Genomic DNA, 57,671 nt, shown 5'->3' on the forward strand with positions numbered 1-57,671 from the left:
TATGAGGGATGGAAACACAAAGTATTGACCGGCCCCAGCATCATATATCTGGTTTTTAAACTTCCTATGAGGGATGGAAACTTGCTTCTTCAGCGATCAAGCGGGCCGTTTCTTTCCAGGTTTTTAAACTTCCTATGAGGGATGGAAACACATGAGGCATCCATTCACCTGGGGCCCAAATTCCAGTTTTTAAACTTCCTATGAGGGATGGAAACTTGATATTCAGTCGGGGGTTCGCCACCCAATTCAAGAGTTTTTAAACTTCCTATGAGGGATGGAAACTATAAGCCTGGCACATAATAACAACGTGGATATCCGGTTTTTAAACTTCCTATGAGGGATGGAAACTGGTCATGCGCTCCTGCCTGCCCGTCAGCTGTGCCGCGTTTTTAAACTTCCTATGAGGGATGGAAACAAGTCTCATTGGGATAAGTAGCCAGCTTGAATTTTTGTTTTTAAACTTCCTATGAGGGATGGAAACAATATGTGCCACAAGTTCGTAGTAACCTGGATATATAGTTTTTAAACTTCCTATGAGGGATGGGAATGTGCTAATTCGCAACTTTTGTATGTCGTAGAAACTTCGTTTGTAGCCTACCTATGAGGGATTGAAGTGAGTCTATTTCCATTAATATTAATAGAGCAGTAGATGGATTAGCAGTCTTCCTATAAGATGCAGAAAAATTTCGCTGTGCATTCGGCTCATTGCGAGCTTCACTTTTATAGTTTAATGCGCATAAAATAAGCTTAATGGTTGTAGCGATGTTTAGTGAACGACAGAAGAAAAGATGACCAGGAAAAAATGCTTAATGACTTATGCTGGTGAAATCCAGAAGGATAAAGTTGAAAAGGCGCGCTTTTTAAAAGCGCGCCTTTTGTGTGCCTAAAAATGTCGTGAAAATGATAGGGAATAACTTTTGCAGTAATGTCTTTTGACTTTAGATGTTGCGTAAAGCTGAGCATTTATGTAAAATGATTTCAATATTAATTATCGATATTGGAGGCCGATATTTATGCTTCGTAGCCTTTTTTTGGGGTTTGTAAAAATTCACATTCTTCATCACGCCAGCAAGGGACCGATTTATGGGTTATGGGTAATCGAGGAGCTCCAACGGCACGGGTATCGTTTTAGTCCTGGCACGATTTATCCAACGTTGCATTTGATGACAAGGGATGGATATTTAAGATGTGAATCTAAAGTGGTGAACGGCAAAGTGAGAAAATACTATACGATAACCGAGAAAGGATTAGATGTGTTGAATCAAGCAATAGGTAAACTTCGTGAATTGGTCGGAGAAGTGCTTTAATTTTAAAAACGAAAGGAAGAATTTAAATGGCTTTTCAATTGGAACAAGTCAAATATAAAGACATTTTAAAAATCGACAAATTTCAAATACCCGAGGCTAAAATAACTTGCATAATAGGTGAAAGCGGAAGCGGAAAGACAACGCTGTTGCGTCTTCTTAATAATCTGATTTCTCCTGATGAAGGTTCGATATTTTATAAAGGTCGTAACATTGAAGACATAGATCCAATCCAGCTTCGCAGGGAGGTGGTAATGCTTCCTCAAAATCCTACCGTTTTTTCCGGAAGCGTTAAAGATAATCTTTTAATAGGGCTTGAATTTGCAGAAAAAGACGAAGTAAGAAACGATGTTTTATCCGAAATCCTGAGGTTGGCACAGCTGGATAAACCTCTTTCGACTATTGCTTCAACTCTTTCTGGCGGAGAAAAACAGCGCTTGGCATTGGCTAGAATAATGCTTTTAGAACCAGAGGTCATATTGTTGGACGAACCCACATCCGCTCTTGATGAGGGGACGGAGGAAAGGGTCATCGAAAGCGTTGTGGAGTTCGCAAAGGGGAAGACAAGAACTTTGATAATGGTTGTGCATTCTAAAAGTATTGCCCAACGTTTTGCCGATGTTGCAGTTACAATACAAGGCGGCGGAGTTGTGGCAGAGGAGGGCTTATAAAATGATGATGGGAGTAGTCGATATAGGGTTTTTTAATTTATTGGCAGGATATGCTTTGATTCTTGTTGTCCTTGTTATGCTCAGACAACGCAACATAAAAAAAGAAACTGAGCTTTTAATTGCCGTTGTGAGGATGACCATCCAATTAGTGCTTGTGGGCTACATTTTGGATTATATATTGGGTTCTCAGAGGATGTGGATGACTCTGGCAGCAGTGGCTATCATGGAAGTTTTTGCTGTACAAAACATCTACCAAAGGGTCAAAATTGATATGACGCCGCGTTTTCGTAGTATAGTGGCTTGTAGTATGGCTTTTGGCACTATAATTACTATGATATTTTTCTTTTTTGTTCTTCTATCCGTAAAGCCCTGGTATTCGCCCCGATATGTAATACCGCTGTCTGGAATGTTGATTGGCAATTCTATGACGGGCATCACCTTGGGAGCAGAGCGCCTGCTTAGGGGGTTTCATGATAAAAAGGAACTAATAGAGGGAGCGCTCATGCTTGGAGCAACTCCCGAAAGAGCTTCTAGAGAAATTATTAACGAATCCTTCACGGCGGCCATACTGCCCACGATCAATTCTATGGTTGGAATGGGCATCGTCTTTTTGCCGGGAATGATGTCGGGACAAATCCTATCAGGTGTTCCCGCCGTTACCGCGATTAAATATCAAATGGCAATCATGTTTGCCATACTGGCAAGCGTTGCTTTTACCGTGTTTATATTAGTCGTTTGGGGCAGTAAGACCTTTTTCAACGACAGAGCTCAACTGGTGTTATATGGTTAATATAATTAAAATGCAAGATAATGTCCTGTAGCTATTACATAATAGCTCTTATCACGTCGTATCTTTTATCGTCGCTTGCTATAAATCCATTGACGTTGGTTTTCAGGCCCTGGAAATCTTTAAATTCGATGAAGGCTTTTTGTAATAAGGATATCATTTCCTCCGGCATGTTTGGATTACAAGCTAAAGCATCCTTTGACGCTTTCTAACCATATCTTTCCAACTGCCATGAGCCATTTCACCTCAACAAATGATAAAAAATTTTATTGCCTGCTGATTATCAACAAGCACTTGAGGCTGCTCTCTATTCTCTATAATTAGTATAAAGTTTTTCTTGCCTATAATCCAACCCCTTGTTATCCTTTGAAAGGCATTTTGTGACATTAATTGCAAAATTCTTAGAAAAGAGGTCATTAATCGATGAACCGCAAGATTTTACTGGAACGTTGCAATGTTTTGAGGAGAAAGCTGCTTAGCAAAGGTATCGATGCCTCAGTCTTGTTTAATATTGAAGGGTTGGGATGGGAAGATCTTTACTATTTTTCCGGGTTTCGCGGAACCAGCGGAGCTCTGGTGGTAAGCCGCAGTGAGTGTGCGTTGATCACCGATGGGAGATATATTCTGCAGGCTAAGGAGCAAACCCCCTTTAAAGTTGTGGACAGAAAAGATCAGGATTTAGTCTCAGTTGTGAAATCCCTACTTGCAGATTTAGGGGCAAGAGTAGTCGGTTTTAACGCAAAAACTCTTCCGACTTGTTTGTATCTAAAATTTGAAAAACCAGCCTTCGAGATGGTCGATATATGCGATGTTTTTGCTTCCTGCAGGCGCAAGAAATGCAAGGAGGAAGTTGAGCATGTTAAAGTTGCAGCCCAACTTGCCGGCAAGGCTTTTTTAAAGCTCTTGGACAATTTAAAGCCGGGCGTTAAAGAGACCGAAGTTGCTGCTAGGCTAGAGTATGAAATGAAAATGCTCGGAGCGGAGGGCGGATGGGGTAATGTCGATTTTATTGTGGCTTCCGGAATTAGGTCGGCATTACCGCATGGCAGGCCTACTTCAAGAATCTGGCAATCTGGAGAATGGGCGACATTGGATTTTGGTGCCAGGTATGCCGGTTATGTCTCGGATATCACGAGAAATATTATTTTTGGAACACCCCCCAGCAAAGCGGTTGAGATGCATGATTTGCTATGTAAAGCCCATGTCGAAGCTGCATCAAGATTAAAAGCAGGTGTTATGGGCAGGGAAGTGGACATGGTTGCGAGAAAGGTCCTGGCCGATGGTGATATGGCTAAATTTTTCATTCATAGTCTGGGGCACGGAATCGGTCTTGAAGTTCACGAAATGCCGAGATTGGCATCCAATTCAACGGATGTGCTTGAAGAGGGAGACGTTGTGACCATCGAGCCGGGGGTATATGTGGAAGGTTATGGGGGCATGAGGGTAGAGGACGATTATTTGATCACTAAAAATGGAGCAGAAAGATTAACTGCCGAAATCCCCATGGAGTTATTTGTAGTGTAGTATTATAATAAACGCGCAAATAAATAATGGGGAGGGATATTTATGAAATTGGCAGTGCGTTTTATGGTAATGCTAGCTGTTGTTGTTTTTTTGATGAGTAGTGGTTTCGCTTTTGCAGAAGCGCCCTTTCACATTGGAATTATGACTGGGACAGTTTCTCAACAAGAAGATGAGCTTCGCGGTGCTGAAAAGATGATGGAGATATATGGCAATGAAGCCCAGGGAGGCATGATTAAGCATGTCACATACCCGGACAACTTCATGCAGGAGATGGAAACTACTATAAGCCAAATCGTTGGAATGTCGGACGATCCAATGATGAAAGCAATCATCGCCAGTACTGCTGTTCCCGGAACCACAGAGGCCTTTAGGAGAGTTAAAGAAAGAAGGCCGGATATCATATGTTTAGCTGGCAATTCCCAGGAAGACCCGGGCGTTATATCGTCGGTAGCCGATTTGACCGTAAACCCAAATGATATATACAGGGGCTATCTACTTCCCGTGGCAGCACAAAAAATGGGTGCCAAAAATTTTGTCCATATTTCCTTCCCCAGGCACATGAGCTATGAACTTCTCTCTAGAAGACGAAACATAATGGAGGTCGTGTGCAAGGATATTGGAGTTAATTTTCATTTCGAAACAGCTCCAGATCCCGTTAGCGATGTAGGGGTAGCCGGTGCGCAACAGTTTATACTTGAGAAAGTTCCTGCATGGCTGGAAAAATACGGGAAGGAAACAGCTTTCTTCTGTACTAACGATGCCCAGACCGAGCCGTTAATAAGGCAGATTGTAAATTATGGCGGTTATTTCGTTGAGCCTGATTACGCGTCTCCGCTTATGGGGTATCCTGGTGCACTAGGCCTGGATTTGACGGAGGAGAAAGGAGATTTCCCGGCAATAGTTAAAAAGATTGAAGCAGTGATAATAGAAAAAGGAGCCAGTGGACGGCTAGGCACATGGGTTTACTCCCACCCCTATGTGGTTACAGCTGGTTTAGGTGAACTTGCTAAAAGGGTAGTAGAAGGAAAGGCGGAATTAACCATCGATGATTTCATTGATGCCTGTAAAGGCATTACACCAGGCATCAAGGTGAATGGGAGCCCTTATGTCGATATGAGCACGGGAGTTGAGAAATCCAATTACATCATGGTTTATCAGGATACATACGTGTTTGGAAAGGGTTATCTTGGGATGACAGAAATAGAAGTTCCTCAAAAATATCTCTCTATAAAATAATAAACTTTTTTTATCTTTGACGTATAATAAAGTAAAAGAGAGGGAAAACCTCTCTTTTACTTTATTGAAACATAATCTTTTCCATCATTCATTATTACGTGATACATTTATAGTCCCTTAGACATTGCATCCCTTGGATAATTGCGAAGAGATGTCCTAAATATGTTTACAACTAGTATTAATTTGTCAATCTTAATTTGTTTTGACAACATCCGGAAATGCCGTATCGAAAATGGTATTTGCCATAATGGCTTACATTGCTTCTCCCGGCCGTCTAAAACAGGGCGAGTTGTCTTGTCCTGGAAGAAAATTTGTTTTTCAGTTTTTCATTGCTTGGTTGCTCTTGAGGCAGAGGTTTTCCGCCTATTGTAATAAATTCTCTTGCCCGTGTGAGGGATATGCCAATGCGTTTTAATCCCTGTTCGTCTAAATAACCTTCGCGCCTGGCTTTTATAATCTTTTTTGCCGTTTTAGGGCCTATACCGGGAACCAGTATGAGCCTGTCATAGGGAGCTCTTTTTACGTCTATTGGGAATATATGCATGTTCCTCAAAGCCCATAGCATTTTTGGATCCATTTCGTTCGAGAGGTTTTCCGTTCCCTGAAAAATATCTTCTACTTTGAAGCCGTAAAATCTGATTAGCCAGTCGGCCTGATATAGCCTGTGTTCTCTCAATAGAGGAGGATTGGTTACGTCGGGTAAAACCCCAGGATTTACCGGAATGTATGCCGAATAATATACTCTCTTTGCTAAATTGTCAGAATATAATGTATTGGCCAATTTTAGGATGGTTGCATCGGATTCAGGGGTTGCCCCGATGATCAGCTGGGTTGTGGTGGATATATTAATATTATGTTCTAAAGCGTTATACCTGACCGATTTAAGTGCGCTGATAATATCCCTCGCAGTTTTATCAGGGGCTAAGAGATTCAAACTTTCTTCTGTGGGGAGTTCAATATTGCAACTAACTCGTGTAGCCAATGACATTGCCACTTTAATGAGGTCTGGTGAAGTTCCTGGTATGATCTTTAAGTGTATATAGCCGTCAAAGTCAAATATACCCCTCAAGATTTTTGTCGTACTGATCATGAGTTCCATGGTGTAATCGGGATTTTTGTAGATTCCTGAGCTCAAAAAAAGGCCTTTTATTTGGCCCTTCCTATATAGTTCATAGGTTAATTTGGCCAATTCCGCGGGCTTGAAGATCGCTCTTTCAATATCATTTGAGCGTCTGTTGAAGCAGTACTTGCAGTCATTAATGCAAATATTAGTGAAAAGGACCTTTAAAAGCGGAACATAGCCTCCACCGTTGCAGGGGCTATAAAAGATGAAATTATTGATGTCGTTGCTCGTCCCTGCTTTTATTGCCCCTTTATTATCTTTGCCACAGACCCTGTCGTATTTGGCTGCTTGGGCAAGGATTGATAATTTCTTCATAATACCCATGTTTAACTTGGCTCCTTAAGGGTTTTGCACCTAACAATTATAACTCCATAACCATGACAATGTTGTATTTGCTTGAATTTTCTTTAACTATTATCGACAATTACCTGTCATTTGATGTATTATTATAATCCTAGAATGTTCATATTAACAGAACCGAAAAACTAATTAGATATCAAAATATTGACATTTATTGCATGCGTTATTAGATCCTTTTGTAGATATTCTTTCCTCGTCTCTTTCGTGGAAGTACAAAATAAGGTTTCGCTAAATCAAACTTCCAAATATGCTTGCCACAACTTTTTTCGTCAATTACTTCAGCAATTCCAGACAAGAGAGGTGAATTCTAATGAACCATAAGAGGCTGATAATCGCCTCCAATCGACTTCCTTTTACTGTAGAAGAAGACGATAAAGGGGATTTGAAGTTAAAAGCGAGCGCAGGCGGGTTGGTAACAGGTCTAAGCGCCTATTTGGATTCGTTGCAACACTCTTCATTTACCGAAGGCAGCGAATACGTGTGGCTTGGATGGCCAGGGGCTTCCATTAGCGATGAACATAAAGAACACATAAAACAAATAGCGGAATCGCATTTTAATGCCTATCCGGTGTTCATGGAAGAGGAAACAATGGACACCTTTTATCACGGTTTCTGCAATAAGACGATTTGGCCGCTATTTCATTATTTTCCGACATATGTTGTTTATGAAAAGGAAAGTTGGGAGTCTTACAAAGAAGTCAACGAACATTTTTGCGAAACCATCATGGAAATTTTGAGGCCCGACGATATCTTATGGATACATGATTATCATCTGATGCTGTTGCCCCGCCTTATTAGACAGCGTATGCCGGAGGTTTCGATAGGGTTTTTCTTGCACATCCCCTTTCCCTCCTATGAGTTGTTTCGCCTTTTGCCCAAAAAATGGGCAAAAGAAATTTTACAGGGGTTACTTGGTGCAGATGTGATAGGTTTTCATACCCATGATTACACACAGTATTTCTTGAGGTCTACTCTTCGCCTCTTAGGATACGAGAACAACATGGGCAAAATGTTTATCGATCACCGACTGGTCAAAGCCGATACATTCCCTATGGGCATCGATTTCGACAGGTTCAACAATGCCGTTAGCTCAACGGAGACGCAAATGGAGAGGGAAAAACTTCAAAAAATTCTTTCCGGTTTCAAGACCATAGTTTCCGTCGATAGGCTGGATTACTCAAAGGGGCTTTTGAATAGGCTTGAGGGTTATAAGCTCTTTCTTGAAAATAACCCTCAATGGCATGGGAAGGTTACGCTGCTTTTAGTAGTCGTGCCGTCGAGGATCGGCGTTGATAGGTATCAAGCGATTAAGACAAAGATAGATCAAATGGTTGGCAATATCAACGGCGCTTACAGTACGCTTAACTGGGTGCCAATTAACTATAAATATGGCCATGTTCCTTTTCATCAGCTGGTTGCCCTTTATTCGGTTAGCGATGTAGCTTTAATTACACCTCTCAGAGACGGTATGAATTTAGTGTCAAAGGAGTACGTTGCATCCAGAAAGGACATGACCGGAGTGTTGATTTTAAGCGAGCTTGCAGGGGCTTCCAAAGAGTTGGGAGAGGCCATCTTGATAAACCCGAATGACAGAGAAGAGATCGCTGCTTCGATTAAAGAGGCCTTGGAAATGCCCGTTGAAGAGCAGCAAAGCAGGCTAGAAAGAATGCAACAGAGGTTGAAAAACTATGATGTGGTGAAATGGGCCTCGGAGTTCATCCAAGAATTGGATTATATTAAGGATGAGCAGAGAAAATTTCAGACCAAAATTCTCGACAAAAGAGCTACAGCCAAGATGTTAGACGAGTTTAAAAAGGCCAAACATTGCATCTTCTTCCTCGATTACGACGGCACCTTGGTTCCCTTTTCCGGGGATCCCAAAAAAGCTACCCCGCCGAGGGAGCTTTTGGATCTTTTGCACGACCTTTCAAAAATAAATAGAGTAGATATCGTGATAATCAGCGGTAGGGAAAGAAGTATCCTCCAGCAATGGCTTGGGGATCTCGATATAAACTTCGTGGCCGAACACGGCGTTTGGATTAAAGAGAAGGGCAAGGATTGGGAGTTATTGAGACACGCGAGCAGCGAGTGGAAGAAAGATGTTCTTTCACTTTTGAAGCATTATGTCGATAAGGTGCCGGGATCTTTTCTGGAAGAAAAAGAGTATTCTGTAAGTTGGCATTTCCGCAAGGCCGATCCGGAACAAGCAGCCGATGTAGCAAGGGAATTAACGGACCTGCTTTTACAATATACGGCCAATACGGATGCGCAGATTATACAGGGTCGCAAGGTTATAGAAGTAAGAAATGCGGGTATTGACAAGGGTAAGGCAGCACTTTATTTCCTATCCAAGAAAAATTACGACTTTGTTCTTGCCATAGGGGACGATAGAACAGATGAAGATTTCTTCAGGAGCCTGTCCACTCAGGCATGGACGGTCAAAGTCGGGATGACCCTTTCAAATGCACGTTCCAATGTGATGAGCTACAAAGATGTGAGGAATTTGCTCAATATGCTGAAAAATAGAGCGAGAGGTGAAGTTTGATGAGCAATGAGTTTCGTTTTTTTTCGGAGACCCACCAGACTAGACTGCTGGGAATGAAAGCGAAAGATCCAATTCAACTTCTTGAGGGCCTAAGGAAAATACCGGAATCTTCAATGTACTATCATACACACCGCTTCTTGCAGCAGCATTATCGCATTTCTCCCGAGCCGCCCAACGATTTTGCCTACTGGATAACAAATATTTTGGGACTGAGAGAGTTAGGGGAAAGCATTACGAGTGTGGATATAGTTAATATAAAATCCATCGAAGAGCTGAGAACAAGATATATAAAGAAATTAGAAGATCATATATTGAGCGGAAAGCACATCAGCGGCTGCATAGAGGGGCATGAATTTCACTTCATGGATTGTAAAACTTTTGTTTTTCAGACGGATTTCGCAGCAAATACCTTGGCGGAGTTTACGGAAGCAATGGAAAAAATTCCCATCACATCCATATGTTTTCATATTTTTGAGCCGAGATTGCGTTATCAAAAGCGTGAAAATGATTTTTCTATATGGTTGAGAGATATTGGGGAGCCCGAATTGGCAGACAGGATATCGCGGATGGATCCCTACGCCTTTACATTGGAAGGTTTAAGAAAAAAGATCATTAAAATATTGAGGAGAGATGATTGCTTTGACAACGAAAATTAAAGAATACTCTTCGATAGTGGGACAGGATGTCATAGATGAGCTGTATTTATTGGCTGGCAAGCTCGAGGGAAAGGTTATAAGAAATATAAATTCGACAAAAGTTGGCGGCGGAGTAGCCGAAATATTAAATCGAATGATCAGCTTATTAGAGCAGTTGGGCGTAGATGCCCGTTGGGATACGATAAAAGGTGACGAAATATTTTTTGACATCACCAAAAAAATGCATAATGCTCTTCATGGCGTCGACGTTGAAATATCCCTGGAAGAATTTATGTATTTTCTCGAAATCAATCGCAAAAACGCGAAAGAGATGGATTTTACTGGCGATATCTTTTTTATACATGACCCACAGCCCATCGTTTTGGTTGAACAAAGGGAATCGCTGGGAAATAAGTGGGTTTGGAGATGTCATGTAGATTTTACGACGCCCAAGGAAGAAGTAATGGCTTTCCTGAAATTATATATAGAAAAATACGACAGCGCAGTCTTTTCTGCACCCGCCTTCGCCAGGAAATTGCGCATACCGCAGGTTTTGATCTCTCCTTCCATTGATCCATTAAGCGACAAAAATAAAGATTTGTCTCAGGAGGAAATTGACTCGGTTCTCGAACAGTTCGGGATAGACAAATCTCGACCCATAGTAACCCAGATTTCTCGTTTTGATTACTTAAAGGACCCGATAGGAGTCATCGAGGTTTACAAAAGAGTCAAAAGACACTTGGATTGTCAATTGGTGCTTGCCGGAGGAGGCGCCACCGACGACCCTGAGGGAGTTAAAGTGTTAGAAGAGGTCAAAAACGCAGCAGCCGATGATCCTGACATTTTCATATTGTTACTTCCCCCAAAAAGTGACGTAGAGATAAACGCGCTACAGAGAGCGTCAAGTGTAGTCTTGCAAAAATCACTTAAAGAGGGATTTGGGTTAACGGTTGCAGAAGCTTTATGGAAGGAAAAACCGGTAATAGCCTCGGCAGTCGGAGGCATTCCTCTGCAGATAGCGCACAAACATTCCGGAATACTGACTTACTCCATCGATGGCACAGTTCATTATCTCAAACAGCTTTTGTATGAACCAGAATATGCTAAAGGTTTGGCCCAGAACGGTAAAGAGCACATAAAAAACAATTTTCTTATAACCAGGCATATCAAGGATTATCTGCTCCTATTTTTATCACTATATCACGGTGGTGATATAATAGAACTGAATTCATGTATTCATTAAATCCAATATTACTACTATAGCGTCGTTTCTATAAATATTTAGTAAATGATTTCTAACATATTTGTTATATCATCTCGTCAAAAGGGGTATAGTATATTCCCTGCATGTTTTTGCATCGCTATGATTCCAGCCTACTATAATAAGCGGTCGCCGCACACGGTTTTGTTAGTATAGATTGTCCTATGTAGAAGTGCTAATTTAGGTTATAATTAATGAGTAAATGAACTATAAAAGAGGCTAGTCATTTTTGGCCAGGAGGTGAGTTGAAAAAGAGAGAAGAAGGTTACCTGAAAAACATATAAAGGGTTTAGATTGCGTGAGATGAAGGGGTTGGCGATGGTCTGAGATGGTGCATGATGTACCGTGTTTTCCGAGTTGTCAGCCTTCCTCGCAAGTCAAAGAGATGGCTGCCAGCCGATAGGGCATAGCGGGAAACGGTTATGCCTCCCACCTTAGGAAAGGAAAACAACTTGTTGTGCCTATCCGAGGAGGGGAAGTAAAGTGTATAACTGCTACAACGGGAAAATCCTAAATGTAGATCTTACCGAAAAGAAACATTGGGTCGAGCAAATTCCGGATGAATGGGTTTTAAACTATGTAGGCGGAGAGGGATTTGGAGCTAAATACCTTTCTTTAAACCTTCCAGAGAAAATAAATCCCTTAAGCGAGGATAACAAGCTTTTGTTTATTTGTGGTCCTCTTACAGATACCAAGGCGCCCTCTTGCGGGAGGACGGTAGTGATGTTCAAGTCGCCTTTGACCGGGACGATCGGGGCTTCCAATGCAGGCGGGTCATGGTCTCCGCAGCTTAAAAGAGCAGGTTACGACATGCTCGTAATCCATGGCCGCGCTGAAACGCCAATATATATCTCCATCAATGATGGAGAAGTTGCCTTTCACAGCGCGGAAAAGCTATGGGGCAAAAGCACAGGTCATACAGAGGAAGTCATAAGAAGAGAGATCGGAAATCCCAAAGCGGAGGTCGCCTGTATCGGTGCAAGCGGCGAAAGGCTTGTCCGCTATGCTGCGGTTATGATGGGTAATGATCATGCTGCGGGTCGTGGTGGTGGCGGTGCCGTGATGGGGTCTAAAAATTTGAAAGCTATAGCAGTCTATGGTTCGGCTGATCGCCTTCCCGTTCATGATCCAGAAAGGTTTGATGCAGCAGTCAAAAAGGCCATCAAAGAACTTTTTGCTGAAGTCTTTGTGAAAGATGAGTTGATGAAATACGGGACCCCCTCCTTCTTCGATGCCATGAACGGCCTTGGGCTCGTGCCTGCATATAATTGGCAACGCACTACGACGGATTTTGACAAAGAATTGGGTTATGAAGCTTATCATAAAAAGTTAGAGGTAAAAGCTGATCGTTGCTATAATTGCCCCATTGGCTGCGTACGCAAAACGAGGATTCCTGAAGGAAAGTATAAGGGACTTTCAGGTGCTGGTCCGGAATACGAGACCGTCGCGGCTTTTGGCCAAAAGTTGGGGAATACTGATATTTACTCTATTGCTGTTGCTAATTACATTTGTAACGACGCCGGTCTTGATGTTATCTCCGCTGGCCAAGTGATTGCCACAGCTATGGAGTGGTATGAAAAAGGGATAATAGATTCGACGACTACCGAAGGCTTAGAACTTACTTGGGGAAACGGAGACGCCATAGTGGAGCTCGTGGAACGCATTGCATTGCGAAAAGGTGCATTTGCGACGCTTTTAGGGGAAGGTTCACTCAGGGCGGCGAAGCAAATCGGGGGGAATGCAGATCAATACGTAATGCATGTGAAGGGCTTAGAGATGGCTGCCGATGGAGTTAGGGCCAGCAAGGGCGAAGCCTTATCTCACATGATTTCGCCCCGCGGTGCGGACCATTTAAGACCTTACGGGGCAATAATAGATGCCTTTGGGTATTTAGAGGAAGAGGTTGGAGTATTGGAGCATGTTGATCCAATGAGCGAGGAGAACAAATCATGGGTCAAACCTTTGGAAGAATATTTCATGGCGACAAATTTGTTGGGAGTATGTTTGTTTACGAGCATAACTCTCGCTATAAAAGCCAAGACTTGGGCAGAGCTTTTTAGTAGCGCTACGGGAATAGAATGCTCATATAAAGAGCTTTTTAAGACCAGCGAACGAGTCCTTAATCTGGAAAGATTATTTAATATAAAAGAAGGTTTTGCTCGAAAAGATGATTACCTTCCCGAAAGGTTTAGTAAAGAACCTGCTCCTGACGGACCGTCAAAAGGACATGTTGTCAAGCAAGATCTTTTGCTCGATCTTATTTATGAGGCCAAGGGATGGGATTCGAAAGGTATACCAACGAGACAAAAGCTTGACGAATTAGGACTTTGAAATATGAAGTTTATTGTTAAGTTATGTAATGTAACCCTGGTATAGTTTAAAAAGAGAAACCCTCGGGCATAGATAAAGGCATGCTAAGCCCAAGGGTTTCTCTTTTAGGTTATGCTTTTTTGAAAACTATTACAGACAAAGGAGGAAGGGTCATTACCAACGAATGAAACCTGCCGTGAATTGGAACAGGAGTTGCTTCAAGACCGCCGAAGTTGCCGTGACCGCTTCCGCCGTATTCTTTTGCGTCGCTGTTTAAGATTTCCTTCCAAAATCCACCGCTTGGAACACCTATTCTGTAATTATAGTGAGGTATGGGCGTGAAGTTGCAGACTACCAATACTGTTTCGTTCTCTGACTTTCGCAAAAAGGATACAACGCTGCTCTCCCAATCGGAAAAGTCCACCCATTCAAATCCGGTATTCTCGAAATCTCTTTCATAAAGAGCTGGCTCACTGCTCAAAAGGCGATTTAAATCACGAACCCAACGCCTTATGCCTTCGTGATTAGGGTATTCCAACAAATGCCAATCAATACTTGATTCGTGATTCCATTCCCTCCACTGGCCTAATTCGCCACCCATAAAAAGAAGCTTTTTCCCGGGATGAAGCCACTGATAACCCAGAAGAGCCCGCAAATTAGCGAACTTTTGCCAATCATCTCCCGGCATTTTGGCAATTAGCGAACCTTTGCCGTAGACGACCTCATCATGAGATAGTGGCAGGACGAAATTTTCGAAAAAGGCATACCATATACTAAAGATTAACTGATTATGATGATATTGTCTAAATATGGGATCTTTCGAGAAATATTCGAGCGTATCGTGCATCCATCCCATGTTCCACTTCATGCCAAACCCCAATCCGCCCAGATAGGTAGGTCTGGTTACTTGAGGCCATGCAGTAGATTCCTCTGCGATGGTTTGAACGTCGGGATAGTTTCTGTAGACCTCTTCATTGAAACGCTTTAGAAAATGTATCGCTTCAAGATTTTCCCTTCCGCCGTATTCGTTAGGTATCCATTCGCCATCCTTTCTCGAGTAGTCGAGATAAAGCATAGAAGCCACGGCGTCGACTCTTATTCCGTCTACGTGGTATTTATCCAACCAGAAAAGAGTGCTTGAAATTAGGAAGTTGCGTACTTCATTTCTGCCGTAATTAAAAATACAGCTTTTCCAGTCAGGATGAAAGCCCTTTCTAGGGTCAGCGTGTTCATAAAGATGTGTTCCATCGAAAAAGACCAAGCCATGACCATCGTTCGGGAAGTGGGAGGGCACCCAATCGAGGATCACGCCAATGTTATTTTGGTGCAATACGTCGATGAGATACATAAAATCCTGTGGAGTACCATATCTGGCGGTTGGAGCAAAGTAGCCAAGCGTTTGATATCCCCACGAACCATAAAAGGGATGTTCCATTATTGGCAAGAACTCGACATGGGTAAACCCCATTTCTTTCGCGTAATTTGGCAAAAAAGACGCCAATTCGCGATAAGTTAAAAACCTGTTGCCTTCCTCAGGAAAGCGCCTCCAAGAACCAAGATGCACCTCATAGATGGACATAGGGCTTTTGAAAGAGTTATGTTTAACCCTTTCCTTCATCCACTTTTCGTCCTTCCATTCGTAGCTTAAGTCCCAAACAATCGAGGCTGTCTTGGGTGGCCTTTCCCAATAAAAAGCATAGGGATCTCCTTTGTCTACTTCATAGTTGTTGTAGTTTGACACGATATGATATTTATAAAGCGTTCCCGCATCTATTTCCTCTATGAAACCTTCCCAGATTCCTGTCTCGTCTTGTCTTGGGCTTAAAGGATGCGCTTTTTTGTCCCAGTTATTGAATTCGCCTATGACGGAAACGGATTTGGCGTTTGGAGCCCATACGGCAAAGCGAACTCCGCCGTTGCAAAGATGCGCACCCAAATTTTCATAGAGGCGAAAGTGGTTGCCCTCTTTGAAAAGATATATATCCATATCGGTGAACGAAGAAGTCCATGTTGATTCTTTACGATTATTCATGTATACCCTCCTCGCCTGACTTGTCTAATTTATAATAGATTCGATTCCCTTAAGGGGAATGTGAACCCAGTCAGGGCGATTGTTGAATTCGTAACATATTTCATAAGCAGCCTTTTCCATTAGAAAAGCTTTTAAAGTAGCGTTAAATTCTTCGTCATCAGCGGGCAAAAAGGAAGCGTCCATTGCCTCTTGACGATAGGAAGATAAAAATGATGAACATACATTATCATACCATATCTTTGCCCAGGAAGAAGATGTCTCGTCGTCACAAGTAAGGCTTTTGAGGGCGTAATTGGCAGCGTAATGAAGGGAGCGTATCATTCCCGAGACGTCTTTCAAAGGGCTTTGTTTTTTTCTGCGTTCTCTTAAGCTTCTTGCCGGTTCTCCTTCAAAGTCTATTATGAAGAAATCATTCCCTGTAAAGAGCAGCTGCCCCAGATGGTAGTCGCCATGTATCCTTAAAATTTCTCCACCGGAGGCAGTGAAATAATATTTTAATCTATCTAGAAGTGATTTTTCGTTGTCGATAATATTTCTTGCCAGCTTGTCCGTTGGAGAGGGAAGCATTTGCATGTTATCTTTTAAAATCTTCATCGCTTGTTCCATCCATAAACGTGCTATAGCGTAAGCCTCATTTTTGGCTTCTCCTTTGAATGGCAAGGGAGCAAAGCTATCGTTTTTTCTGTCCGAAGATAAGGCCAAATGCATTTCAGCCGTCCGCTTTCCAAGCAAAGAGGCCATTTCATATGTCCTATTTATTTCTTCCTTTAAAGGCAACAAAAAATATTTGTCAGCATCATTGGCCGATTTAAGTGCTTTGATTGTATTTTTAAGGATTGCAGTGAAGTATGTCCATCCATCGCCAATGTTTTTAACGTACTCTTGAAGTAAAGCGACTTCCAGCCAGGTTTTTTCTTCGTTCTGCTTATATTTCATGGAGCCAATAAAGGGTGGCACATGAGTAAATCCGGTTTCAGACAAGAAGTGTGCCATTTCCGCCTCAGGATGGGGTCCGATGTCGAGTTTTCTGTAAAGTTTTAAGAAAAAACTGTTATTATAAATGATGGATGAGTTGCTCTGTTCCGCCGCTAAAATTTTAGATGAAATTTTTTTGCCATGATCTATGAAATGGGAAATATATTTGGGATTGACAGAGCATGAAAGCACGCCATTTATCCCATCGATAGTCTTGCCCCCGATTATCGTTTCGAACAAGGCATCTCTGAAGCCAGCGTCAAAAATGCCTTCAATTATATGTGTGCCGTCATCTAAAGTTAAAATTAGACCTATTTTTTGTTCCTTCGAGGGCGCTTTGTCGATAACAGAAATGGGCATTGAGTAATGCTCAATGGAGCCGTCGTCTAAAGCGACCTTCAAAATCAGCATATACGTTTTTAAATTTCTTTTCATGGGCAAGCAATCTAAAATATCCACCTCTGCGATGTCTTTGGTCTTGGAGGCAAACCAGCGACAGCTTGGCAGGTAGGCAGGCAAATGTTTTTTTAAGCCCTCCGAAATATCGTTAAAATTGGTTTCGAACATTGCGATGAAATCACTCCTAACCGTCTTTGTTGCACGATTACATGAAGTAGTCGAAATCCGACTCTCGGCGTAACCTTCGGTGCACCTTGAACACATAGGCTGGGATGACGAAGGGATCGATCTTCAACCGCATGTGTTCTCCCTGGAGGATGAATTTCTCTCCCCCCAACAGGTCTTCCAGCAAATAGGATTGTCCTTCCTCGATGCCGAGTGTTTTCAAAGGGATGTGTAGTGTTGCTTCGTGAACGTGAAAAGGATCCAAGTTGGCCGCCACCAGGATGGCATTGGTTAGATCATCAGTGACCTTTGAATAAAATATTACGTTTTCGTCCTCAGCTTCGCAAAATATTATATTATTAGTCTCCTGCAGGGCAGGGTTTTCTTTTCTTGCCCTGTTAATTCTTCCTATTATTTCTTTCAAATTACCCGGTGCATCCCAATCCCAATGTTTGATCTCGTACTTTTCGGAGTTAAGATATTCTTCCCTGCCAGGCACTGCTTCGGATATACAAAGCTGGAATGGAGGTCCGTATATTCCATAGTTGGAAGAAAGGGTTGCAGCTAACACCAACCTTACGATAAATGCAGGTCTCCCCCCGTATTGAAGGTATTCGGGGAGTATATCGGGTGTATTGGGCCAAAAATTGGGCCGGAAAAATTCTTTGGCCTGAGTTTGTGTCAGTTCTTTCATATATTCCGTAATTTCCCACTTGGTATTGCGCCATGTGAAATATGTGTAGGACTGAGTGAAACCAAGCTTCGCCAACCTGTACATAACCTTAGGTCGCGTGAATGCTTCGGATAGAAAGATAGTCTCGGGGTAAATTTTCTTTATTTCTCCGATGAGCCACTCCCAAAAAGCAAAGGGTTTAGTGTGGGGGTTGTCAACTCTAAAGATCTTTACTCCTTGTTCTATCCAAAACATGACTATGCTCTTGAGCTCTTCCCATAATGATCTCCAATCATCGCACTCAAAGTCGAAGGGGACGACATCTTGGTATTTTTTTGGAGGGTTTTCTGCATACTGGATAGTTCCATCGGGTCGCCACCTAAACCACTCGGGGTGTTTCTTTACGTATGGATGATCGGGAGAACACTGAAAAGCCAGATCTAGGGCGACTTCTAGGCCCAGATCGACCGCTTGTTTAACGAAGGAGACAAAATCGTCCATTGTGCCCAGTTGAGGATCTATGTCCTTATGACCCCCCTCCGAAGAGCCAATGGCCCAAGGACTTCCCGGGTCTTGGGGAGAAACTTCTAGGGAATTGTTTTTTCCCTTACGATTTGTTTTGCCGATTGGGTGAATGGGTGGAAGGTACACAACATCAAAGCCCATTTTAGCGATTTCTGGCAGAAGCTGCATCGCATCGTTAAAGCATCCCTGTACCTTACCTTTTCCCGGATTAGATCGGGGAAAGAACTCATACCAAGAGCTGAAATTTGCCTTCCTTCGATCCGCTGTAACCCGAAGGTTTTTTTCATAAAAGGAAGTAAAATCTTCATTAAAACACGACATGTTAAGGCGTTGAAATTCTTTTGCGTTTAATAGTGAGACTATGGCATGTGTATTTATATCAGATGAAAGGCGGTCAAGTCTTTTAGCGGATTCCAGCAGGATATTTCTTTTATTTCTTTTACTGCCCCGATGTCTTTTGAAGGCTTGGTGCAGCATGTTTGCTCCAATTATTAATTCGACAGAAACATCTTGTCCTGAATCTATCTTTTTTATAACGTCCTTTCGCCATGTTGAAAAATAGTCGATTCCTCCTTTTATAGTGTACAAATACTCTCCCATGCCTTCGACAGGAAAGTAAGCGTACCATCTGTCATTGAAAAGAGGAGTCATAAGGACCTCTTTCCAATCCTCTTCGTCAGATTTGCGATAAAGCAAAAAGGCCAGCACTTCATCGTGACCATCGGCGAATACGTCGGCTTCTACGTAAACGCCAGAACCCACAGTTGTTTTTATTGGAAATCTCCCACAGTCTATTTCAGGATATACATTTTCAATGACAACCCTGTTTCTTCCGTCCTTTTCATCCATGAGTTATTCTCCGTCTTTTTATACTTTTACTATATTGTTTCGTTTAAATCTTTATTGTTTCGTTTAAATCTTTTGGAATATATAGGCGACGTCATCCCACCCTAACGCCTAAGCGTTCTCCGACCCTCCTGAACAGTTCTGTCCATCTTTCGGCATCTTTTTCATCCAGGTGTTCTTTGACTTTAGGATAGGCGTCCTTTGTCAGATGAAAATATACATTTTGCGCTCTCCATAGATATAGTGGCAATTTAAGTTCGTTGAGCAAATCAAGCGTGTCGTTAATTTTGCTTAAAATTTCTATTTCGAAAGGTTTATCTTTGAGCATGGCAAAGAAAGTGTCCATCAAAGAGGAAGAAGAGAGGCCAATCGCATCCCTGTCTAAAGGTATATCAAGACGTTTGGCATCTTCTGCAACTCCTTTTAAAGTTTTAAGATCGAAGGTATCGTAACTCAAGAGTTTCAGGAAATCGGCATTAAGCGTAACTTCCGCGACCCTTTCCAACGGTTTCGGGATCGGGGTGCCGATTTCTTTCAGAAAGTTCATAGTCGTATAGTTAGATTCCAAGATGCCGCGAAATGCTACGTCTATGATGTTGTGTAGGGGTTCTTCGAAGATGTAATTTATAACCCTTCTTTGTTGATCTTTGAATAAATGTCTAAGCGTATAATTATGAGTTCCAAAGAAATCGTCCATAAGCTGGACCAAAGTGGAAATATCTTCTATTTTTAACGCCTCTTTCATTTTTGAAATAAGGTCTTCGAATTCGCCGTTGCCGCTATGTCCTTTTAAGCCACTTAGTACGTTATGTTTGCCCATATGAAGGGCAGCGAAGGAAATTTCCTTTTCTTCAAAGGTGATGTTGGAGAAAAAGGAAGCCTCCCCTGCACATAAAGTTAGCTTGCCGGCGCGCTCTTTTTCAAATCGGTTGCATTGCACATTGTAGCAGTAGATATCTATATCCTCTTGTTTTTCTTCGAAGATCGAGGATATTGCATAATGAGCACCAACCCTTAGCATATCTACCTGAGATGGGCGGACATATATCTCATAAGCTTTTCTCCCGTTTCCTATGTGTTCGATGTTGCTCGGTGCTTTTTCCAAAATGGAGAGGTATTTTGATTCAAGCTGCGAATCGGTGAAATAAGAAGCGAGCTGGATTGCTCTAGAAGCGTATTTCATCACCTGAGTTGATTCGATACCCGAAATCTCATCGAAAAACCACCCGCAACTCGTGTACATGAGCATAGCATGACGTTGCATCTCCAAAAGCCTGAGTGCATTGATAACCTCTTTATCTGAGAGTTTTTTGCACGATTGTTCTTCGAGAAAGGCGTAAACGTTATCATCAGACCTGTCTAAAATGACGCGAATATATTCATCTCTTGCCTTCCAAGGATCTGAAAAGATATCCTTTGCCTTTTCCTCGTATAGAAGGGAAAGTGTGTCTCTTAGCCAGTCGTTTGCCTCTCTGAGGGGTTTTCTCCATTCCTGTTGCCAACCGGGGTGTAGTCCACTGTTGCAACCGCAATTGCTTCTCCAGCGCTCGATTCCGTGAACGCAGCTCCAGGAAGAGCCCTCTATTATTTCGACTTCATGATTTGGAGGATATTTTTCGAGATATTCGCCGTAAATCGTTATCTTGGCCAAATTATTGGATTCGATGAAAGATAAGCAATAGGCTAAGGCCATGTCCCCATAACGATGGTGATGTCCGTAAGTTTCTCCATCCGTCGCAATGTTGACCAATTGAGCTTCCTTATTGTCGGAAAAACAACCAATGAGGCGATTGGCCAATGTTTCGCCGTTGTCGAGCAGACCTCCAAAGGAGATATCGTTAGATATCGGGCCATCGTAAAAGAATATGTTTATTTTCTTTCCCGATGGCAGGTTGCAGAGATAGGGAAGTCTTGGGTCGATTTTAGCGTTGCTCACGCTTTGCCATTCTTGTTCCCCTATTACCCTACATCTTGCAGCCTGATGGGGAGCTAATATCGTAAACTTAATGCCAAACTCTGCCAATGCCTCTAATGTTCTTATGTCTACAGCTGTTTCGGGTAGCCACATTCCCTCAGGTTTTCGGTTGAAATTGCTCTCGAAGGTCTTTAATCCCCAATATACTTGAGTGCGTATATCTCGATCGTTTGCCAAGGGCATGATCATATGGTTGAATGCTTGAGCAATGGCACTTCCGTGGCCCGAGAAACGTTTCTTGGATTCCTCGTCAGCATTTATTATTGCTTCGTATGTATCTTTCGCATGTTTTTTCATCCAAAGAAGCAGGGTAGGGCCAATGTTAAAACTTATCTTGGAATAATTGTTCGTAATTGCGATAATTTGTCTATCGTTTCCAAGGATCCTTGAAGCAACGTTAGGAGCGTAGCATTCAGCCGTAATGCGCTCGTTCCAATCGTGAAAGGGTAATGCCGATTCTTCTAACTCCACTTCTTCAAGCCATGGATTTTCTCTAGGCGGTTGATAGAAATGTCCGTGAATACACACATATTTTTCCATTCGATCACGCTCCACAAAATCAGTTCTTATATTTTCATTATCGATATTATCTCTCCAATGGGAATATCGGGCTGTCCTTTTTCGTGGGAAAGCTCCAGATCCAGCTCGAGAAGTGCTCTTTCCAGCAAAAAAGCGTTAAGCCATATTTTGATGGAATTATCGTCTTCCGGCAGGAAGGGCTCACCGCGGGAGTTATCAATGTAGCTTTTTAGGAAAGCCTCTCCAACGAGTTCACGCCATAACTTCATAGGCGGTGTTAGCGATCCTGTTTCTTCTGTGAAGGACGAGGCTTTTCGCAACGAAATCCTGGCAGCTCTGTTAAGAGAATAAAGCATAGAGGCAACATCTCTCAAAGATGAGCGCTTTATCTTTCTTTCCCCTAAAGACTTTGTCATATCACCCTCAAATCCCGTAATGAGGAAGTCTTTGCCGGTAAAAAGTACGTGCCCGAGATGATAATTGCCGTGAATTCGTATCTTTTGAGCTTTGACTTTGTTCTGGTAAATAAGCCGAATTTTATCGAGAATGTCGTTTTTTATCTTCATGACCTCTTGGGCTTGCGTCGCAAGGTCTTCGGAAAGTGAGCCAATTTTATATGACAGTGTTCTAATGGAATGTCCCAACTCATTTCTCATCGACTGATACACGGACCTTTGATATAGTTTTGTGAAAGGTTCGGGGGAAAACTCCGGATTTTTTCCGGAAGAACTGAGAGCTTTATGAAGCTCGGCAGTGCGCTTCCCGAGCAGAGATATCATTTCTAAGAATAGTCCGTCTATGCAATCAGAAGCAGCCTCTTTCGGCAACTCCGCTTTGCCCAAAGAAAGCAGGCGCTCGAAAAACAGCTCGCCCATATTACGGACATATTCCCATCCGTTCCCTTGATTTGGAATGTTTCTTTGCAAAATGCCTATAGTGGTTTCTTCGGTTTTAGATAAATACCTGAAGGAACCGATGTAGGGCAATATATTTTTAAAACGCACTTCCGTTAGATAGCGCAAAATGTCCTCGCTTACGTTTATTCCCTCTTCCAGTTTGTGATAAAGCCTGACGGCGACGGAAGAACCGTAAGTTATCAGGTTAGACCAGGGGTAGTATATTTCTATTTTTAATTGTGATGTTTTTCTATCTTCTGTAATGTCGAGATCGCCGGATAAATTACTTTTTTTGCATATCATCTGCCCTATGTTGCCCTGAACCCTTTTCCCCTTCGACATAAGGTCGATGAGGTTTTCGATTAGGTCGGGAGAATAAGTACCATCGCACAAAATACCGTTGCGGCCCCCGATTGAGACATTTGCAATAATGCATTCCGGATGGTTTTGTCTTGTATATAACGCTTCGTTATCCATTTTTAAAGTAAAGGGCAAAAGGCATCGATCTTTCTCTCCTTGAGGATAGGAGATATTAAGAAACAAGAAACCGGTATCAAAATATTGATTTCCCGATATGGAGACGATATCAAAAATATCGATATTCCTAATATTTTTATTTTTACCGCCGAAATATGGACATTTGTTAAGGTATTTTTTTATCGCATCTTGAAAAGAATTACTTAAAAGGATATTAACAGATAAATCTGCAATTTTATTAATTTCTATGGTAGAAAGTGGTGCATCCTCCACCTTGATGGAGATAGATTCTCTTTTATTCAACAGGTTAAACCAAAAATAATCATGAATTCCCAATGTCAAAGTGTATGGTTTATTTGGTTCAATTCTTGGGAAACGGTTTCCGCTAAAAATTTCTTCTGGCACGTATCCTTCATATTGGGATAGATCGAGCTCTGTGACCTGGCAAAAACGAGAGAGATTTACGATTACCAATATCGTTTCGTCCTCGAAATTCCTGGTAAAGGCTAATACCTTTGGATTGCCCGAATCTATGAAATTTATATCTCCCCTGCCAAAGGATTTAAAGCGTTTTCGTACCGAGATAACCCTACGCATCCACCAGAGCATTGAGGAAAGATTGCGTTCCTGCGTCTCTACGTTGATCATTTCATAGTGATATTCTGGATCTATTATTACCGGAAGGTAAAGTTTATGGGGGTTTGTTTTAGAAAAGCCTGCGTTTCTATCGGGGCTCCATTGCATGGGAGTGCGAACTCCGTTTCTGTCGCCTAAGAAATAGTTATCTCCCATTCCAAGCTCATCGCCATAATATATGATCGGTGTGCCGGGCAAAGAAAAAAGCAAAACATTCATAAGCTCTATTTTGCGCCTATTATTTCCCATTAGCGGGGCCAGTCTCCTGCGGATTCCAAGATTAATCCTTGCCCGCGCATCTTTTGCATATACGCGATACATGTAATCGCGTTCTTCATCGCTTACCATCTCAAGAGTGAGCTCGTCATGGTTGCGTAGAAACATAGCCCATTGACAGTTTTCTGGAATTTGCGGCGTTTGCTCGAGTATATCCACTATCGGAAAGCGATCTTCCATCCAAAGCGACATGAAAATCCTTGGCATGATGGGAAAGTGAAAGGCCATGTGACATTCGTTACCCTCCCCGAAGTAAGCTACGGCGTCCTCAGGCCACTGATTCGCCTCTCCTAAAAGCATTCTGTTGGGGTAGCGGGCATCCATATGAGCGCGCAGTTCTTTTAAAAACTGGTGGGTCTCGGGAAGGTTTTCGCAATTTGTCCCTTCGCGCTCGTAAAGATAGGGCACGGCATCCAATCTCATTCCGTCAATGCCCATATCGAACCAAAAATCGAGAACCCTAATAATTTCTTTTTTTACCCTCGGATTATCGTAGTTAAGATCCGGTTGATGAGAGTAAAAACGGTGCCAAAAATAGGCATTACCCACAGGGTCCCAGGTCCAATTTGAATTTTCGAAGTCCTTGAATATTATTCTAGCCTCGGGAAATTTATTGGGATCGGAACTCCATACATAAAAATCTCTCCAGCGAGAGCCCGGCTTGGATTCGCGAGCCCGCCTAAACCACGGATGTTGATCCGAAGTGTGATTTAACACCAGCTCCGTAATTACTTTTAAGCCAATATCGTGTGCCTTTTTTAGAAAAGAACGAAAGTCTCTTAAAGTACCATAATCTGGATGAATGTTGAAATAGTCCGCTATGTCGTAACCATCGTCTTTTAAAGGGGAAGGATAGAAGGGCAAAAGCCAAGTTGCCGTCACGCCTAGGTTTTTAAGGTACTCTAATTTTTCCGTAAGTCCGCGGAAGTCCCCTATGCCGTTCTCGTCGCTGTCGTAAAAGGATTTAACATGGGTTTCGTAGATTATGGCGTCTTTATACCATAAAGGGTTATTATCCGAGGCGGGAATGCTTCTCACTAAACGTAAAACCTCCTTATAAAGATGAGGAAGAAAGAATAAATTTTTTTTATTTTACAACAATATTTCTACCCGAGTCAATGCAAATTAGTCATAGTATTAATACAGTAACATGTTACTATGCAATATAACTCGTTTTTCGGTTTAAACCTTCTTGCTGGTTTACGTAACTATTTTTTTGTATAATAATTCCCGTTTATCTAGGTTTTAACAATTCATATTATATTGCTAAGGTGTCACTAAAATTATATTTATGGGGGGTTGTTGCATGCAAGTGCGAAAACAAGCTTTTAGTTCTGTCGAAATTATGCGTTTTTTAATTCCCTCTGCTTTAGGTGTTCTCTTCTTCCTTGTTCCCTTTCCTCAAGACGGAACATTCAATACCGTCCTTGGAATAGTTATCGATTGGGGGAAAGAGGCTTTAAAGCCAATTCTGGTAGTCACAGCCATGACATTGGTTGTGGCGAGCGCAATTATCACTATTTATGCTTCATTGTTTAAGCCCTCTTTTATTATGAAAAACCAATTTTTCCAAGATCTATTTGTAGTTAGTCCGTTGTGGAGCATCTCTCGTATATTGGGAGCAATATTTTCTGTGATGGTATATTATAAAATCGGCCCCGAGGCGATCTGGAGCATGGATACGGGAGGTACTCCGGTGCTGGTGCTTGCGCCGTCACTTTTGGTAATTTTTACTGTCTTGGCTGCTGCAGTTTCACTGCTTACGGATTTTGGATTGATGGAGTATGTTGGGACGTTGGCTCGTCCGCTGATGAATCCTCTTTTTACGTTACCAGGCAGATCTGCTATCGATACTTTGGCTTCGTGGCTCGGAAGCAGTTCCGTCGGTGTTGTGATCACCACTAGATTGCACGACGAAGGATATTACAGCGATAGAGAAGCGGCCATAATTTCCACCTCCTTTTCAATTTTAAGTGTTGCCTATATTTATGTTATGGCTGACTTCGTGGGTTTGCCGAATATGTATTTCCAAATTTTGATCACAATTTACGCCGTGTCTTTCATTTTGGCCATTTTGGCCCCACGTTTTTGGCCCCTTAAGGGCATTCCAGACAGCTATTCAGGAAGATCCGGTAAACAGAGGCCCGAGGCAGAGATTCCCCCTGATCATACCCTTTACTCATGGGCCTTGAAGACAGCAGTAGAGAGGGCCAGAAGGGAGGGCATACATACAGTAATAAAGACTTGTTATCAAACCTTTTGTTTTTTAATAGTCTCCACCATGCCTCTTGTCGTCTCTTGGGGAACGATAGTTCTGATAATTGCAACCTATACGCCTATTTTTCAATGGATTTCCCTGCCCTTTGCATACATGCTGGAATTAGTGAAAATTCCTGAAGCTTCCAAAGTTGCACCCGCATTTGTATTGGCTTTTGCCGATCAGTTTTTGGCTGCAGTTATAGGGGCTACGTGCACTACAGTTGCTGCTAAGTTTATGTGTGCCTGTATATCAGCTACGGGGTTAATATACATGACTGAAATTGGTGTGTTGATTTTAAATTCCTCTATCCCTCTGGATTTTCCGAAATTGACAGCAATCTACTTTATGAGGGCTGTGCTTTCGGTGTTTTTACTTGCCCCCTTCGTTTGGCTGTTTTGTTGATATAAGGCGACGTAACGCCTTCGTTACCTCTATGTGATATAGGCGTTACGCATCTTTGTTATTATTTATATGAAGTCAATAAAAATGCGGGGGAGGGTAAGGAATGAAGAAATTAGTTTCGCTTTTGATATTGGTTGTGTTGTTTGGAATGGGTTTTGGGGGTGCTGCGTGGGCAGCCGGTCTGACTATGAAGGGTTCTACTACCGTTTTGCCAATAGCGCAAGCGGCGATTGAATCTTATGCTCAGCTTTATCCTAATACTGAATTTTCCCTTACCGGAGAGGGAAGCGGCAATGGTATTAAGGCGTTAATAGATGGCACATGTGATATAGCTAATTCCTCGAGATTCATAAAACTTGAGGAAGCAAAGTTGGCTTTCGAAAAAGGTGCGTATCCCGTCCCCTTTGGAGTTGCCATAGATGCTATAGTGCCAATTATCCATCCAAAAAATCCCGTCAACAACTTAACTTTACAACAATTAAAGGATATATATAGCGGCAAGATCACCAATTGGGAGGATGTAGGCGGTCCGGATAAGAGAATTGCCGTTATAACCAGAGATACCAGTTCCGGTACCTATGAGGTTTGGGAAGAAAAGGTTATGAAAGGCGAAAGAATCACACCAAGAGCGCAGGTCATGGCATCTAACGGCGCAATAGTTCAAGCGGTGTCGACAAACGAGCTAGCCATCGGATACATTGGAATAGGCTATCTAAATAGCAGCATAAAGGGAATCACAGTCGAAAACGTCGAGGCTAAGCCCGAAACCGCTCGAACCGGTGAATTTCCGATATCGAGATACCTTTTTATGTTCACGCGAGGTTGGCCCACAGGGGAAACGATGAGGTTTATAAACTTTATGCTAAGCGATGAGGGTCAAAGAATTGTATCGGAAACAGGATTTGTTTCAATAAGATAGATTGTTAAGTTGAATAGTTAGTAAATAATAGATAAATGCGGCGAGTTATATCCGCCGCATTTATCTATACAAGGATCTTATTCGATTGAAACTAAACCAGCTGGCCCGCCTGAGGGGGTAGTTGAATCTAATTTGTAAAGTCTGATTTCTTTTTTGAAGGTCATTCGCCAGTTTTTCCAAGTCTTCTGATGCCTGCTTTAAAGCTTCTACACGTTTTTCCAGTTCTTTCACGGATTTTGACATGCTTTCAGCTTTTTCCCTCGTAGTATCAACTCCTTGGGCAACTCTGTCGATCGACGCTGCCATCTCTTGCGTGCTTGCAGATTGTTCTTCTGCTGTGGCGGCGACGTTTTGAATTTGATCGACGATCAGTTCAATAGCCCTCAAAACATCATCAATGTGTTTTTCCATCATCTGTGCTTCTCTTTCTCCGGCAGCTGCCAGTTCAACGCCTGTGTTTGTAACGTTTACGGCCTGTGCTGTTTCCTCGATTATGGATTTAGCTAACGAGCCAATTTGCATGGCTGCTTTGTTGCTTTCTTCGGCAAGCTTTCTTACTTCATCGGCAACGACAGCAAATCCTTTACCGTGTTCGCCGGCTCTTGCCGCTTCGATAGCTGCGTTTAATGCGAGCAAGTTCGTTTGGTCAGCGACTCCTGAAATGGTCGAGACTATATTTCCTATTTGCCCGGCCCTTTCGTTAAGTTGAGATATGACATCGGCAATGTGTCTGAAGGAGTCGGCCATATCTTTTACCCTCTTAGCTGCGCTGGAAATCAGGTCTCCCGTTTGTTGTGCATTTCCTCTCAGCAACTCTGCCTGATTTGAGGCTTCGGCTGCTGCCTTTGCAGCACCTTGTGCTGCAGAGGCAACCTCTTCGATTCCGGCATTTGCTGAAGAAATGGCATCGGCTTTATCTTCTGCGATGTTTTTAAGTTCCTCTGCTTCATTTGTTACGATGTCGACGAAAGATCTCGTTGCTTCAGATATATCATCTAGTGCTGATGCTTCTTGTGATAATTGGTCACTGCGATGTCTCAAGTTTAACAATGTCTGTTGTTGGTGTTCTATTAGTTGATCCAAAGCTTTGCCTACTTGAGATAGTTCATCGTTTCCTGATATAGATGTCCTCGCTGTAAGCTCGCCTTTTATAACGCTTTGCGATACTCTCAGCAGCTTGCCTATGGGATTGGTTATGGCCTTTGCAATGAGCAGGATAAACAGCCCTAAAGCGATCATACATATGAGTCCAATTAACAGAAGTTTTATTCCCACCGCCTTTAGCGGCGAAAATATGTCGTCAGTATTTGCTGTTATCCCTATGCTCCATCCGTTATCCAGGGGAGCAAAATACATTTGTTTTCTTTCTCCCTCCATAATATAGACATCGTTTGACTTTTCGCCTTCTATCATCTTTAGTGCAATGTCAGCCAAGTCCTGAGAGACAATGTTGGATGGTTTTGTCAAATTTAGCTTCATGATATAGTCTCTATTTGGATGTGCTATTACATTGCCGTCTTGGTCTAACAGGAAACCGTGGCCGTATCCAAGCAGTTTTTGAGATGTCACAAAGTTGATAATGTCATCGATCAGGATATCGGCACCCACTATTCCCAAAAGTTCGCCCCTTTTGTCCCTTGCCGCAATGGCAACAGTGATAACTAAGCCGTCTACATTTGTTGCTTCGTAGGGTTCAGTAAATATTACTCCGTCGGATTTTTCCGCCATGACGTACCAGGGTCTTTGGCGTATGTCCATGTCGGCCGGCGGCTCCCAATCTGTGGCGCCGATGAATTCGTTTTTTGGGGTGCACATGTAAATTTCTATAAAACCTAAATTTGCATAGCGTTCAAGTGTTTTGGCCAGGTAGTTTTTTATCAGATAGCCGGAAATGCCATAATTTTCCCACATGTAGGTAATATTTTCCGACATAAGTTTAACGACGTTCGTGCGTGTATTGATCCAGTTAGAAACGGAAGCTGTTGCCGTATCTGCTGCCAGCCTGCTTCCTTGGTTTATTTGGTCGATTATGATGGCTCGACTACCGCGGTAGGAAAAGAACCCCATCGCACATATTGTTATCAAAATACCGATTGCCAACAATTAGCCTACGTTTTACACTAAAGTGTCATGCCTCCTTAATTTTTAGGTGTTTTTAAGTTATTGTTTTAGGCCATTTATGCTATTATAAACTTTATTAATGTGTATCGCGAAAGAACGCTGACACGGCTGTATCTAAAATTCCTAGGCTAACAGCAACAGTCATTTCGATCCTCTTAAGGCAAGTGTAGCATAACTTATAATATTTAATGGGAATAGACGTTGCATATGCTCAATCAGCTTTCACAAAGGTAAGTTCTTTCAGTTTCCATGCTATTATAGTATAATAATATCAAATGAAAGACAAGGGTTGTTGATGTGGGTAGTGAATAATCGTAAGCTGATCTTATATATGTGAATAAATGATCATGTTTGATTGACGTATTTTAAAGTTAGCTTCGCGTTTTCGGAGGAACACTGGAAATGAAGAAATTATTTTCCAAATATAATTATATTTGCCATACCTGTTTGACATTGATCATATTACTGTTGATATTTTGCCATCGCTCTGATGCATATAAAGATTATTACAATGTATTGGTTCTACATTCCTATGATCCTGAATATGTATACACTAAGATATTTAACTCTTTTCTTAAAGAAAAATTTGGCGAATATGAGAAACCAGTGAATATATATTTTGAATATTTAGATGCAAAGAGATTTGACTATAATCAATATTATCAACAATTTAATGAATATATAAATACAAAATACAAAAAAAGAAAAATAGATTTTATTTTATGTTTTGACGACGATGCACTTCAATATTTATTGGCTGAGCGGGAAAATTTAGGGAGTATATCTCCTATTCCTGTTATTTTTGGAAGCATTGCCGATAGGTCATTGATATATTTCTCTTCCTTGGAAAGTAATATGACGGGAGTATTTGAGGATGTAGATGTCGCTGCAAATGTGGAGATGATATTTCAAATACTTCCTGCAAAGAACATATTTGTTATTAGCGACAGAACCACTTTGGGTATGGATCTTTATGAGAAGGCTAGGCTTGTGTTTAAAAATATGGAAGATATTTCAGTAGAATATCTGATAGGTGTACCATGGGAAGAAATAACCAAAAAACTACAAAATGCGCCAGATAAATCTGCAATATTTCTTATTTCTTACTTGAGGGATGATAATGATAATGTATATTCATTGGAAATGGTAAATGAGCTGCTTAATGATATATCGCTGCCGGTGTTTACGTTATTAACCCCTCTTGTTAATCTCGGAGGTGCCCTTGCATCGTATGCCCCTACGCCTGAGACGCAGATAGAGGCGATGATAGAAATTTTGGATTCTATATTGACTAGTCACGATATAAGATATATCCCAATTACTATGAACCTTCCTAAAAATTTAATAATTAATTATCCTATGCTTAAAATATTTGAAATCCATAAATCTTCGCTTCCTCAAAATCATATATTAATAAATATTCCAGAGACATTTTATATGAAGCATAAAAAAGTTCTCCTCCCGGCAGTATGTACATTATCTGTTTTATTAGTTATAGTGTTTTTATTATTAATAAATATAAAAAAGCGAAAGAATGCGGAAATATCGCTCAATCGCGAAATAACATTTTTAAAACAATTAATGGAAACAATCCCTGAAGCAATATGCTATATTGATAACGAGGGGTATATCAAGTTATGCAATAAAGCATTTGAAAACTACCTTTCCTCTGATATCGGCCAAATCAAAGAATGTAAATTATTCGACTGTATATCAGATATATCGCTTAGGGGAGATTTAGAACTAGAAGGTTCTCATTTAACATCAGATGGTGAATTCAAAGCAAGTCAACATCTTTTTCAAGATAGAAACGGAAGAATTCATTATTTGAAAATTAATAAAAAACAGGTCACAAATGGTGACGGCACGTTGGGTTTTCTCATAGTTATGACCGATATTACACAATTAGTTCGGATGCAGGAATCCTTGAGAGGGCAAAAAAGACGATTAGAATTAACGTTGGCGCGAAGTAAAGTTGCTTACTACGAACGAAACATTAAAACGGGCGAGTTGCAATTGAACCCTCTTGCTTATGAGATTTTAGGATATGATAAAGAAGAGATTAAATCAATATCTCAATTTAGAGAACTTGTACATCCAGATGATCGTCAATCATATGAATTAGCTATAAAGCAGGCATTGGAACAAGATAGGGGTATTTACAACAACAAATTCAGGATAAGGAAGAAAAATGGAACATATATGTGGGTTGAGACCACAGCTGTTGTAACCGAACACGATCTCGAGGGAAGGCCTTTGTTCCTAGCGGGAATATTTTGGGATATAACCGATGATAAAATTAGAGAAATGAAAACAAAGCAATTAATTGAAGAACTTTATGCAAGCTCTACAGTAGATGCCTTAACTGGTGCTTTGAACAGAAAGGGATTACAGGACAAGCTGTCCGATTTGATAACCAAGTGCCGGGATTATGGAAAAGATATCAGTATTTTTTTATTTGATATTGATGGTTTCAAACTGATAAATGACGCTTACGGCCATCTGGTAGGAGATTTAGTGCTGAAAGAGTTGAGTGAAACCGTCAGGAAAACTATAAGAGAAGATGATGTATTCGTTAGATGGGGTGGAGATGAATTTTTACTTATTTCAATGATATCGTTAAACCAAGCTTTGCACATTGCCCATAGGTTAAGGAAAAAAGTGGAAAGTCGCTTATTCTCGGGTATGCACGTAACTATTAGCATCGGAATATCCCAATATTTGCCCGACGAACCCTTTGAAAGAGCAATAGAAAGAGCCGATAAAGCCTTGTACAATTCAAAATCCAGAGGCAAAAACACGGTTTCTGTGGAACGAAGATAGATCTTGCTCTTTGCATCTGCATGAAGATGTTTACTGGCATTTGCAAGTTACTTTGAAGGGAGGAGGCATTTTGAGAATGTTGGACAAAAGAAAGATACGGGAAATTTCGAAGGATCTTCAAAAGAGAGGAATCGATGCTTTTCTTTTGGGTCCAGGAGACGACTTGGAGTACCTTAGCGGGCTTAAAACTGGTGAGTGTGAGCGATTCAAAGGGCTGTTTATTTTGGCCGACGGCGGTTATTTTTGTATTACGCCCCATCTTTATTTAGAAGAATTTGAGGCGGCATTCGGCAGTGAGGCGCCCATTTATGTGTGGAATGACAAAGATTGGTTTTATCCTGTTTTAGCAAAGGCAATGAACGATTTTAACCTAAACGATAAGAAACTTGCCGTCAACTTTGGAGTTAGAGCCGTGGACGCCATAGAGATTTCCGATCGACAGGGGGTAAAGTTATTAAACGGTTGGCATTTTTTGGAGAGAATGAGAATAATTAAAAGCCCTTCGGAGATAGACAAGCTTGAAAGGGCAACGCAGATTTCCGACGCAGCTTTTAGAGAACTTTTAGGCTTTATAAAACCGGGATTGACCGAGGGAGAGATAAAGAAAAAACTGATAGAGCTTTTTGAAGAGCATGGAGCAGATGGTCCTGCATTTGATGTCATAGTTGCGCGTAAGGAGAACGCCTCAAAACCTCATTACAACGGCACTAAAGGCGTTATAGAAGAACGGGATCTGGTGCTTATTGACTTTGGATGTAGATATGAAAGTTATTGTTCTGACACCACTCGGACGATCTTCGTCGGGGAACCGTCAAATAAAGAAAAGAATCTTTATGAAGTAGTATTAAATGCCCAGGAAGCAGGAGAAGCTGCCGTGAGGCCCGGAGTCCTGGCCGAAGAAGTGGATAGAGCTGCAAGAAGTGTAATAGAAGACGCAGGATACGGTGAATACTTCAATACCCGCCTCGGTCATGGTATAGGCGTTGCAATCCATGAAGCGCCTTACATTATGGAAGGTAATAAAACACCTTTGGAACCGGGAATGACTTTCAGTATAGAGCCCGGTATTTATATACCAGGCAAAATTGGCATTCGCATAGAAAATATCGTACTCGTTACAGATGACGGATGCAGGTCGCTTTGTAAACTTCCCAAGGATATTATCGTCATTTGACAGTTATCTGATAGAACTTTATATTTTATACAGTAGTTAAAAAAATCATTTAATAATTCTGAGGAGGTGTTGTTATCATGAGCAAGAGATGGGGTAGAGTAATTGCGTCGATTATTGTCATCGCACTCCTGGCCGGTTTTGCTGTCTCCGGTGTTGCCTGTGCCGAGGAGAAGGTAATAAAGATCGGCACGCTTTTTCCTTTAACCGGGCCTGTGGCCTTGGCGGGACAGAGGTGTAAGGCCGCAGTTGAAGCTGCAGTTGAAGTGATAAACAACTCCTATCCGGACATTCCTGTTCCTTTAGCTGATCAAGAGGGCATTTTGGATGGATATAAAATCGTTTTAATCCACGCCGATCATCAAGGGAAGCCCGATGTAGGTAAAAGCGAAGCGGAACGCCTCTTCGACCAGGAAGGTGTTTTCGCAATAATAGGAAGCTATAACAGCGCTGTAACTAAACCGGCAAGTATGGTCGCCGAGAGAAGAAAGAGGATATTTATGTGTGGTGCATCGAGTTCAGCCGAACTTACTAAGAGGGGTACGAGATATTTCTTCCGTATTGCTCCTACTGACGAGACCGAATCCATCGAGTTCGTGAATTTCATTAAGTGGCTTAACGAAACTGAAGGAACAAATTACAAGACCTTCGGAGTTATTTATGAAAACACCGAATTTGGAAAGCATGCTGCGCAGGAGGCCAAAAAGGCTATCGAAGAAGCCGGCTTCGAATATGTTGCAGACGTAGCTTTCAATCCTGGAGCTACAAACCTCAACAGCGAGGTACAGATGCTGAAAGGAAAAAACCCCGATGTCGTGTTTGGTGCATGTCTGGGCGCAGACTACATACTCTGGATAAAAACTATGAAACAACTTTCTTGGCTTCCTAAAGTAAGTTTAAACTACTGTTCAGGTTATCAAGATCCATTAATTGCACAGCAGCTCGGTGGCGATGGAGATTATTTTATGGGTACCACCGGATATTCTCCGGAACTGGCAGAACTAATGCCAGCTGTAGCTCCTGTTGAAGAAATATATAAATCTAAAATAGATCCTCCCGTTCCCTTTGATAGCGATAGCATTCAAGAGGCAGTGGCAATGCTTGTACTGGCCCAGGCTATCGAAAAAGTTGGCTCTCTTGATACGGAAAAAATAGTCGATGCCCTCTATGCCAACGAGTGGGATTCACCGCTTTCCTTGGGTGGAAAAGTGGCATTTGCCCCGGGCGGTCAAAACATAAAGGCCATGAGCACAATTACCCAATTAATTGGCGGAGAATATCGAAGGGTATTTCCTGAGGAATTTGCAAATGCCGAACCAGTAGTTCCTATGCCATCCTGGGACCAACGTAAATAGCGATCAATTGCATAGAATTTGGGAAGAGGGTTTCTTGAAGCCTTCTTCCCAAATTTTAGATTGAAGGAGGAATTGCCGATGGCAATATTCCTGCAGGTAGTATTGGACGGACTGCTTAATGGAATGTTGTATGCGTTAATAACAGTTGGATTATCTCTGATTTGGGGTGTAATGGACGTTATAAATTTTGCCCATGGAGAATTTTTGATGGTGGCCATGTATGTGACTTATTGGTTGGGTTTTTTAATGAATGTCGATCCTTTGATTTCATGGATTGCTTCTGCGGCATTTGTATTTATTTTATCTGTTATTGTCTACAAGTTGGTTATAAGTCCACTCATTGGTAAGCCCCCTCTTTCCGCTCTTCTTGCCACTTTTGGGTTGTCGATGCTCATTAAAAACATATGTTTGAACAGATTTTCACCAAATTTTAAGTTGTTGTCGGACACGTATTTGGGGGGCAGAGTCATACCCATGGGAGATTTAATTCTCCCTCTTCCTCAGCTTGTCATTGCGATCGTTTCCTTAATAGTCATCACATGCATATACCGATTTATGACCCGAAGCAGAACGGGATGGGCGATACAGGCCACTGCCATGGACAGGGATGCGGCTGAACTAATGGGCATAGATACCAGCAAAATCTACGCTTTAGTATTTGGCATTGGAGGGGCCTGTGTCGGTATAGCAGGAGGATTGCTTCCCATGTATATGCCTGTGCATCCTGAGGCAGGAAGCCTTTTTAGTTTGATAGCCTTTGTTTGCGTTGCGTTAGGCGGGTTTGGCAGCATTGTGGGGTCGTTGTTGGCGGCAATACTTGTCGGATTGGTAGAGGCTTTAGTCGGATTTTATGTAGCTCCTATATTTAAGTATGTGGCAGTTTTTGGACTTTATTTGATCGTTATATTAATAAGGCCTAAGGGTTTATTCGGGTGGTGATCGGTCGGATGAGTTGCACAAAAAGAGGCAGGAAATTGTGGTATGGCGTTCTTCTCCTTATTGCAGTTTTGCCATTAATTCCAGGACCGCTTCAAAGCCCTTTTGCTCAACATGTACTTGTTTTAACCTTGCTTTTTGCATGTATGTCTCAAGCTTGGAATATTTTGGGTGGTTATTGTGGGCAGGTTTCATTTGGCCATTCGGTCTTTTTTGGGATCGGCGCTTATGGAGCTGGCATGGCAGTGGTAACTTACGGTCTTACGCCATGGCCTGGCGCAATAATCGGTGCATTACTCGCAGCGATTGTGTCGCTCATTATAAGTTATCCCTGTTTCAGGCTCAAAGGGCATTATTTTGCCATTGCTACTTTTGCAATAGTAGAAATATTTAACCGACTATTTATGGTTTGGTACTGGGTAGGTGGGGCTCTTGGTCTAGATTATCCCATAATAGAAGAAGGTTGGAAGAATTTCATGTGGTTTCAGACTAAAACTCAGTATTATTACGGTGCTTTTGGACTATTTATCTTGATTTTTTCCTTTGTGCGCTGGATGGAAGCCAATAAATTGGGCTATTACTTGAAAGCCGTTAGGGACGGGCAGGAAGCCGCTGAGGCATTAGGCGTTAACAGCACGGCTGTTAAATTGACTGCGATAGCTATTTCTGCTTTTTTGGCGGCTTTATGCGGAGCCTTTTTTGTGCAGTACAACTTGAGGGTCGATCCGCCAATGGTCATGTCGCTCGATATGTCCATGAGGTTTGTATTGATAACGATCCTCGGAGGATTGGGAACTTTTTGGGGGCCCTTGCTTGGAGCAGCCATACTAATTCCCTTGCAGGAGTATAGTCGTGCAATGTGGGGCGGGTTGGGCGGAGGAGTCGACCTGATAATATTCGGAATTTTGATTGTTCTCATCGTAACTCGTCAACCGAAGGGCGTTATGGGTTTCATAAATTTGTTGACTACACGTTTCAAAGCAACAAAGGGAGGCGATGATTGATGGCTTTGCTGGAAGTGCGTAACCTAATCAAGAAATTCGGCTCCCTTGTTGCTAACAATGACGTATCCTTTGATGTCGAAGAGGGTGCTATAGTTGGACTAATTGGGCCCAATGGTGCAGGGAAGACGACCCTTTTTAATTGTATCTCAGGAGTTTACAAACCGACTTCCGGAAAGGTCTTTTATGAGGGCACCGATATAACAGGTTGGCCTCCTCATAAAGTTGCTCGCTTGGGAGCAGTTAGGACATTTCAGGTTGTACGTCCTTTGATTGATATGACCGTCTTCGACAATATATTAGTCGGTGCTTTTTTAAAAACCTCCAAACTTGAAGTTGCTTCTGAAATAGCGGAATCTTGCCTAAAAATGTGCCATCTTGATGATCACAGGGATAAAAAAGCGGGAAGCCTCACTATTGGCTTAAAAAAACGCCTGGAGTTGGCTAGAGCCATGGCTACGCAGCCGCGCCTCTTGATGCTCGATGAAGTGATGGCCGGGTTGACTGGCACAGAACTAAAAGAAGCCGTTGATGTAATTAAGGACATTAAATCGAGAGGGATCACATTGTTGGTTGTAGAGCATATTATGGAGGCAATTATGCCTATTGCAGACAAAGTCGTTGTATTGGATAGTGGGGTGAAGATAGCGGAAGGGCCACCCAGCGAAGTAGTTCAGGACGAAAGAGTTATAGCTGCATATTTAGGAGAGAAGTTTAGCAAACGACTTAGGGAGATGAAGGCGTGATGACTGACTTTGCGCTGGAAGTGAGGGACCTATACGCAGGGTATGAGGGGGTACCTGTGCTTCATGGTATTTCATTTGAAGTAAAAGAGGGCGAGATAGTTGCGATTGTTGGAGCAAATGGCGCAGGCAAGACGACCACCTTGCGTACTGTTTCAGGCTTATTACGCCCAAAAAGCGGCTTTGTAAAATTTTACGGGGAAGATGTAACTGGACTTCCCGCTCATGTAATGGTTAGAAAGGGCCTTACCTATGTCCCTGAGGGCAGAAGGATCTTTGGCAAGCTTTCTGTTAAAGAAAATCTGGAACTTGGAGCTTTTAAAGAAGAGAGCGGAGAAGTCGTTGAGCAGCGTTTAGAATGGGTTTATTCTTTGTTTCCTATATTAAAGGAAAGAATTAATCAAAAGGCTGAAACCATGAGCGGTGGGGAGCAACAAATGCTTGCCATTGCAAGAGGGCTCATGAGTGCGCCAAAGGTAATACTTTTAGATGAATTGAGTTTAGGCTTGCAGCCTAGTTTGGTCGAAAAGGTATTACAGATTGTTACCGAAATAAGACGATACGGAGTAACGGTGTTATTAGTTGAACAGCGTGTCCTCGAAGCTTTGGAGATTGCCGATAAAGGTTACGTAATCCAATCCGGCAGGGTTGTTATGTCAGGCTCATCGAAAGATCTCCTCGAGAGCGAAGAAATAAAGCGAGCATATCTGGGTATGTAAAATCACTCATTTTAAAGAAAAGATATAAAAAACATTTTTTTAGAATACAGACAAGGAGGCCGAATTTATTTTAAAAAGGCCTTCTTGTATTCTTATGAAGTGAACAAAGGAACGATTTGCAACTTTAATATATCCACCAAACCCTTGTCAGTTATCTTCAAAGCAGGGCTTACAGGCAAAGTGATGGTGCAGATACTCATGATCGGATTGCTAGATTTAAATCCGTGGTTTAGCAGAGCATCTTTTATGGCGGCGCTTGCTCGGGCTACCTCGTAGGCGCAATTTTCGCTGAGCAATCCTCCAATAGGAAGGTGCAAACAAGCCTTAGTCTCTCCTTCTGATACAAAGACCATACCGCCTTGAGATTTTACGACCCAATTTGCGGCTGTTGTCATGTCTCTTACGTTGTCACCAATGACCAAAAGGTTGTGGTGATCATGGGCATAGCTGCTTGCAAAAGCCCCACCCCTGATCACATTACCTCCCACTAAGCCAAGAGCGTAACTATCGCCGCCATATCGATTTATCACAGCTACCATATTTAGTCCGGCATCTTGCCACAAAAGCTTGCCTCCTCTCACTGGGACGTCGATGAAAATTTCTTTTGTAGATGTGTTTGCTGGATTTTTTTCTATCACCCTGCATCTCTGGAAGCCCTCTTTTATTGGCGGTTCTATACGAAATAGCCTCTCTTCTATTGGTAGAGTGTTAATAGTCCTATAGAACTTATCGTTGAAGGATTTATCTAAGGGATCAAGGGTACATGAGTTATTTGTTGAAGAATACGCTATTTCTCCCTTCTTCATAACCCACGATATGGGAAGATCTTTGCTTCGTTCACTGAGAAAAACTATATCTGCAATCTTGCCAGGTGCGATAGCACCTCTATCGCGGAAGCCCATTCTCATGGCAGGGGATAAAGTAGTGGCAATGATGGCAGACTCAAAAGGCAACCCCTTTTCTATTGCTAGTTTCATCAGAAAGTCTAAATGGCCTGCTTTGGTAAGCTTATCAGGAGGCACGTCATCAGTCACAAGTGAGAATCGCCCATCACATCCTTGATTTCTTAAAACTGCCATGTTGTCTACAGTAATTGAGCTTTCCTGCAACTCAACAAACATGCCCATTCTTAAACGATCCTCTAAGCCCTCTGGACTTTGCATGCAGTGGTCGGAGCCCACTCCTGTAAACAACACCTTTGACAGCTCAAATCCTTTAATTGATGGGACGTGTCCTTCTACGGCCAGAAAAGGATAGTGTTCGTGCATATATCTGACAAAATCCATAGCACGACACTCCCGAAGCTGCATTAAATCGGTATAATTCATCACTTCGCCAAGGCATATCATCCTTTTTGGCTCAGAGCTAAGCAAAGTTTCGATTTCTTTAAGGCCTATTTTGCCTCCTGTGCTTTCAAATTCGCTACTGGTGGAAGGAACAGAACTTGGTATGCCGTAAAAAATATCTATGGGTGCTCCTTCGTCAGCTTCTATCATTCCTTTGATGCCTTCAACGCCAAGTACGTTTGCCATTTCATGGGGTTCGCTTACTACGGTTGTGGTTCCGTGAGCAACTACGGCACGGGCGAAGTTAAGCGGAGTTAAAAAGCTACTTTCGATGTGCATATGGATGTCAATTAATCCCGGAATTAGAGCCCCACCCCGGCAAGATATACGCCTTAAAGGTTCAAATTCTATAGATGAGGAATCGCCCACGAATAGGACTTTACCGTCGAGGATTGCTACATCAGCAGTGAACCACTTTTTTAGGTAAACATTAAACACTTCCCCATCAGTCAGTAAGCAATCTATTCTCATTTTTTCATCTCCTCATGTGATTTCGGCCTGGGTCAAAGTGTAGCTAAGACTGTGGTCAAGGTTTAATAAGAGACTTTGTATGTACCTAATGTATAACTAATGTGTAAAAATAACATACCATTAAAAATGCTACTATATAAAGGCTCCAGTGGACCTCACGTACTCTACCACTAACGAGCTTTAGAAAGGCATATGCTATAAGCGCTGCAGCGACGCCATTTCCTGAATTGAAGCTGAATATTGTAAGCACAATACATATGAAAGCCGGAAAGTACTCAGTAAAATCGTCGTAATCTATTCGAGCCATTGACTTGAGCATGGTTATTCCGATGTAAATAAGGGCCGGTGCTGCTGCCGCTGACGGGATCATTAATGCCAATGGCGATAAAAAGAACGTAATCATGAATGCGCAAGCTGTGACCAGCGCTGTCAATCCTGTCCGGCCTCCAGCGGCAACGCCGGCAGAGCTTTCAAGATAAGTAGTCATAACTGGACAAGAAAACAAACCTCCAAAAGTTGTTGCGCAACTATCCACATGAAAACATTTTTCTATACCAGGCAAATTGCCTTTTTCATCTAAAAACCCACCCAGTGAACCTACGCCTAATACTGTGCCTAATGTTGAAAAGAAATCCGGAATAAAAAAAGCCAGCAGAAAAGGTAGGTATTGAACTTTCATTGCACCTAAAAGGTCAACTTTAAATGCCAGAGGAGCAATACTATCGGGTATCGTGATTATTGAAGATGGAATTTCCGTTATACCCAAGGGAATTCCTATGATGGTGGCTAATATAATGGAAAGTATTATCCCACCTTTAACCTTTCTGCTCTCGAAAAAGAGTATAAAAAGGAAGCCAATTAACGCTAATGCAACCTTCGATTGGGCTAGATTCCCAAAGCTTAAGACATTTTTGCTGGCATCAGCTACGATTATTCCTGCTTGGCGAAATCCAATACATGAAATAAATAAACCGATTCCCGCTCCTAGGGCTATTTTTACGCTGGGTGGGATAATTTTTACTATAAAATCTCTCACTCCAAGGAAGCTCACGGCCATAAATATCAAACCGCTCAATACTATGATGCCCGAAGCTACGGGAAGAGGCACACCTCCCTTTAGAAGGGTGAGGCTGAATATAGCTACACTTCCCATTCCCGGACCTAGGGCGAAAGGCCTGTTGGTGTAAAGAGCCATAGCCGCTGTCGTAATAACTGTCATTAATACCACAACGCTTAAAACGGAACCTCTTGGCAACCCTCCTTCAGCCAACATAGCAGGCACGACCGCTACGATGTATGCCATTGTCGCGAAGGTCGTAAGCCCCGCGATAACTTCTGTCTTGACGTTAGTATGATTTTCTTCGAGGTGGAAATATCTATACAACCAGTTGTTAGACTCTTTACCCATGATTCTCTCTCCCTTCTCCGGATGAAAATATGATTAAATGTTGAAGTATATTATTTTATTATTATCTAATAAAGTAATCCTATTATATTTATACTTCCAGATCAATATTGTCGATGAGCCTAGTTTTTCCAACATATACCGCAGCTGCAAGCAACACTTTTCCCTTTATTGCGGATAAATCCGATATGTCATCCCCGTTTACAACCTCTACGTAGTCCACGCGAATGCCTGGCGATGATGCCAGTATACTTGTGATATGCCTCTTTACTTTTTGAGGGTCAGTCTCGCCTTGAATTATCATATTTTTCCCTGCAGACAAAGCCCTAGGGAGGGCAAGGGCCTGGACTCTTTCTTCCGAAGACAGATAGGTGTTGCGAGAGCTAAGTGCTAAACCGTCCTCCTCTCGGACTATGGGGCAGGTTATGATCTTTACGGGAACGTTTAAATCGGTAACCATTTTTCTGACGATAATGGCCTGTTGGGCGTCCTTTTGTCCGAAGTAGGCACGGTCAGGCTGAGTAATGAGAAAAAGCTTCAATACAACGGTTGTTACTCCCTTGAAATGTCCTGGTCGCGACATTCCGCACATCTTCTCGACCATAGGACCGTTGACTTCTACGTAAGTGCAATATCCTTGCGGGTACATTTCCTCGCTTGTGGGACCGAAAACGTAATCAACCCCTGCCGATTCTGCCAGTTTGTTATCATGATCTGGGTCGCGAGGGTAAGTGGCAAAGTCCTCCTTGGGGCCAAATTGGAGAGGGTTTACGAAGTTGCTCATTATTATGATGTCATTTTCCCGCCGGGCTGCCTTGATCAGGTTTAGATGTCCTTCGTGAAGATAGCCCATGGTGGGCACTAAGCCTATGCTCTTGCCTTCCCGTTTAAGGCACAGTGATATCGCTTTCATGTCGGCGATCCTTTTTATGACTTCCATAGGATAAAATCACCCTCTTTGATTTCTTAATTTTTGGCTCTATAACAATGCTCAGGTCCGGGAAAAGACCCTTCTGCTACCTCTTTTTTGAAGGTTGTCAGAGCCTCTATGATAACGTCGTGCAGGTTGGCATATTGTTTAACAAACTTTGCCACCTTTCCGCCGCTGACTCCAAGCAAGTCGTGCAATACCATTACCTGGCCATCACAATGGGGTCCAGCCCCGCAGGACAGCGTAGGAATTCTAAGGCGGTTGGTCACTTCTTTGGCCAATTCGGTGGGAATGCACTCAAGGACGACGGCAAAGGCCCCCGCTTCTTCCAGGATCATAGCATCCTCGATCAGGTGTTGTGCTGCTTGTTCGGTTTTCCCTTGGACGCGATATCCGCCGAAGACGTTGACCGATTGCGGCGTAAGGCCCAAGTGAGCCATTACCGGAATTCCTGTTTCTGTTAAAGCGTGGACTATCTCTGCGCGTTCCCTGCCTCCTTCCAGTTTCACGCAGTGAGCCCCGGCTTCTTTTAGGTAGCGGCCAGCATTCCATACGGCCTCAGCTATGGTAGTCTGATAATAAAGAAAGGGCAAGTCCCCCACGACCATGGCCCTGTTTGTCCCCCTAGCAACAGCCCTGGTGTGGTGCAAGCTTTCCTCAAGGGTTACAGGGAGCGTATTTTCATATCCTAACACCACGTTCCCCAGGGAATCCCCAACTAACAGGATATCAATACCCGCCTCGTCAAGGAGCTTGGCTGTGGGATAGTCGTAAGCCGTAAGCAAGGTAATCTTTTCTCCTCTTTCCTTCATTTCTAGCAGTGATCCTACTGTAACACGCGACATCATAAACCCTCCAATCTTGATTATTTAAGAAGCGCGCGCAGCTTGTCTGCCTGCTCCTCATTTATCGTCCCCTTCTTAAGGGCAACCTCAACCGTTACGAGGCCAAGGGTTTTATAAACGCCTAAAAATTGAGGCAAGTCTTTCATGGCTTCCAGATGTTTTGACACAGTGCTTATGTCTCCTCTGGATATGGGCCCCGTAAGGGCACCTGTAATCCCAAGTTTTCTTACATTCTCAAGGGTTCCCTCTATCAGAGGAGGAAAAACCTGCAGCCCGACATCATTCGGTACGCCTGCGGTGTCTAAAAGTTCTTGAGTAACGCTTAAAAGTCCCACCACGTAATTGCTTGCTATAGAGGCAGCGGCATGGTAGAGCACTTTCGAGTCCGACTTTAGGATGAAGTGCTTTCCCTTCAACTTTTTCACAATTTCCTTGGCAAAATCGTATCCGCCTTCGTCGCCTTCGATGCTGAAATAACTGCCAGGGATGAGGACGATGGCTTGATCTACGGAAGCAAAGGACTGGATAGGATGGACGGAAAGAATAACAGCCCCGACTTCGGCACATGGAGATAACAATGAAGAGGTATGTGCACCGCTCATATGAACCATGATTTGCCCGGGGCGGATTGCTTTTTGTCTGGCGAGGTCTGCGGCAACCGAAGCGATGGCATCGTCAGATGTGGTGATAAAAAGCACATCCGATTTATAGGAGAGTTCTTTGGGAGTAAAAACTGAAACTCCAAGGCGCAATGCAAGTTTTCGTGCTGAAGTTTGCGACCTGCTGGCCACTCCTGCTATTTCGTAACCTGCCTGTTTAAGCAAAATTGCCATGGCCGAACCAACCTTGCCGGCACCGATAAAGCCCAGTTTCAAAGCAAACACCTCTTTAAGGACATCACTTTAAGATCAAGGGATATTTTATGCCGTCTAACTAATGATTAACAACACTTACTTGGTAGTTATAGAACTTTACGATCACGATTTATTTTTCGACTGAAGCATGCTATTTACCTTAAATAAATTGTTTTGGATTATAGCATGGATTTATCTTATGAACAATCTAATGCCATCGGACGCCATATGCGCATATCAGGAAACACTTTAAGAAATGCTATTTCAGGTGGTTTTATCTTTGTCCCGGTTGACAATATTTTTGCGAAGCATTATTAAACTTGTAAGTATATTGAAGAAAAATTCTTCAAGGTGAGTATTTTTTGCTAAAAAAGGAGTGATCAGTGATGAGCAGTAAGCCCAAGGTTCTGGTGACCAGTCGCATCCCTGAAGAGGGGATGCGCATGTTGGAGGAACATTGTGATGTCAAAGTCTTCGACTATGAAGGGGTCTTTCCTAAAGATTTGCTTTTAAAGGAAGTCAAGGGGGTAAATGCCATCGTATGCTTGCTTGCCGATAAAATCGATGGCGAGGTGATGGACGCAGCTGACCCTCAGCTAAAAATCATCGCTAACTATGCCGTAGGCTTTGACAATATAGATGTAGAGGCAGCCACAAAGCGTGGCATCATGGTGACTAACACCCCTGGTGTGCTCACCGATACAACGGCAGATCTAGCATGGGCATTGATTCTAGCCACGGCTCGCAGGGTAGTTGAGGGCGATAAATTCCTGCGTCAGGGGAAGTTCAAAGGATGGAAGCCGATGCTTCTTTTGGGCACCGACGTACATCATGCGACGCTTGGCATCATCGGCTTTGGAAGCATCGGAAGGGCAGTAGCACGGAGGGCAATGGGGTTCGACATGAATGTCATATATTACAGCGCCCATAGAACCTCCGAAGAGGTGGAAAAGAAGTTAAACGCTGAATATAGGTCGCTTGATGACCTGCTTAGGGAGGCCGATTTTATATCTATTCATGTGCCCTTAACCAAAGAAACCAGACATCTGATCGGCGAGCGAGAGCTAAAGATGATGAAAAAGGAAGCCTACCTCATAAACACTGCGAGGGGACCCATCGTTGACGAAAAGGCCTTGGCGAAGGCGCTGAAAGAAGGTTGGATCAGGGGAGCCGGCCTTGACGTCTTTGAGCGAGAACCAGGGGTGGATCCCGAGCTTCTTGAGCTTGAAAACGTGGTCCTGCTGCCGCACCTAGGTTCAGCATCATACGCCACTCGCGCCAAGATGGCCACCATGGCGGCAGAAAATGTCATTAAAGTGCTCAAAGGAGAAGTACCGCCTAATTTAGTAAATTCCGAAGTTGTGAAACGCAGTTGATAATATTACATAGAAAGGACTTAAAGAGGTATTGAGCAAGCTATAGTGTAGAATCTTGCTGTGTTCATTTGGGGCCAAATGCCATATGAAGAGTTGCTTATTGATGGCTTCAATCAGTCTGTAAACGTTTTGTCGTTGACATCAATTTATGTCGGATATATAATCTTCCCGCTCAGGTTTTGTTATTGCTAAAGGCTTTGAGCGGGGAGATTTTTTATGGCAGATAAGTGTGAGGATTTTTTGAAGTCTCGAATCGAGATGAGCTTGCTTTACGATATCTATGGCGGTCTTTTGACCGATAAGCAGAGAAAAGCCTTTGAGCTTCACGAAATGTCCGATTGGTCTTTATCTGAGGTAGCTGATGCCATAGAGGTTAGCCGACAGGGGGTTTTTGAGCTCCTTCAACGTGCGCGAAAGAGGTTGGTTGAAATAGAGGAAGTAGTGGGTTTTAAACGAACCTTAGTTGCTCTTGAGGAATATAAGAAAAATCTGGAAAAATTGTTAGATCAGCACGAAAAAGAACTTTCGGAAGAATTTAAATCGAAAATGTCAGAATTGCTTTCGGAATTGAGAAAGATAGGTGATCAAGATGTTTGATTCCTTGAAGGAACGGCTGGAATGGATATTTTCCAAGTTAAGAGGCAAGGGGAGACTTACTGAAGAAGATATCAATGATGCACTTCGCGAGGTCAGAAGAGCGCTCCTCGAGGCGGATGTAAACTACAAAATAGCAAAGGATTTGGTAGAACGCATTAAAGAACGTTGCCTGGGACAGGAAGTCTTGTCGTCGATAACCCCAGCGCAGCAAGTGTATGCCGTCGTATATGAAGAGCTTTGCAACCTGATGGGTGGCAAGAAAGAAAGGCTAAATTTCGCCGCTAAACCGCCATCGGTATTTATGTTGGTCGGATTACAAGGTTCCGGTAAGACCACCACGGCAGTAAAACTGGCGCTGAAGATATCTGACAGCCACAAACCTATGGTCGTGGCCTGTGATCTACGTCGTCCTGCTGCTGTAAAACAGTTGAAAGTACTGGCTGAAAAAGCTCGTATACTTTTTTTCGGTCCCGAAGAGGCTGGTTCGGGCAACGTGATGGATGTGACTAGAAAGGCTTTGAGCTATGCCGATGCTCATTTGATTGATGTCATAATATTTGATACTGCAGGACGTTTACATATTGACGATGACCTTATGACAGAACTGGAGCAAATGCATAAACTTCTGGATCCCAATGAGGTGCTTTTAGTTATCGATTCCATGACGGGTCAGGAGGGAGTCAACGTAGCCGAGGCCTTTAAAGAAAAAGCTGGCATAACGGGTGTGGTTTTAACCAAGCTCGATGGAGACGCTCGCGGAGGTGCCGCTCTTGCTGTAAAGGCAGCCACAGGTGTTCCAATTAAGCTCGTTGGGGTAGGAGAACACCTGGAAGATTTGGAGGAGTTTGACGCTACACGAATGGCCCAACGTATACTTGGAATGGGAGATATGGAGGGCCTGCTCGAAAAAATACAGAAATCTGGCGACACCAAAGAAATTGAACGAGTTCAAAAAAACCTCCAAGACAACAGGTTTACCCTTGATGATTTGTTGGTCCAGCTTAGACAAATTCAAAAGTTAGGACCACTTGACAAGGTTATGGATATGCTCCCTCTTCCGGGAAAGGTTAAGTCTCAAGTGTCAGATATAGATTTCAGGCGCATTAAACATGTCGAAGCTGTCATACTCTCGATGACGCCGGAAGAAAGAAAGAAACCCGAGATTATAAAGGGAAGCAGAAAAAGAAGAATTGCAAGCGGTTCCGGTACGAGTGTTCAAATGGTAAATCAAGTTTTAAAACAATACGAGCAAATGAAGGAGATATTTAAGCGCTTTGGAAAGGGTAAGGGCAAATTCAAGGGCCTTAAACTTCCAAAGGGATTATTTTAGGAGGTGTAATATATGACAGTTAGAATCAGGTTGGCTCGTCATGGGCGAAAAAAAAGGCCATTTTACAGGTTGGTTGTGGCGGATTCCCGTTCGCCCAGGGATGGAAAGTTCATTGAAATGATAGGCACCTACAATCCCTTGACCGATCCCGCAGATGTTAAGGTGAACGAGGAAAGGGCAATGTATTGGCTTAAAGTGGGTGCTCAGCCTTCTGAAACGGCCAGGTCGCTTTTGCGAAAAGTCGGAGTGTGGGATAAATTCATTGAAAGCAAGAAGGCTTGATGTAAATGGCAGATTATGCTGAATTGATAAGAACAATAGTATCCCGGTTGGTTACCAAGCCGGACGACGTTGATGTAAGACAAGAAATCGAGGATGGAAAGGTTAAAGTGTCTATAAAAGTGAACCCGGAAGATATGGGTCGTGTCATCGGTAAATCTGGAGCCACAATCAAGTCAATACGCGTTATAGCCAAGGCAGCGGCCATCAAATCCAAAGATAAAATAGATGTAGTGGTTGAGGAGTAACCAAAGAGGTGAGATGGCATATGTGTTCTGAGGAGTTGGTTACCGTAGGCCGAATTGTGGGGGCTCACGGCATAAAAGGAGAGTTACGGCTTTTGCCTTTAACGGACTTTCCTGAGCGTTTTAAAGATATGGATTACCTAGATGTCTATCGCCCCAACGGTTCTTTTTGGTGCCGACTCACTATAAATTCGATACGGGAGCATGTTGGCAAGGGGCAATTTATCGTAGGTGTAGACGAGATAGTCGATAGGGATGCTGCTGAAAGTCTGCGCGGCGGTCTTGTAATGGTCAGGCCTCAAGAAAGAGTGGAACTTCCCGATGGGTTTTACTGGATTGACGATTTACTTGGACTTACTGTCGTCGATTGCGATACGGGCAACAATCTGGGTACTTTGGTGGAAATCATGTCAACGGGGAGCAATGATGTTTATGTTGTAGAAACGGAAAAGGGAAAAAGGCACATGCTTCCGGCGATATCAGAAGTTGTAAAAGAGATCAATATCGATAACGGTTTTGTAAGGGTGCATTTGCTGGAAGGATTGTGGGAATAGTGCGCTTTTCTGTAGTGACTGCTTTCCCGGAGTACTTTGAAGCTTTTTTGAACACGAGCATTATAGGAAGGGCCGTCAAGGAGGCAAAAATTGAGGTCGAGATCGTTAACTTAAGGGATTACGCCTCGAACCGATATGGTCAAATAGACGATTACTCCTATGGCGGTGGCGGAATGGTTATAATGCCCGAACCTCTTTACAAGGCTTTAGAAGATATCAAATCCGCCGGTTCTTGCGTTGTATATCCTTCGCCCCAGGGGGTGGTGCTGACTCAGGACCTGGTGGAGGCGTTGACTAAGAAGGATCACATCGTGTTAATATGCGGTCACTATGAGGGAATTGACGAGCGCTTCGTCGAAAAATGTGTGGACCTTGAAATATCCATAGGGGATTACGTTTTAACGGGCGGAGAACTGCCTGCGATGGTCATAATTGACGCCATTTCTCGCCTTATTCCGGGAGTGGTCGGAAAGGAAGAGGCGGTGTTGGAGGATTCCTTTTATAAGGGAATGTTGGATTATCCCCATTACACGAGGCCGGTTAATTGGCAAGGTCTGGGAGTTCCAAAAGAGCTTACGTCGGGAAATCATCAAGAGGCTGCAACATGGAGAAGAAGGGAGGCCGCTGTCAGAACGCTTAGGCGTCGCCCCGATCTTTTGTCCAGGGCTGGAATTAGGCCCTATCTGACAAAAGGGGTTTATTTAATGTTAGCGCACTATCCTGTGTTAAATAAAAGCGGTAATGTGGTCGCTTCTGCGGTAACAGGCCTCGACCTTCACGATATTAGCAGAAGTTGCATGACCTTCGGGGTAGATAAGTTTTTGGTGGTTACTCCCCTTAGGTCGCAGCGCGAGATGGTTTCCAAAATAGCAGGACATTGGCAAAAAGCTCATGAGATGGGCCTCAATCCGCTGAGGGCCGAGGCTTTAAACTTGCTTAAGGTCATTGGGTCGATTGACTCAGGTTTGGCTTGGATAGAAAAAAAGGAAAGAGAGAAACCCTTGGTTGTGGCTACGACTGCCAAACAAGTCAAGGGAGCGCTTCCTTATTTGGAGCTTAAAAGAATAGCGCTTGAAAAAGATGTTCCTTTGTGCATTCTCTTTGGCACAAGTTGGGGCCTTGCCGATGAAGTTTTTGACCATGTCGATCTGGTTTTGAAGCCTATAATGGGAGGTAATGGAGAGTATAATCATTTATCCGTAAGGAGCGCAGTAGCTGTTGTGTTGGACCGACTTTTTGGATGGAGATAAAGATTTAAGCGAGGGAGGAAAATAAAAATGGATCCAAGGATTGCATTAGTTGAAAAACAATACCAGAAACGCGAGCTGCCGGAATTCAGGCCCGGTGATACTGTTAGAGTTCACGTGTGGGTAAGGGAAGCCGGCAAAGAGAGAGTTCAGGTTTTTGAGGGTGTCGTGATTGCCAGGAAAAATGGCGGCTTAAGAGAAACGTTTACTGTAAGAAAAGTATCCGGTGGTATTGGTGTGGAAAGGATATTTCCCTTATACTGTCCTAACGTGGAAAAGATAGAGGTCGTTCGCCATGGTAGGGTAAGAAGGGCCAAGTTGTATTATTTGAGAAAACTTTCCGGTAAAGCTGCCCGCATAAAAGAACGCCGCAGATAAACGAGATAATGTTTTGTCTGAAAATCGAAAAAAGGCTTGCATCAATTATGTATGCAAGCCTTTTTTCTAAGCCTAAATTCAATAATTGTGTATAATAGAACAAGTCAGGTATATAATATATGATATGCAATGATAGATAGTTTCGATCCTTAAACTTTGCAAATAGGATCGAGGTACATTAAAAGACGACTGTGGTTAAATATCGAAGGGAGGATTACCATTGAAGAGAATTCTTGTCACGGGCGGAACGGGACAGATCGGTTCAGAGCTGGTGCCTGCGCTTAGGCAAAAATATGGAAGCGATAATGTGGTGTGTGGAGGTCATAGGCGCAACCCGGACCCCGAATTGGCAGAAGGCGGCCCATACGAAGTGGTCAATGTTGTCAATGCAGATGAATACGTCGATGTTGTGAAAAAATATGGCATTAACGTCATATATCACCTGCCGGCCATATTATCCGCAAAGGCAGAAGAAAATCCGATGGGCGCCTGGCACGTAAATGTTACCGGTTTGATAAACGCCCTGGAAATAGCCAGGGAATATAAATGCTCTCTCTTTGTCCCCAGCTCCATCGCTGCTTTTGGACCGAGCTCTCCGAAATGGAAAACCCCACAGGATACTATACAACGACCTCATACCATGTATGGCGTTACCAAAGTGACGGGAGAGCTCTTGTGTGATTATTATTTTCTTAAATATGGCGTGGACACTCGTGGAGTCAGATACCCTGGATTGATTTCTTACAAAACCCTTCCCGGCGGCGGCACGACAGACTATGCCGTTGAAATATTCTACGAAGCCTTAAAAAACAAAAAATATACATGTTATCTAAAAAAAGACACTCGCATGGATATGATGTATATGCCCGATGCTTTAAAGGCTGCCATCGACTTGATGGAAGCCGATCCGTCAAAGCTTGTTCACAGGAATGCCTTTAACATTACGGCTATGGCCTTTACTCCCGAGGAGCTTGTTTTGGAAATAAAGAAACATATACCTGAGTTCGAGATTTACTATGATGTAGATCCTGTAAAACAGGGCATTGCCGATTCATGGCCCGATATGCTCGATGATAGCTGTGCCAGACAGGAATGGGGATGGAATCACGAGTACGATTTGCCAACAATGGTTAAGGATATGCTTGAAAAGCTGTCGAAAAAACTGGGGATACATTATAAGTAATACTTTCATCTAATGATAAAAGCGGGGGCATTGTATTTTTGCCCCCGCTTTTTTGGAAACCTTGAACGTATCCTGAATTTTAATTAAACAAAGCGCTCAAACGTCTTTGTCAGTTTATCCCACGATATGTCGCGATCGTAAAGTGGTTTATCGGAATTTTCATAAGCCGCCAGAGATTCCTCGAAGGTTTTTCTGTTGTTTAGGTATATTACCCCAAGGGGCAATTTATCCGTTTCAAATGCTTTCTCTAAAGCCATCTTTCGGTCGCTTGCATCGTAGTCATCTCCAAGATAATATGTGTTTTCTTTAAACCATTGATAAGTGTTGATTTTGTTAAAGGTAACGCAGGGTTGAAATATGTTGACAAAAGAAAATCCCTTATGGGATATGGCTTTTTTTAGTATCTCTTTTGTTTCTTCTATGTCTCCTGCAAAGGCTTGGGCAACGAAAGAAGCGTCGAGGGATACGGCGAGAGCAATTGGATTCAAAGGCAAGCTTGCCACTCCTTTCGGGGTTGTGGGCGATATGTATCCCATAGGGCTTGTTGGGGAAGCCTGCCCCTTTGTCAAACCGTAAACCCTGTTATCGTGAACGAGAGCTGTTATATCCGGGTTTCGCCTTATTGTGTGAATTATATGGTTTCCCCCTTCAGCATATCTGTCGCCGTCTCCTCCAACGTCTAGGACTACTAGCTTGGGATTGGCTGCTTTTGCCCCAGTAGCGTTCGAAATAGAGCGGCCATGGAGGCCATGAAGAAAGTGGGTATTGACATAGTGATTTAGTTTAGCGGCCTGTCCTATTCCGGAACAGATCAGCACGTCTTGGGGCGTAAGATCGAGCTCGGCCAAGGCTTTTTTGATTGCGTCAAGTATGGGGAAATTGCCACAACCGGGACACCACATTATATCTATAGGGCCAGGAACATCGAACATTCTAACATCTGTCATTTTTATCCCTCCAAACTATACATGCAAACAACGCAGCTTAATTAATAATTCTTCAACCGTAATTTCCATTCCAGAAGATGTCAGTATTCGATGAGATGTTTCAATGCCGGTAAGCAGCTTAATTAAGTTGGCCATTTGAGCCGTAGCGTTCCCTTCTATGTCTACTATAACCTTTGCTCTTTTCAAATAATCTTTTGTAGAGCTATGCAGCGGGAAGGGCTGTCTTATTTGCAAAAAGGCCGTTTTTGGCCTTGAAAATTCCTCCATCGCCTCTTCGATGATATGTTTAGTAGATCCCCACCCTATCAAAAGTACATCGTAATCTACGTCTCCATAAAGCGCAGGCGGAAGAGAGTCTTCCTCTAATCCCTTCAGTTTGCGCATTCTTTTGGCATTCATTTCGCTTCGAATTTGAGGATCTTCATCCATATTTCTTCCCGTCTCCCCATGTTCGTTGCTGTCAAAGGCTATTAGTCCCTCGCCGTAGCCCGGAATGCCTCTTGGCGATACACCATCTTCGGTTATGACATAACGTTTGTATGATTCATCTGTTTTTATGATATGTTTTTCGACCTTAAGGCCTTCGCAAGAGAAAGCGGGAAGGTTATACGACGAGTCTAAAAGATACTGATCGGTGAGGATGAAAACAGGGACCTGATAGTGAGCCGCTAAATTGAAAGCATGCTGTGTCATATAAAAAGCTTCCTGGATCGAACCTGGAGCGAGTATTGCCCGTGGAAATTCGCCATGTCCCGCGTAGAGGGCTAAATTTAAATCCGCTTGTTCAGTTCGCGTGGCAAGACCGGTAGCCGGCCCGGGGCGTTGTCCCAGATGTATTACCATTGGGCTCTCGCCAATCCCGACTAAGGACAACCCTTCGCTCATCAAATCAAACCCTCCGCCTGAGGTCGTAACCATGGCACGGCCGCCAGCGTACCAGCCCCCGATGGCCATGTTCATGGCAGAAATTTCATCTTCGGTTTGTTCGGTCACTATTCCAAACTCTTCAGCGACTTGTGAAAGATGGGAAAGAACCCCTGTTGCAGGGGACATGGGATAACCGAAGATCATATTGCAACCGCCTGCAATTGCCCCCAAAGCCACTGCATCGCTTCCTGTAAGAAGAAGCTCTTTTACAATTTCGCTGTTGTGGTCCATCTTTACGGTTATGTCTTCTGCAAGTTCCCGTGATATTTCGTAGCCCTTTTTAGCTGCATCAATGTTCTTGGTTACTAAACTCTTGTCCTTTGCTCCAAATCTTTCGTCAAAGTACTGTTCCAAAAGGGACATATCTACGTCAAAAAGGGACGTTATTATCCCGGCAGCGACGACGTTGGCGAATAGGGGGCTACCTAACTCTTTGGCAAAATGTAGCAAGGGTACGTCAAAAAACATTTGGCCCCTTCCTGCCAATTCCTTTCCCATTTCCTCTATGTCGCCTATTATAACAGTATCGCTGCTGATGCGTTCCTTAAGGTAATTCCTGAGTCCTTTGTTTAAACAAATGAGCAGATCTATGCGATTTACGAAGGCTCGTACGCTCTTTGATGAAACTCGAATTTCAGTAGAGTTATTTCCTCCTCTGACTCGGGACATATATTCTTTAGCGGCAAATACGTTAAGCCCGCTTCTTTTAAGTACTTTTCCAAGAATATCCTCGACCGTTTGAATGCCTTGACCGGCTGCTCCTGTAACTACTATCGAGATGTCCTCATTCTTACCTTGGGGTAAGGTAATCACCTTTTCCACTCCCTTTTTTAAAAATGTTTTAAGTAAATATATCAATAATCAGCAGATATTTCAAATAATAAACCCGTTGGAAAATAAGTTTAATTTGAATTAATCGATGATAGAGTTCATAATTGGTATTGGCAAAAAATTAAAGAGCGGAGGGTCTTAAAGAAAAGTGAAAAATTCATCAGTTATATTGAAGGGCGGCGTTGTATTTACTGTAACCAATGGTGTATTAGAAAACGTTGATATATTGATCGAAGAGGGGATTATTAAAGACATAGGCAAAGGACTCAAAGGCGTTTCCGAGTGCGAAGTGGTTGACGTGACAGATCGTATTGTCACACCCGGTTTTATCGACCCTCACACACATATCGGTCTAATAGAGGAGGGTTATCCGCAAGATGAAGAAAGTGTAAACGAACACACCGATCCTGTAACGCCACATCTGCGCGTCATTGATGCGATAAATCCCTATGATAGAGCTTTTGACGAAGCTATATCAGGCGGAGTGACGACAGTGCAGGTTTTGCCCGGAAGTGCAAATGTTTTGGGTGGTCAGGGAGCGATCATCAAAACTTACGGTCGAATAATAGATAAAATGGTTAGAAGTTTTCCTTCAGGTATGAAGGCGGCTTTCGGAGAAAACCCGAAAAATTTATACAAAAAGAAAGACCGTTCTCCCGCCACGAGGATGTCAGTGGCTGCAATTTTGAGAGAATCGTTTATGACGGCTCAAGATTATGCTCAAAGGAAAGATCGTGCTCAAAGGGAAGGCAATATCTTTGACAGAAATATGAAATGGGAAGCTTTGCTTCCCGTATTGAGGGGCGAATTGCCCTTAAGGATTCATGCCCATAGGGCCGATGACATGATAACAGCCATTCGTATAGCCGATGAGTTCAACCTCAAGTTTACATTAGAGCATGGTACAGAAGGAGACAAGATAACCGAGGTCCTCGCTCCGAAGCAAATTCCTGTAGCTTATGGTCCGGGTATCACCTCAAGATCTAAGTTGGAACTTCAAAACAGATCGTGGGAAGGTGCCGTAGAACAATACGAAAAGGGCGTTCATCTGTGTTTTACTACTGACCATCCGGTTGTGCCGTTAAATCATCTGGTTTTGCATGCCTCTTTAGCTGTCTCGGCAGGCATGCCTTCAGATGAGGCTTTGGCAGCCATTACAATAAAAGCAGCCGAACATATCGGAATGGAGAAGGAGCTCGGATCAATAGATAAGGGCAAAGTAGCCGATCTTCTGGTGTGGGACGGGGATCCTTTAAGCTACTTCAGTCATCTTCTCCTTGTTATGGTCGAGGGAAACATAGTGAAGCGTTCTTTGTAGTTTGAGCGTATCCTTTCCATTACCCCTCGATAAATGCCTAAAAATAAAGACATACATACATAGGCAGGAGGGAACGGCAACGCCTATGTATGTATGTCCCGATGAGGAAGGGCTTTTCTAAGAAATATTTTACTACAAATTACATACAAATGCCAAAGTGAAAATGAAATTTTGTTTAGAGGAGGACAAACAAGAATGCAAATTAGGGCTTTAAAACGACCCGATACCCTTGGAATGCTGGCGCCTGCGAGCCCAACCAATGAGGAGGACCTAAAGAAGGCCGAGATCGCAATTAAAGAGTTGGGGTTTAAGGTCATCGTTGGCGAGTCTTGTTATGCCCGTAGGGGCTATTTGTCGGGTGATGATCACTTAAGAGCCAGTGATGTAAACAAAATGTTCGTTAATGAAGATATTGACGGAATAATTTGTCTGCGAGGTGGATACGGGAGCATGAGAATACTCGATATGCTGGATTTCGATATTATCAAAGACAACCCTAAACCTTTTATAGGGTATAGCGATATAACGGCTCTGCTTGTAACCTTTTTTCAAAGGGCAAAAATGCCCACCTTTCACGGACCTATGGGAATAGATTTCGCGAAGGGTTTAGATGAATTTACTAAAAATAGTTTCATATCTGCAGTTTGCGGCTCAACGGAAAATATGATCCTATCCAATCCCGAAGGCCGACCACTTCGTGCTTTATCTCAGGGAGAAGCAGAGGGAGAAATTGTCGGGGGAAATTTGTCCATAGTTGCTGCTACGTTAGGAACGCCCTATGAAATAGATACTCGGGGGAAACTGCTTTTGCTGGAGGATATCGACGAAAAACCCTACAAGGTAGATAAAATGCTTCTGCAAATGCGCTTGGCCGGGAAACTGGAAGAGGCTGCAGGTTTTATTTTGGGAGATTTTAGAAATTGCGAAGAGACAGATGCTTCCAAAAGCCTTAATCTTGAGGAAGTATTCGCTGATTACATTATCCCTCTCAGAAAACCCACAATAGCTAACTTTTCAGCCGGGCATTGTGATTCTAAAATTACCGTACCCATAGGCCTGAAGGCGCATTTGGATGCATCCAATTGTAAAATATGTATTCTAAAAGACCACATTGCCAATTGAAAAATCCTAACCCTTTTAATTTTAGGGCTAATGTGCTAAATTGCTTACTAAAAGCGCCATACCCAATTGATCCATTTCTCATCAGTATTGACTAATAAAAATAAGTTGCGTATAATGCGATTGCAACGCCGAGGTGGTGGAATTGGTAGACACGCACGTTTGAGGGGCGTGTGGGATTTCCCGTGGGGGTTCAAATCCCCCCCTCGGCACCATAGATCAAAAAAAGAAGGAGCCTGTTTTGGCTCCTTCTTTTTTTGAAAGCGTTAAAGAGAAGGGGTATCGCAATTTGTGTGTATTAAGTTTCCTCTCCTGAATCTGTTAATAAAGGAGATATGATAATATATTTACATGTCCGATATTGTTAGGAGGGGATGAAATGCCATCGTTTGTGGACCTAAACCGCCTTTTTAAGCCTAAAAAAATAGCCATAGTTGGCGCATCATCTAACATGGATAGCATATCAGGTCGACCTTTAAAATTGCTGAACCGATACAATTATAGAGGGGATATTTTTCCTGTGAATCCTAAATATGATTCACTTCATGGATTCAAGTGTTATCCAGATATTAGATCCCTTCCGGCATCTCCAGATGTTGCTATTATTGGAGTAAGAGCTGGTGTTGTGCCTGATATTTTGGAACAATGCGGAGAGAAAAAAGTTCCCTTCGCTGTCATATTTTCTTCGGGGTTTGCTGAAGCTGACGACCCTCAACTTCAGGATAAAATAATTTATATAGCAAATAAATGGAATATCCGTTTGGTAGGTCCGAATTGTCAAGGTTTGGTAAATTTTGTCGACGGTGTTCCTCTGAGTTTTTCTGCTTCATTAGACGCAGAACCCCTGGAACCTGGACATATTGCTTACGTCTCGCAAAGTGGAGCTTT

The 57,671-nt window shown here is 42.8% G+C and carries 45 protein-coding genes, 1 tRNA gene, 1 CRISPR repeat array and 1 riboswitch (1 of these 48 running past the window's edge); of the genes, 31 read left to right on the forward strand and 15 right to left on the reverse strand.

Annotated features, from left to right (window positions below):
* Positions 1 to 51: 51 nt before the first annotated feature.
* Positions 52 to 548: direct repeats of the CRISPR family, unit length 30 nt; unit sequence GTTTTTAAACTTCCTATGAGGGATGGAAAC.
* Between the two features lie 465 nt (positions 549 to 1,013).
* The 3 genes from B3N34_RS06380 to B3N34_RS06390 are packed head-to-tail and all read left to right on the forward strand — an operon-like array spanning position 1,014 to position 2,765.
* A complete protein-coding gene (locus tag B3N34_RS06380; protein ID WP_286975909.1) occupies positions 1,014 to 1,307 on the forward strand; it encodes a PadR family transcriptional regulator in 294 nt (97 codons plus the stop codon).
* 26 nt (positions 1,308 to 1,333) lie between these two features.
* Positions 1,334 to 1,975, forward strand: coding sequence for an ABC transporter ATP-binding protein (locus B3N34_RS06385; RefSeq protein WP_286975912.1), 642 nt, complete (start codon positions 1,334 to 1,336; stop codon positions 1,973 to 1,975).
* 1 nt (position 1,976) lies between these two features.
* Positions 1,977 to 2,765: an ABC transporter permease gene (locus B3N34_RS06390; protein WP_286975915.1), complete on the forward strand. Its 789-nt coding sequence runs from the start codon at positions 1,977 to 1,979 to the stop codon at positions 2,763 to 2,765.
* A gap of 34 nt (positions 2,766 to 2,799) precedes the next feature.
* On the opposite strand, the gene B3N34_RS06395 is transcribed toward B3N34_RS06390, so the two are convergent.
* Positions 2,800 to 2,922: a hypothetical protein gene (locus B3N34_RS06395; protein WP_268753503.1), complete on the reverse strand. Its 123-nt coding sequence runs from the start codon at positions 2,920 to 2,922 to the stop codon at positions 2,800 to 2,802.
* Positions 2,923 to 3,185: 263 nt separating this feature from the next.
* Here B3N34_RS06395 and B3N34_RS06400 point away from each other — a divergent pair, with 263 nt between their 5' ends.
* Both B3N34_RS06400 and B3N34_RS06405 read left to right on the forward strand, forming a co-directional pair.
* Positions 3,186 to 4,286: a M24 family metallopeptidase gene (locus B3N34_RS06400; RefSeq protein WP_286975918.1), complete on the forward strand. Its 1,101-nt coding sequence runs from the start codon at positions 3,186 to 3,188 to the stop codon at positions 4,284 to 4,286.
* A gap of 42 nt (positions 4,287 to 4,328) precedes the next feature.
* The gene (locus tag B3N34_RS06405; protein WP_286975921.1) at positions 4,329 to 5,522 is read left to right on the forward strand and encodes a DUF3798 domain-containing protein; all 1,194 of its coding nucleotides are present in this window, start codon (positions 4,329 to 4,331) and stop codon (positions 5,520 to 5,522) included.
* A 274-nt stretch (positions 5,523 to 5,796) separates the two neighbouring features.
* Here the strand turns inward: B3N34_RS06405 and B3N34_RS06410 are convergent, their stop codons facing one another.
* The gene (locus B3N34_RS06410; RefSeq protein WP_349679696.1) at positions 5,797 to 6,969 is read right to left on the reverse strand and encodes a putative DNA modification/repair radical SAM protein; all 1,173 of its coding nucleotides are present in this window, start codon (positions 6,967 to 6,969) and stop codon (positions 5,797 to 5,799) included.
* A gap of 346 nt (positions 6,970 to 7,315) precedes the next feature.
* Between B3N34_RS06410 and B3N34_RS06415 the strand changes: the two genes are divergently transcribed.
* The 4 genes from B3N34_RS06415 (at position 7,316) to B3N34_RS06430 (ending at position 13,777) form a co-directional block, all read left to right on the forward strand.
* Positions 7,316 to 9,550: a bifunctional alpha,alpha-trehalose-phosphate synthase (UDP-forming)/trehalose-phosphatase gene (locus B3N34_RS06415; RefSeq protein ID WP_286975924.1), complete on the forward strand. Its 2,235-nt coding sequence runs from the start codon at positions 7,316 to 7,318 to the stop codon at positions 9,548 to 9,550.
* Positions 9,550 to 10,206 (forward strand): DUF5752 family protein, encoded by a 657-nt coding sequence (locus tag B3N34_RS06420; protein WP_286975927.1) that lies wholly within the window; start codon positions 9,550 to 9,552, stop codon positions 10,204 to 10,206. The genes B3N34_RS06415 and B3N34_RS06420 overlap by 1 nt, the downstream gene beginning before the upstream one ends.
* Positions 10,181 to 11,428: a glycosyltransferase gene (locus B3N34_RS06425; protein WP_286975929.1), complete on the forward strand. Its 1,248-nt coding sequence runs from the start codon at positions 10,181 to 10,183 to the stop codon at positions 11,426 to 11,428. The genes B3N34_RS06420 and B3N34_RS06425 overlap by 26 nt, the downstream gene beginning before the upstream one ends.
* Positions 11,429 to 11,784: 356 nt before the next feature.
* A riboswitch (molybdenum cofactor riboswitch) is annotated at positions 11,785 to 11,908 on the forward strand.
* Positions 11,909 to 11,929: 21 nt separating this feature from the next.
* The gene (locus B3N34_RS06430) at positions 11,930 to 13,777 is read left to right on the forward strand and encodes an aldehyde ferredoxin oxidoreductase family protein (protein WP_286975932.1); all 1,848 of its coding nucleotides are present in this window, start codon (positions 11,930 to 11,932) and stop codon (positions 13,775 to 13,777) included.
* Positions 13,778 to 13,886: 109 nt separating this feature from the next.
* On the opposite strand, the gene glgB is transcribed toward B3N34_RS06430, so the two are convergent.
* The 5 genes from glgB to treS all read right to left on the reverse strand — a co-directional run bounded on the left by glgB (position 13,887) and on the right by treS (position 25,188).
* Positions 13,887 to 15,788 carry a 1,4-alpha-glucan branching protein GlgB gene (glgB, locus tag B3N34_RS06435; protein ID WP_286975935.1) on the reverse strand — a complete coding sequence of 634 codons (1,902 nt, stop codon included), beginning with the start codon at positions 15,786 to 15,788 and terminating at the stop codon, positions 13,887 to 13,889.
* 24 nt (positions 15,789 to 15,812) lie between these two features.
* On the reverse strand, positions 15,813 to 17,330 hold the full coding sequence (locus tag B3N34_RS06440) for a putative maltokinase (RefSeq protein ID WP_286975938.1): 1,518 nt from the start codon (positions 17,328 to 17,330) through the stop codon (positions 15,813 to 15,815).
* 37 nt (positions 17,331 to 17,367) lie between these two features.
* The gene (locus B3N34_RS06445) at positions 17,368 to 19,374 is read right to left on the reverse strand and encodes an alpha-1,4-glucan--maltose-1-phosphate maltosyltransferase (RefSeq protein WP_286975940.1); all 2,007 of its coding nucleotides are present in this window, start codon (positions 19,372 to 19,374) and stop codon (positions 17,368 to 17,370) included.
* A gap of 91 nt (positions 19,375 to 19,465) precedes the next feature.
* Complete coding sequence (locus B3N34_RS06450; RefSeq protein ID WP_286975943.1) at positions 19,466 to 21,886, reverse strand: DUF3536 domain-containing protein; 2,421 nt, start codon at positions 21,884 to 21,886, stop codon at positions 19,466 to 19,468.
* 26 nt (positions 21,887 to 21,912) lie between these two features.
* Positions 21,913 to 25,188 carry a maltose alpha-D-glucosyltransferase gene (treS, locus tag B3N34_RS06455; protein ID WP_286975946.1) on the reverse strand — a complete coding sequence of 1,092 codons (3,276 nt, stop codon included), beginning with the start codon at positions 25,186 to 25,188 and terminating at the stop codon, positions 21,913 to 21,915.
* A gap of 268 nt (positions 25,189 to 25,456) precedes the next feature.
* On the opposite strand from treS, the gene B3N34_RS06460 reads away from it, so the two are divergent.
* Together B3N34_RS06460 and B3N34_RS06465 are read left to right on the forward strand one after the other, a co-directional pair.
* Positions 25,457 to 26,812, forward strand: a complete 1,356-nt coding sequence (locus B3N34_RS06460) for a YjiH family protein (protein ID WP_286975949.1) — start codon at positions 25,457 to 25,459, stop codon at positions 26,810 to 26,812.
* A gap of 103 nt (positions 26,813 to 26,915) precedes the next feature.
* Positions 26,916 to 27,731, forward strand: coding sequence for a phosphate ABC transporter substrate-binding protein (locus tag B3N34_RS06465; protein WP_286975951.1), 816 nt, complete (start codon positions 26,916 to 26,918; stop codon positions 27,729 to 27,731).
* Positions 27,732 to 27,791: 60 nt separating this feature from the next.
* On the opposite strand, the gene B3N34_RS06470 is transcribed toward B3N34_RS06465, so the two are convergent.
* Entirely contained in the window at positions 27,792 to 29,831 is a 2,040-nt protein-coding gene (locus tag B3N34_RS06470) for a methyl-accepting chemotaxis protein (protein WP_286975953.1), read from the reverse strand.
* A gap of 423 nt (positions 29,832 to 30,254) precedes the next feature.
* Between B3N34_RS06470 and B3N34_RS06475 the strand changes: the two genes are divergently transcribed.
* From B3N34_RS06475 to B3N34_RS06505, 7 genes are all read left to right on the forward strand, one after another.
* Positions 30,255 to 32,675 carry a diguanylate cyclase gene (locus B3N34_RS06475; RefSeq protein WP_286975955.1) on the forward strand — a complete coding sequence of 807 codons (2,421 nt, stop codon included), beginning with the start codon at positions 30,255 to 30,257 and terminating at the stop codon, positions 32,673 to 32,675.
* A gap of 76 nt (positions 32,676 to 32,751) precedes the next feature.
* Complete coding sequence (locus B3N34_RS06480) at positions 32,752 to 33,849, forward strand: M24 family metallopeptidase (protein ID WP_286975958.1); 1,098 nt, start codon at positions 32,752 to 32,754, stop codon at positions 33,847 to 33,849.
* A 77-nt stretch (positions 33,850 to 33,926) separates the two neighbouring features.
* Positions 33,927 to 35,201, forward strand: coding sequence for an ABC transporter substrate-binding protein (locus tag B3N34_RS06485; protein WP_286975961.1), 1,275 nt, complete (start codon positions 33,927 to 33,929; stop codon positions 35,199 to 35,201).
* 78 nt (positions 35,202 to 35,279) lie between these two features.
* Positions 35,280 to 36,140, forward strand: a complete 861-nt coding sequence (locus tag B3N34_RS06490; protein ID WP_286975964.1) for a branched-chain amino acid ABC transporter permease — start codon at positions 35,280 to 35,282, stop codon at positions 36,138 to 36,140.
* Between the two features lie 8 nt (positions 36,141 to 36,148).
* The gene (locus tag B3N34_RS06495; RefSeq protein WP_286975967.1) at positions 36,149 to 37,141 is read left to right on the forward strand and encodes a branched-chain amino acid ABC transporter permease; all 993 of its coding nucleotides are present in this window, start codon (positions 36,149 to 36,151) and stop codon (positions 37,139 to 37,141) included.
* Positions 37,141 to 37,884, forward strand: a complete 744-nt coding sequence (locus tag B3N34_RS06500; protein ID WP_286975969.1) for an ABC transporter ATP-binding protein — start codon at positions 37,141 to 37,143, stop codon at positions 37,882 to 37,884. The genes B3N34_RS06495 and B3N34_RS06500 overlap by 1 nt, the downstream gene beginning before the upstream one ends.
* Entirely contained in the window at positions 37,884 to 38,600 is a 717-nt protein-coding gene (locus B3N34_RS06505; RefSeq protein ID WP_286975971.1) for an ABC transporter ATP-binding protein, read from the forward strand. The genes B3N34_RS06500 and B3N34_RS06505 overlap by 1 nt, the downstream gene beginning before the upstream one ends.
* Before the next feature lie 92 nt (positions 38,601 to 38,692).
* On the opposite strand, the gene B3N34_RS06510 is transcribed toward B3N34_RS06505, so the two are convergent.
* The 5 genes from B3N34_RS06510 to B3N34_RS06530 all read right to left on the reverse strand — a co-directional run bounded on the left by B3N34_RS06510 (position 38,693) and on the right by B3N34_RS06530 (position 44,482).
* Positions 38,693 to 40,417: an adenine deaminase C-terminal domain-containing protein gene (locus B3N34_RS06510; protein WP_286975974.1), complete on the reverse strand. Its 1,725-nt coding sequence runs from the start codon at positions 40,415 to 40,417 to the stop codon at positions 38,693 to 38,695.
* Positions 40,418 to 40,502: 85 nt separating this feature from the next.
* Positions 40,503 to 41,825: an NCS2 family permease gene (locus B3N34_RS06515; protein ID WP_286975977.1), complete on the reverse strand. Its 1,323-nt coding sequence runs from the start codon at positions 41,823 to 41,825 to the stop codon at positions 40,503 to 40,505.
* Positions 41,826 to 41,913: 88 nt separating this feature from the next.
* On the reverse strand, positions 41,914 to 42,762 hold the full coding sequence (gene panC, locus B3N34_RS06520; protein WP_286975979.1) for a pantoate--beta-alanine ligase: 849 nt from the start codon (positions 42,760 to 42,762) through the stop codon (positions 41,914 to 41,916).
* Positions 42,763 to 42,788: 26 nt separating this feature from the next.
* A complete protein-coding gene (gene panB, locus B3N34_RS06525) occupies positions 42,789 to 43,598 on the reverse strand; it encodes a 3-methyl-2-oxobutanoate hydroxymethyltransferase (protein WP_286975982.1) in 810 nt (269 codons plus the stop codon).
* Between the two features lie 20 nt (positions 43,599 to 43,618).
* The gene (locus B3N34_RS06530; RefSeq protein ID WP_286975983.1) at positions 43,619 to 44,482 is read right to left on the reverse strand and encodes a Rossmann-like and DUF2520 domain-containing protein; all 864 of its coding nucleotides are present in this window, start codon (positions 44,480 to 44,482) and stop codon (positions 43,619 to 43,621) included.
* Between the two features lie 356 nt (positions 44,483 to 44,838).
* Between B3N34_RS06530 and gyaR the strand changes: the two genes are divergently transcribed.
* The 9 genes from gyaR (at position 44,839) to B3N34_RS06575 (ending at position 51,641) form a co-directional block, all read left to right on the forward strand.
* A complete protein-coding gene (gyaR, locus tag B3N34_RS06535; protein WP_286975984.1) occupies positions 44,839 to 45,828 on the forward strand; it encodes a glyoxylate reductase in 990 nt (329 codons plus the stop codon).
* A 216-nt stretch (positions 45,829 to 46,044) separates the two neighbouring features.
* The gene (locus B3N34_RS06540; RefSeq protein ID WP_286975987.1) at positions 46,045 to 46,425 is read left to right on the forward strand and encodes a sigma factor-like helix-turn-helix DNA-binding protein; all 381 of its coding nucleotides are present in this window, start codon (positions 46,045 to 46,047) and stop codon (positions 46,423 to 46,425) included.
* Positions 46,418 to 47,755, forward strand: coding sequence for a signal recognition particle protein (ffh, locus tag B3N34_RS06545; protein WP_286976189.1), 1,338 nt, complete (start codon positions 46,418 to 46,420; stop codon positions 47,753 to 47,755). The genes B3N34_RS06540 and ffh overlap by 8 nt, the downstream gene beginning before the upstream one ends.
* A 12-nt stretch (positions 47,756 to 47,767) precedes the next feature.
* Complete coding sequence (gene rpsP, locus B3N34_RS06550) at positions 47,768 to 48,037, forward strand: 30S ribosomal protein S16 (protein ID WP_286975989.1); 270 nt, start codon at positions 47,768 to 47,770, stop codon at positions 48,035 to 48,037.
* A gap of 5 nt (positions 48,038 to 48,042) precedes the next feature.
* Positions 48,043 to 48,282 (forward strand): KH domain-containing protein, encoded by a 240-nt coding sequence (locus tag B3N34_RS06555; RefSeq protein ID WP_009200413.1) that lies wholly within the window; start codon positions 48,043 to 48,045, stop codon positions 48,280 to 48,282.
* Positions 48,283 to 48,290: 8 nt separating this feature from the next.
* A complete protein-coding gene (rimM, locus tag B3N34_RS06560) occupies positions 48,291 to 48,833 on the forward strand; it encodes a ribosome maturation factor RimM (RefSeq protein WP_286975992.1) in 543 nt (180 codons plus the stop codon).
* Positions 48,824 to 50,083, forward strand: coding sequence for a tRNA (guanosine(37)-N1)-methyltransferase TrmD (gene trmD / locus B3N34_RS06565; protein ID WP_349679697.1), 1,260 nt, complete (start codon positions 48,824 to 48,826; stop codon positions 50,081 to 50,083). The genes rimM and trmD overlap by 10 nt, the downstream gene beginning before the upstream one ends.
* A 27-nt stretch (positions 50,084 to 50,110) precedes the next feature.
* On the forward strand, positions 50,111 to 50,458 hold the full coding sequence (rplS, locus tag B3N34_RS06570; RefSeq protein ID WP_286975995.1) for a 50S ribosomal protein L19: 348 nt from the start codon (positions 50,111 to 50,113) through the stop codon (positions 50,456 to 50,458).
* Positions 50,459 to 50,678: 220 nt separating this feature from the next.
* Positions 50,679 to 51,641, forward strand: coding sequence for an L-threonine 3-dehydrogenase (locus tag B3N34_RS06575; protein WP_286975997.1), 963 nt, complete (start codon positions 50,679 to 50,681; stop codon positions 51,639 to 51,641).
* Positions 51,642 to 51,724: 83 nt separating this feature from the next.
* Here B3N34_RS06575 and B3N34_RS06580 read toward each other — a convergent pair whose 3' ends face one another.
* Both B3N34_RS06580 and B3N34_RS06585 read right to left on the reverse strand, forming a co-directional pair.
* Positions 51,725 to 52,588, reverse strand: coding sequence for a thiamine pyrophosphate-dependent enzyme (locus tag B3N34_RS06580; RefSeq protein WP_286975999.1), 864 nt, complete (start codon positions 52,586 to 52,588; stop codon positions 51,725 to 51,727).
* A gap of 15 nt (positions 52,589 to 52,603) precedes the next feature.
* Positions 52,604 to 54,328, reverse strand: coding sequence for a 2-oxoacid:acceptor oxidoreductase subunit alpha (locus tag B3N34_RS06585; protein WP_286976001.1), 1,725 nt, complete (start codon positions 54,326 to 54,328; stop codon positions 52,604 to 52,606).
* A gap of 166 nt (positions 54,329 to 54,494) precedes the next feature.
* On the opposite strand from B3N34_RS06585, the gene B3N34_RS06590 reads away from it, so the two are divergent.
* The 4 genes from B3N34_RS06590 to B3N34_RS06605 all read left to right on the forward strand — a co-directional run.
* Complete coding sequence (locus B3N34_RS06590; protein WP_286976003.1) at positions 54,495 to 55,664, forward strand: amidohydrolase; 1,170 nt, start codon at positions 54,495 to 54,497, stop codon at positions 55,662 to 55,664.
* Between the two features lie 195 nt (positions 55,665 to 55,859).
* A complete protein-coding gene (locus B3N34_RS06595; RefSeq protein ID WP_286976005.1) occupies positions 55,860 to 56,786 on the forward strand; it encodes a S66 peptidase family protein in 927 nt (308 codons plus the stop codon).
* A gap of 127 nt (positions 56,787 to 56,913) precedes the next feature.
* A tRNA-Leu gene (locus tag B3N34_RS06600) sits at positions 56,914 to 56,998 on the forward strand.
* A 164-nt stretch (positions 56,999 to 57,162) separates the two neighbouring features.
* Positions 57,163 to 57,671 carry the beginning of an acetate--CoA ligase family protein gene (locus B3N34_RS06605; RefSeq protein ID WP_286976029.1) on the forward strand. Its footprint extends 1,594 nt past the window's final position, so the window shows 509 of its 2,103 coding nt (coding positions 1-509); it begins with the start codon at positions 57,163 to 57,165; the stop codon falls past the right edge of the window.

This window comes from Acetomicrobium sp. UBA5826 (assembly GCF_002433005.1).
Classification (GTDB): domain Bacteria; phylum Synergistota; class Synergistia; order Synergistales; family Acetomicrobiaceae; genus Acetomicrobium.

Coding starts and splice junctions, on each gene's coding strand:
- B3N34_RS06380 (WP_286975909.1), top strand. CDS start 1,014: ATGCTTCGTAGCCTTTTTTTGGGGTTTGTAAAAATTCACATTCTTCAT.
- B3N34_RS06385 (WP_286975912.1), top strand. CDS start 1,334: ATGGCTTTTCAATTGGAACAAGTCAAATATAAAGACATTTTAAAAATC.
- B3N34_RS06390 (WP_286975915.1), top strand. CDS start 1,977: ATGATGATGGGAGTAGTCGATATAGGGTTTTTTAATTTATTGGCAGGA.
- B3N34_RS06395 (WP_268753503.1), bottom strand. CDS start 2,922: ATGATATCCTTATTACAAAAAGCCTTCATCGAATTTAAAGATTTCCAG.
- B3N34_RS06400 (WP_286975918.1), top strand. CDS start 3,186: ATGAACCGCAAGATTTTACTGGAACGTTGCAATGTTTTGAGGAGAAAG.
- B3N34_RS06405 (WP_286975921.1), top strand. CDS start 4,329: ATGAAATTGGCAGTGCGTTTTATGGTAATGCTAGCTGTTGTTGTTTTT.
- B3N34_RS06410 (WP_349679696.1), bottom strand. CDS start 6,969: ATGGGTATTATGAAGAAATTATCAATCCTTGCCCAAGCAGCCAAATAC.
- B3N34_RS06415 (WP_286975924.1), top strand. CDS start 7,316: ATGAACCATAAGAGGCTGATAATCGCCTCCAATCGACTTCCTTTTACT.
- B3N34_RS06420 (WP_286975927.1), top strand. CDS start 9,550: ATGAGCAATGAGTTTCGTTTTTTTTCGGAGACCCACCAGACTAGACTG.
- B3N34_RS06425 (WP_286975929.1), top strand. CDS start 10,181: ATGATTGCTTTGACAACGAAAATTAAAGAATACTCTTCGATAGTGGGA.
- glgB (WP_286975935.1), bottom strand. CDS start 15,788: ATGAATAATCGTAAAGAATCAACATGGACTTCTTCGTTCACCGATATG.
- B3N34_RS06440 (WP_286975938.1), bottom strand. CDS start 17,330: ATGTTCGAAACCAATTTTAACGATATTTCGGAGGGCTTAAAAAAACAT.
- B3N34_RS06445 (WP_286975940.1), bottom strand. CDS start 19,374: ATGGATGAAAAGGACGGAAGAAACAGGGTTGTCATTGAAAATGTATAT.
- B3N34_RS06450 (WP_286975943.1), bottom strand. CDS start 21,886: ATGGAAAAATATGTGTGTATTCACGGACATTTCTATCAACCGCCTAGA.
- B3N34_RS06460 (WP_286975949.1), top strand. CDS start 25,457: ATGCAAGTGCGAAAACAAGCTTTTAGTTCTGTCGAAATTATGCGTTTT.
- B3N34_RS06465 (WP_286975951.1), top strand. CDS start 26,916: ATGAAGAAATTAGTTTCGCTTTTGATATTGGTTGTGTTGTTTGGAATG.
- B3N34_RS06475 (WP_286975955.1), top strand. CDS start 30,255: ATGAAGAAATTATTTTCCAAATATAATTATATTTGCCATACCTGTTTG.
- B3N34_RS06480 (WP_286975958.1), top strand. CDS start 32,752: ATGTTGGACAAAAGAAAGATACGGGAAATTTCGAAGGATCTTCAAAAG.
- B3N34_RS06485 (WP_286975961.1), top strand. CDS start 33,927: ATGAGCAAGAGATGGGGTAGAGTAATTGCGTCGATTATTGTCATCGCA.
- B3N34_RS06490 (WP_286975964.1), top strand. CDS start 35,280: ATGGCAATATTCCTGCAGGTAGTATTGGACGGACTGCTTAATGGAATG.
- B3N34_RS06495 (WP_286975967.1), top strand. CDS start 36,149: ATGAGTTGCACAAAAAGAGGCAGGAAATTGTGGTATGGCGTTCTTCTC.
- B3N34_RS06500 (WP_286975969.1), top strand. CDS start 37,141: ATGGCTTTGCTGGAAGTGCGTAACCTAATCAAGAAATTCGGCTCCCTT.
- B3N34_RS06505 (WP_286975971.1), top strand. CDS start 37,884: ATGACTGACTTTGCGCTGGAAGTGAGGGACCTATACGCAGGGTATGAG.
- B3N34_RS06510 (WP_286975974.1), bottom strand. CDS start 40,417: ATGAGAATAGATTGCTTACTGACTGATGGGGAAGTGTTTAATGTTTAC.
- B3N34_RS06515 (WP_286975977.1), bottom strand. CDS start 41,825: ATGGGTAAAGAGTCTAACAACTGGTTGTATAGATATTTCCACCTCGAA.
- panC (WP_286975979.1), bottom strand. CDS start 42,762: ATGGAAGTCATAAAAAGGATCGCCGACATGAAAGCGATATCACTGTGC.
- panB (WP_286975982.1), bottom strand. CDS start 43,598: ATGTCGCGTGTTACAGTAGGATCACTGCTAGAAATGAAGGAAAGAGGA.
- gyaR (WP_286975984.1), top strand. CDS start 44,839: ATGAGCAGTAAGCCCAAGGTTCTGGTGACCAGTCGCATCCCTGAAGAG.
- B3N34_RS06540 (WP_286975987.1), top strand. CDS start 46,045: ATGGCAGATAAGTGTGAGGATTTTTTGAAGTCTCGAATCGAGATGAGC.
- ffh (WP_286976189.1), top strand. CDS start 46,418: ATGTTTGATTCCTTGAAGGAACGGCTGGAATGGATATTTTCCAAGTTA.
- rpsP (WP_286975989.1), top strand. CDS start 47,768: ATGACAGTTAGAATCAGGTTGGCTCGTCATGGGCGAAAAAAAAGGCCA.
- B3N34_RS06555 (WP_009200413.1), top strand. CDS start 48,043: ATGGCAGATTATGCTGAATTGATAAGAACAATAGTATCCCGGTTGGTT.
- rplS (WP_286975995.1), top strand. CDS start 50,111: ATGGATCCAAGGATTGCATTAGTTGAAAAACAATACCAGAAACGCGAG.
- B3N34_RS06580 (WP_286975999.1), bottom strand. CDS start 52,588: ATGACAGATGTTAGAATGTTCGATGTTCCTGGCCCTATAGATATAATG.
- B3N34_RS06595 (WP_286976005.1), top strand. CDS start 55,860: ATGCAAATTAGGGCTTTAAAACGACCCGATACCCTTGGAATGCTGGCG.